Genomic DNA, 54,664 nt, shown 5'->3' with positions numbered 1-54,664 from the left:
CGGCGCCAGCCTGGAGCAGGCCCAGGAGCACAAGCTCAGGCTGATCTGCGAGCGGCTGGAACTGAAGGAATCCGATCACCTGCTGGAGATCGGCACCGGCTGGGGCGGGCTGGCCTGCTTCGCCGCCAGGCACTACGGCTGCCGGGTGACCACCACCACCCTGTCCCGGGCCCAGCTCGAACATGCCCGGATGCGGGTGGCGCGGGAGGGCCTGGCTGACCGGGTGACCCTGCTGCTCGAGGACTACCGGGATCTGCAAGGCCGCTACGACAAGCTGGTGTCGGTGGAGATGATAGAGGCGGTGGGGCACCAGTACCTGCCGGGCTATTTCCGTACCCTGGACCGGCTGCTCAAGCCCGATGGCCGCCTGCTGATCCAGGCCATCACCATCACCGACCAGCGCTACGATCAGTACCGCAAGAGCGTGGACTTTATCCAGCGCTACATCTTTCCCGGCGGTTGCCTGCCTTCGGTGAGCGAGATGTGCCGGCACCTGAAGGAGCAGACCGGGATGACCCTGATCCGGCTGCACGACTACGGCCTGCACTATGCCGAGACCCTGAATATCTGGGCCGAGCGCTTCCGCCAGGCGGAGACGCGGCTCAAGGCGCTGGGCTATGGCCAGGACTTCCAGCGGCTCTGGGCCTTCTATTTCGCCTATTGCGAGGGCGGATTTCGCGAGGGCAGCATCGGCCTGGTGCATTTCGAGGCGGCCAAAGCGGGAGCGCGGACATGTCCAGATGGCAGTGGATCCAGCTGCTAGCCTTCGAGGGCTTCTGGCTGTTGGCGGTGGCCGGACAGAACCGCTGGCTGGCGCCGGTCGTCCTGTTGTTGCTGGTGCATTTCGTGTTCACGCCCAGCCGCCGGGCCGACAGCCGGGTGCTCTCGCTGGCGCTGTTGGGGCTGGCCGTCGATGGCGGCCTGGCCTGGGCCGGGGTGTTCGCCTTCGACCATCCGCCCTGGTGGCTGGCGTTGTTGTGGGCCGGCTTCGTGCTGACCCTGGGCCACAGCCTGGTCTGGCTGCGTGGCTTTGCCCCCTGGCTGCTGGCGCTGACGGGCGCCCTGGCCGGGGCCTCTTCCTATCTCGCCGGCTGGCGGCTGGGGGCGGTGCAACTGCCGCTCGGTTTCTGGGTCAGCGCCCTGGTGCTGGCGCTGGTGTGGGCGGCCCTGCTGCCGCTGCTGGTGCGCCTGGACCGGCGTTTAAGGAGTGACTGAAGATGAAAAAGTGGTTGTCGATACTGATGTTGCTGGCGGCCCCCGTCTGGGCCAGCCCGGTGGCGGATCTGACCCTGGTGGGGGAAGGCAAGATGCGCTGGTTGTTCTGGGATCTCTACCAGGCCCGCTTTTACAGCGACGATGGCCGTTACCGGCCCGGCGATTTTCCCCAGGCCCTGGCCCTGCGCTACCAGCGGGACATCAGGCAGGAAGACTTGTTGAACGCCACCGTCGAGGAGTGGCGCCGGCTGGGAGTGGACTGGAAGCCGGAATGGCCGCAACAGCTGGGCCGGCTCTGGCCCTCGGTGCGCAGGCAGGACGAACTGGTATTGCGGGTGGAGGCGGACGGGGTCAGCCGCTTCTATTTCAACTGGCGGCTGCTGGGCGAGATAGCGGATCCGGACTTCGCCCCCGCCTTTCTGGCCATCTGGCTGTCGCCGGACAGCCGGGATCCGGCCCTGACCCGGAAACTCAAGGGGAGCTGAGATGAAGCCACTGATACTGGCGGTGAGCCTGCTGCTGATGTCGTGCAGCACTGATATCAACGACTACGAGGCCAGTAGCCCGGCCCTGGCGCTGGACCGCTTCTTCGAGGGCGAGCTGGTCGCCTATGGCATGGTGCAGGACAGGACGGGCAGGGTGTTGCGCCGCTTCAAGGTGGACATGGTCGGCCGTTGGGAGGGCAACCGGGGGGTGCTGGAGGAGGACTTCTTCTACGATGACGGTGAAACCCAGCGCCGGGTCTGGTACCTGGAAAAAGGGCCGGACGGCCGCTACAGCGGCACCGCCGCCGACGTGATCAGGCCCGCCGCCGGCCAGACCCGGGGCTATGCCCTCAACTGGCGTTATACCCTGGCGGTGCCGGTGGACGGCAGGGTCTGGCACCTGGACTTCAACGACTGGATGTACCTGCTCGATGAAGACCGGCTGATCAACAGGGCCGAGATGAGCAAGTGGGGCTTCAGGGTCGGCGAGGTCACCCTCTGGATAGAGCGCCGGGCTAGTTAGAACTCGGGCGCCGAGATCTCGTCGAGGGACAGGGAAAAGCTGGGCACGAAGACCTCGAGAAAATAGCGGATCTCCTGGTTCATGCGCTGCTCCAGCATGGCGTTAAGCCGCTTCCTGGCCGGGGCGAATTCCCGGTTGCCGGCGGTCAGCTCCTCCTCGCACTTGAGCAGGGCGCAGAGGATGTCCGCCGCCTTGACCAACTGGCCGTAGTCGTCATCCGGCGGGCTGCTGAGCAGGGGGGCATAGGCGCCCTGCAGCTCGGCGGGCAGCATCTTCAGCAGGGTGGCCTCGGCGTTTTTTTCGATGTCCTTGTAGGCCCGGGCGATGTCCTCGTTGAAATACTTCACCGGGGTGGGCAGGTCGCCGGTCAGCACCTCGCTGGCGTCGTGGAAGAGGGCGCGCATGGCGGCTTGGGCCGGATCCAGGGTGCCGCCGAACAGGGTGTTGCGGATCACCGCCAGGGCGTGGGCCACCATGGCCACCTGCAGGCTGTGTTCGGCCACGTTTTCCGGCTCGACGTTACGCATCAGCGGCCAGCGCTGGATCAGTTTCATGCGCGCCATATGGGCGAAGAAGTGGCTGCGGTTCATGGGCTTGCCTGTGTCGTTGCGGGGCGATGTCGTTATAATGGCACTAACCGACCCCAATGGAGAAGAGAATGGACAAGCAAACCCAAACCGAGCTGGAAGCCGCCGCCTTCCGTGCCCTGCTGGCGCACCTGGACAAGCGCAAGGACGTGCAGAACATCGAGCTGATGAACTTGGCCGGTTTTTGTCGCAACTGCCTGAGCAAGTGGTACCTGGCCGCCGCCGAGGAGCGCGGTCTGGAGATGGACTACGACCAGGCCCGGGAACGGGTGTACGGTATGCCCTACGAGGAGTGGAAGGCGAAATACCAGCAGGAGGCCACGCCCGAGCAGAAGGCGGCCTTTGAGAAGAGCCACAAATAACAGCCGTAAGCGGTCAGCTTTAAGCCTGTAAGCAGCCCGGTTTTGTCTGCAGGTATGGCGTTGTACCTGCAGATTTAATACTTCGTTATTCCGCTACAGAATCAAGTTCAGCATGACGGACTCGGAACCCATTCTGCAAACAACGCCTCATTAATCAGCGCGGCTGAGAACCTTCAGCCGCCACCACTTACAGCTTCAAGCTTCCAGCTCCCCCAAGGGCCCGTTACTTGAACACCACCGTCTTGTTGCCGTAGACGAAGACCTTTTCTTCCAGCACCAGGTTGAGCGCCCGGCTCAGCACCGACTTTTCCACGTCCCGGCCGGCCTTGGCCATGTCCTGGGCGGAGAAGGTGTGGTTCACGTGGGTGACGTCCTGCTCGATGATGGGGCCCTCGTCCAGGTCGTCGGTGACGAAGTGGGCGGTGGCGCCGATCATCTTCACGCCGCGCTCATAGGCCTGGCGGTAGGGGCTGGCGCCGACGAAGGCGGGCAGGAAGGAGTGGTGGATATTGATGAGGCGCTGGCGGTAGCGGGCCACGAACTCGGGGCTCAGGATGCGCATGTATTTGGCCAGCACCACATAGTCCGGCTGGTAGCGGTCGATGATGTCCGCCAGCCGCTGCTCGTGCTCGGCCCGGTTCAGCCCGTCATGGGAGACGGTGTGATAGGGAATATCGAATTTTTCGGTCAGGCTGGCCAGGGTGTCGTAGTTGCCCACCACGGCGGCGATATCGATGTTCATGGCACCGGCGTAGTTCTTCATCAGGATATCACCCAGGCAGTGGGCTTCCTTGGTCACCAGTATCACCACCCGTTTGTTGCCGGCCGGCACCAGCCGGCGCTGGCTGCCCTGGGGCAGGGCGTCGTCCAGGTCGGCGTGAAGGGTGTGATCGTTGAAGATCCCTTCCAGCTCGGTGCGCATAAAGAAATGGCCGTTGTCGTAGTCTACGAATTCATCGTTGCGGATGATATTGAGCTGGTGCTTATAACAGATATTGGTGATCTTGGAGATCAGCCCCTTGGCATCGGGACAATGGGTCAGCAGTATTTTTCGTTCCATTATGATGTTTCTATTCAGGTTAAAAAGTCGGTCGGATCAGCGCCGGGCACAGCACTGCTTGTATTTTTTGTCGCCACCGCAGGGGCAGGGCTGATTGGCCCCTATCTTGGGCGGATTGAACTGACCCGAGTGATAGACCCAGTGCTCCTGATGGCGCAGGAAACGGGAGCGCTCGTGCAGCAGCACCACCCGCCCGTTTTCCCGGTAGCGTACCTTGAACTCCACCTCGCCTTCCTCGTCGTCCGGGGTGCCGCGGGCAAAGACGATGGTGAGCCCCAGCCAGTCGGTGTCCAGCCCGGTAGTGGCCAGTTCATCGGCGGTCAGGCAGCCCAGGGTATCCGGGTGCCAGCTCCGTACCAGATAGTCGCCCAGGCCCAGCCGGTAGGCGCTGTAGCGGGAGCGCATCAGGGTCAGCGGGGTCGATGCCGGAGCGCCTTGCAGCAAGGGCTCGCAGCAGAGGCTGAAAGGCTGTGGGTTATCGCAGTAGCAAGGCATGGCAGTGGACCCGCAAGTCAAAGAGTTTCAGTATGCCACGGTCGTTGGAATGCGAAAAAGAAAAAACGGCTCCGCAGAGCCGTCTTGGACACCGTTAAAGAACGATGTTATTCGATGATTTCTACCTGGATGGTGGCCTGGGCCTTGGCATCCACACGGCGGTCGCGCTGACGCTCGTCTTCGGTCACGCCTTCGGCCAGCTCGCTGCCGTACCAGGCAGTCTGGATGTTCTGGGCGGCGACACCACGCTGAACCAGGTAGTCCTTGGCGGCCATGGCACGACGCTCGGACAGGCGGCGGTTGTACTCGGCGGTACCCAGACGGTCGGCGTAACCGGCCAGTTCAACCTGGTAGTCGGGGTTTTGCTGGGCAAAACGGGCCACTTCGTCCAGGGTAGCACGGGATTCGGCGGACAGATCCGACTTGTCGAAGGCGAAGTAGATGGAGCCGTCGGCGGTCACGGTACGGGTTTCGTAGGTGACTTCAGGCTGGGGCTGGGGAGCCACGGGGGCGACCGGGGCCGGGGCGGGAGTGCCACGGTTCGGGTGCAGTACCAGTTCCAGCATCACGTTGTTGACGTCGGTTTCGAAACCGTTTTTAACGCTGTCGCCCATGTCTTCGATACGGCGGTAACGGGCTTGCACGTCGACCAGATCGGAGACGCGATAGCTCAGACCCAGGCCGGCCAGCGGAGAAATGCCTTCGTCACCGGCTCCGGCATTGGTATCCCAACCCAGGGCACCGAGTTCACCGAATACGGACAAATTTTGGCTCAGCGGCAGACGACCGATAGCGGACAGGTTCAACGCCTTGGTGTCGGCATCACCGCCGAAGTAGTTGACACCCAGCTCGGCGCCAAAGTACTGGTTGAAGTTGTAACCACCGAACATGGTGACGGCTTCGGCATCTTTGTCTGCATCTGTTGCAAGACGATCGATGTCTTCGTAGTGGGCGTAGCCGGCACCGGCACCCAGGTACCAGTCATTGGCTTGTACGCCAGCGGAAATTCCGGCCGTTGCCAGGGCGATTGCGATCAGAGAAGGAGCCACTGTCTTTTTCATTTTGTCTTCCTCATTTTATGAGAACTCGGCGGTGCCGAAATAAAAGTACCACCGGCACTTAGGCTGGTGCAGTGCGAGAAATCCTTTAATGTTTTTGTTTTTCTGGGATTGTCCATGCGGACTCCAATATCCCAACAGCGTACCCGCACGGCGCCAGATTAACGGTTTTCCGTTGGGCTAACAAGGGCGCGAGGGAAATGATGGGCTAAATTTGTCGCAGCTTCCACTGGCTGCTAACGGCTGGGGGAGGGGTTTATTTGAATCTGCGCTGGGCCTTTTTTAAGTTTTTTTGGTCAAAAATGGGGCAGTTCATAACGAGTCTCTCCACTGATGTTAAACTAATATAAAAGTTACCACAGTTGTTATCGGAATCTTTCGATAGGAGTAGCAAGGCTATGAACCCTGACACCAGTCTGGTCGGAAAAAAAATCCGGCAAATCCGCGAAGCGATGGGGCTCAGCCGTCCCAAGTTTGCTGAGCTGCTCCAGGTGCCACCCACTACCCTGAAAAATTACGAACTGGGCTATCGGGAAGTGGGCGGTGCCTTTCTGGTGGCCCTGGCTCAGCACCCGGAGCTGCACAAGTTCACCCTGTGGCTGCTCTCGGACAAGACGCTGGAGAGTGCAGGTCAGGTCAGCCCCGAACAGGACGTTTGAATAACCAGGTATACAAGCAGGCTGCCTTATCAACCTGCTTTATGCTAAAAGAACAGGCATAGATCATTGTCTGTTGATGAGGTTATTACTGTGCGTTCAATCTTTATACTCACCTTCTGCGGACTCTTGCTCGGTTGTGCCCAGTCGCCCACCGGGCGCAGCCAGGTACTGCTGTTTTCCGAAGCTGAAATGCAACAACTCGGAGAAGCTTCCTTTAACCAGATCAAGGAGCAGGAAAAAATTAGCAGCAGCAGGGCGGATACCGCCTATGTCCAGTGCATCAGTGACCGGCTGGTGGCCGAGATCCCTGCCGGTTTCGGGCAGCGCCAATGGGAAGTGGTGGTGTTCGACTCACCCCAGATCAATGCCTTTGCCTTGCCCGGCGGCAAGATCGGAGTCTACAACGGCCTGCTCAAGGTAGCCAAGAATCAGGACCAGGTCGCGGCCGTGGTCGGCCACGAAATTGCCCATGTCCTGGCCAGGCACAGCAACGAACGAGTATCTCGCACTCAGCTCAGCAACCTCGGGCTGAGTGCCGCCGACATGGCCCTGGGCCAGTCCGGCCTGCGCCAGCCAGCCATGGCGGCCCTGGGGTTGGGGGTACAGGTGGGCTACCTGCTGCCCTATGGCCGGGAGCAGGAAAGCGAAGCCGATCGATTGGGCCTGGAACTGATGGCCCGGGCCGGCTTTAATCCGGAAGAGTCCATATCGCTCTGGCGCAATATGTCGGCCGCATCCAGCGGCCAGCAACCGCCGGAGTTGCTCTCTACCCACCCTTCCCACGGCACCCGGACGCAGGAGTTGAACGCGGCCATGCCCAATGCCCTGGCCCTGTACCAGCAGGCCAGAGCCCAGGGCAAGTCCCCTGCCTGTCGTCGCTAGGGTCCAGTATGTACTACGGCTTTGATATCGGCGGAAGCAAAATCGCTTTCGCCGTTTTCGACGAGGCGCTGAATGAGCGGGAACGTTCCCTCCATGCCACCCCTCGGCAGGATTATCCGGCGTTTCTTCAGTGGCTGAGCTCCTTGGTGCTGGCGGCGGATCGCCGCTGGCAGGGCGTGGGCAGCGTCGGTGTCGGGTTTCCCGGCATTCTCGACGGGGCAGGGCGCCTGCTGGCACCCAATGTGCCGCTGATCCACGGGTGCGAGCTGGTCGGGGATCTGCAGCATATGCTCGGGCGCTCGGTTCATGCGGACAACGACGCCAACTGCTTTCTGCTGTCCGAGTATCACCAGGGGGCGGTGGCCGGCGCCGTGCTGGCCCTGGGGCTGACCCTGGGCACCGGGGTGGGGGGAGGCCTTATCCATCAGGGGCGACTGGTCAACAGTCGTCGCGGCGGCAGCGCCGAGTTCGGCCACGGCGGCATTCCGGCCGGTCTGCTCAAAGGCTACCCCGAGTTGCCCTTGTTCGCCTGCGGTTGCGGCTTGCAGGGCTGTCTTGAAACCTATGTTTCCGGTACCGGCCTGAGCCGGCTCTATGCCCACTGCAGTGGGCGGGCGCTGCCCGGCAAAGCGGTCATTGAAGCCTGGCGGCAGGGGGAGACGGCGGCCCGGCGTTGTGTTGCCCTTTACCTGGATATTCTCGCCGCCGGCCTGGGTGCCCTGCTGACCCAGCTCGATCCGGACGTCGTGGTACTCGGCGGTGGCCTGAGTGAATACGCCTGGCTTTACCAGGAGCTGGACAGCCGTTTACCGGCCTGGTTGATGAGCGGTGTCAGGCCGGCTCCGGTGGTGGCACCATTGTTCGGCGGCAGCGGCGGGGTGCGCGGTGCTGCATTATTGGCCAGGCACGCGTCCTTGCCATTTAGCTGACCGGCTTATTTTGTTAGCATGACGTTTTTGTACCCACACAGAGGGAATGTCATGTCGTCATATGAGACAGTAGAACAGCAGGCCAGCTACGGTATCGGCCGTCAAATCGGTGACCAACTGGCCCAGCAATCATTCGAAGGGCTGGAGGTGTCCGCCGTGCAACAGGGCCTGGCCGACGCCCTCAATGGGGTTGACTTCGCCGTTTCCCGCGAGGAGATCAATGGCGCCTTCCAGATCATCACCCAGCGCATGCAAGAGCAGCAGGCGGCCCAATCCAACCAGGCCAAGGAAGAAGAAGCGGCCTTCTTTGCCGCCAACGGTGAGCGTGCCGAAGTGGAGCAAACCGAGTCCGGCCTGCAATATGAAGTACTGGCCCAGGGAGACGGCGCCAAGCCTGCCGCTACCGATACCGTCCGCGTGCACTACCACGGCACCTTTATCGATGGTTCCGTGTTCGACAGCTCGGTATTGCGCGGCGAGCCGGCCCAGTTCCCGGTCAACGGCGTGATCAAGGGCTGGGTGGAAGCCCTGCAACTGATGCCGGTCGGCTCCAAGTGGAAGCTCTATGTGCCCCATCACCTGGCCTATGGCGAGCAAGGCGCCGGCTCCATCCCGCCCTGCTCCACCCTGGTGTTCGAAGTCGAACTGCTCGACATCGCCTGAATCTGAAAAAACCGGCAGCCGCCGGTTTTTTTATGCCCATTGTTTGCGTTGCGGAAATTTGCAAGCTTGCGCTTATCTGGCACACTTCGGGTCTATTCTTGGTAATCGTACAAATAAGGAAAGAGCAGCATGACAAATCCGGTTCGCATCGCCGTCTCCGGCTGTAATGGACGCATGGGCAAGGTACTGGTGGAGTCCGTCACCCATACCGAGGGCGTTATCCTGACCGCCGCCATCGAGCATGCCGGTTCCAGTGTACTGGGCGTGGATGCGGGCGAGCTGGCCAATGTGGGACGGCTCGGGGTGGCGGTGACCGCCGATCTGGCAGCGGTGATCGACCAGGTTGACGTCATCATCGATTTCACCCGCCCGGAAGCCACCCTGGCCAACATGGCCCTGGCCAGGACCCACGGCAAGCGGCTGGTGATCGGTACCACCGGTTTCGACGAGGCGCAAAAAGCCGAGATCCACGCCGCCGCCGCCGACACCGCCATGGTGATGGCGTCCAACTACAGTGTCGGGGTCAACCTGGTGTTCAAGCTGCTGGAGCAGGCGGCCCGGGTGATGGGGGATTATACCGATATCGAAATCGTCGAAGCGCATCACCGCTTCAAGGTGGATGCACCCTCAGGGACGGCGCTCAGCATGGGTGAGGTGATTGCCGAGACCCTGGGCCGTGACCTTAAAGCATGCGCCGTTTATGGTCGCGAAGGCATCACCGGCGAGCGGGATCGCAGCACCATCGGCTTTGCCACAGTGCGGGCCGGCGACATTGTGGGTGAGCATACCGCCATGTTCGTGGATATCGGCGAACGGGTGGAGATCACCCACAAGGCGTCCAACCGCCTGACTTTTGCCAATGGTGCCGTACGGGCCGCTGCCTGGATTTTCCAGCAACCGCCGGGCCTGTACGATATGCAGGATGTGCTGAATCTGAAATAATCTGCTTTATGCAGCCCCGCAGCCCGCACGGAGACATTCCGAGCGGGCTGCGGGAACCTTTATCGACAAGATTGTTTTCACATGAAGGTTTATAACATTTTGTTATATAAGGTATAATTTAACAATTTTGTGATTCATTCGGGTGTGGCTGAATAAATCGAAGCAGTGCCATATTTTGCCTTATCGCTGCTTGTTGTGTGAATTTTTATCCTTCTCTTTTGGTTTTATATTCAACTTTGCGCCATTCTTGAGCGGCCGGGCATTGCATTGTCAAAAAAATTTGTCGAAAACGCCGCTTTTATATAAAATACGCAGAATTTGCCCAGTATTAGCCGAGATGCAGTAAAATTTTTTTGTCTGCAGCTCGGGACAGCCAGGTAAATTGTTGATTTATAAGAATTAACTTGGAGGTTGTCTTGACTCACTCAGCGCTGCTCGTATTGGAAGACGGTTCGGTCTTCCGCGGTACAGCCATCGGTGCCGACGGTTGTTCCGTAGGTGAAGTGGTATTCAATACGTCGATGACGGGATACCAGGAAATCCTTACCGACCCGTCCTATTCCCGCCAGATCGTTACGCTTACTTATCCTCATATAGGCAATACCGGCACTAATGCTGAAGACGAAGAGTCCGATCAAGTCCATGCCCAGGGCCTGATCATCCGCGATCTCCCCATCATCGCCTCCAACTTCCGCAACCAGCGTTCCCTGTCCGACTACCTCAAAGCCCATAACATAGTGGGTATTGCCGATATCGATACCCGCAAGCTGACCCGCATCCTGCGCGAGAAGGGCGCCCAGGCCGGTTGTATCCTGGCCGGCAAGGATCTGGATGAAGCCAAGGCCCTGGCCGAAGCCCGCGCCTTCCCCGGCCTGAAAGGCATGGATCTGGCCAAGGAAGTGACCACCCGCGAGCCCTATCCCTGGAATGAGGGCAGCTGGGTACTGGGTGAGGGTCACCGCCAGCCGGCCGAGAGCGAGTTGCCCTACCATGTGGTGGCCTACGATTACGGCGTCAAGCGCAATATCCTGCGCATGCTGGTCGATCGCGGCTGCCGCCTGACCGTGGTGCCGGCCCAGACCCCGGCCGCCGAGGTGCTGGCCATGAAACCGGACGGCATCTTCCTGTCCAACGGCCCCGGCGACCCCGAGCCCTGCGATTACGCCATCAGCGCCATCAAGCGCTTTCTCGAGACCGACATTCCGGTGTTCGGCATCTGCCTGGGCCACCAGTTGCTCGGCCTGGCCAGCGGTGCCAAGACCGTGAAGATGAAGTTCGGCCACCACGGTGCCAACCACCCGGTCAAGGATCTGGACAAGGGCGTGGTGATGATCACCAGCCAGAACCACGGCTTTGCGGTGGACGAAGCCACCCTGCCGGCCCATGTGCGGGTGACCCACAAATCGCTGTTCGACGGCTCCCTGCAGGGGATTCACCGTACCGACAAGCCGGCGTTCAGCTTCCAGGGTCACCCCGAAGCGAGCCCGGGGCCGCATGAAGCCGCCGACCTGTTCGACCATTTTATCGATTTGATTAAGCAGTACCGCGCGTAATTAGGAGTAGGGAAGAGTCATGCCAAAACGTACAGACATACAGAGCATTCTGATCCTGGGCGCTGGCCCCATAGTGATCGGTCAGGCCTGTGAATTCGACTACTCCGGCGCCCAGGCCTGCAAGGCCCTGCGGGAAGAAGGCTTCCGCGTCATCCTGGTCAACTCCAATCCGGCCACCATCATGACCGATCCGGAGATGGCCGACGCCACCTATATTGAGCCCATCCACTGGGAAGTGGTGCGTCGCATCATCGAAAAAGAACGCCCCGATGCGGTGCTGCCCACCATGGGCGGCCAGACCGCCCTCAACTGTGCCCTGGAGCTGGAAAAGCACGGCGTGCTGGCCGAGTTCGGGGTGGAGATGATCGGCGCCACCGCCGACGCCATCGACAAGGCGGAAGACCGCTATCGCTTCGACCAGGCGATGAAGAGCATCGGCCTGGAGTGTCCCCGTGCCGGCATCGCCCACAACATGGACGAAGCCTACGGGGTGCTGGACCAGGTGGGTTTCCCCTGCATCATCCGCCCCAGCTTCACCATGGGCGGCACCGGCGGCGGCATCGCCTACAACCGGGAAGAGTTCGAGGAAATCTGTACCCGCGGCCTGGACCTGTCGCCCACCAGCGAACTGCTGATCGACGAGTCCCTGATCGGCTGGAAAGAGTACGAGATGGAAGTGGTGCGGGATCGCAACGACAACTGCATCATCGTCTGCGCCATCGAGAACTTCGACGCCATGGGCGTGCACACCGGTGACTCCATTACCGTTGCGCCGGCCCAGACCCTGACCGACAAGGAATATCAGCTGATGCGCAACGCCTCCATGGCGGTGCTGCGCGAAATCGGGGTGGAAACCGGTGGCTCCAACGTCCAGTTCGGCATCGATCCCAAGACCGGTCGCATGGTGATCATCGAGATGAACCCGCGGGTGTCCCGTTCTTCCGCCCTGGCCTCCAAGGCGACCGGCTTCCCCATCGCCAAGGTGGCGGCCAAGCTGGCCATCGGTTACACCCTGGACGAGCTGCAGAACGACATCACCGGCGGCCTGACCCCGGCCTCGTTCGAGCCGGCCATCGACTACGTGGTCACCAAGGTACCGCGCTTCAACTTCGAAAAATTTGCCGGCGCCAACGACCGCCTGACCACCCAGATGAAGTCGGTGGGCGAGGTGATGGCCATCGGCCGCAACTTCCAGGAGTCGGTACAAAAGGCCCTGCGTGGCTTGGAGACCGGCATGCACGGTTTCGACCCCATCGTCGACCTGAACGATCCCGAGAGCCTGGCGCGTATCCGCCACGAGCTGCAGGAGCCCGGTGCCGAGCGGATTTGGTATATCGCCGATGCCTTCCGCGCCGGCATGAGCGTGGACGGCGTGTTCAAGCTCACCAACGTCGACCGCTGGTTCCTGGTGCAGATCGAAGAGCTGGTCAAACTGGAAGAGCAGGTAAAAGACGCGGGCATGGCTGGGCTGACCCCGGAATTCCTGCGTGCGCTCAAGCGCAAGGGTTTTGCCGATGCGCGCCTCGGCAAGCTGCTGGGCGTGGCCGAAGGCGAGGTGCGCAAACTGCGCCACCGCCACGAGATCTTCCCGGTATACAAACGGGTGGATACCTGCGCCGCCGAGTTTGCCACCAACACCGCCTATATGTACTCCAGCTACGACGAGGAGTGCGAGGCCAACCCCACCGACAAGGACAAGATCATCGTCCTGGGTGGTGGCCCCAACCGTATCGGCCAAGGCATCGAATTCGACTATTGCTGTGTGCATGCCTCGCTCGCCCTGCGTGAGGACGGTTTCGAGACCATCATGGTCAACTGCAACCCGGAAACCGTGTCTACCGACTACGATACTTCCGACCGCCTGTACTTCGAGCCGGTAACCCTGGAAGACGTGCTGGAAATCGTGCGGGTCGAGCAGCCCAAGGGCGTTATCGTCCAGTACGGCGGCCAGACCCCGCTGAAACTGGCCCGGGCCCTGGAAGCGGCCGGCGTGCCGGTGATCGGCACCAGCCCGGACGCCATCGACCGGGCCGAGGACCGCGAGCGGTTCCAGCAGGCGGTGGAGCGTCTCGGCCTCAAGCAACCGGAAAACGGTACCGTGACCGCCATGGAACAAGCGGTCGCCATTGCCGAACGCATCGGCTATCCGCTGGTGGTGCGCCCCTCCTACGTACTGGGTGGTCGCGCCATGGAAATCGTCTATGACGAACAGGATCTGCGCCGCTACTTCAACGAGGCGGTGAGCGTCTCCAACGAGTCGCCGGTGCTGCTGGATCGCTTCCTGGACGACGCCACCGAAGTGGACATCGACGCCATCTGCGACGGCAAGGACGTGGTCATCGGCGGCATCATGGAGCACATCGAGCAGGCCGGCGTGCACTCCGGTGACTCCGGCTGCTCCCTGCCGCCCTACACCCTGAGCAAGGCCATCCAGGACGAGATGCGCGAACAGGTGCGCAAGCTGGCCCTGGAGCTGGGCGTGGTCGGCCTGATGAACGTACAATTCGCGGTCAAGGGCAACGACATCTACCTGATCGAGGTGAACCCGCGCGCCGCCCGTACCGTGCCCTTCGTGTCCAAGGCCACCGGCGTGCCCCTGGCCAAGGTGGCGGCCCGGGTGATGGCCGGCAAGTCCCTGGCCGAGCAGGGCGTGACCAAAGAAATCATCCCGCCTTACTACTCGGTCAAGGAAGTGGTGCTGCCGTTCAACAAGTTCCCGGGCGTGGATCCGCTGCTGGGGCCGGAAATGCGCTCCACCGGCGAGGTGATGGGCGTGGGCGAGACCTTCGCCGAGGCCTTCGGCAAGGCCCACCTGGGCGCCGGCAAGGCGGTGCCGAAGGAAGGCCGCGCCCTGCTGTCGGTGCGTCACAGCGACAAGCAGCGGGTGGTCGATCTGGCCGCCAGCCTGGTGGAGGCCGGCTACCAGCTGGACGCCACCCACGGCACCGCCGTGGTGTTGGGCGAGGCCAATATCAACCCGCGGCTGGTGAACAAGGTGCACGAAGGTCGTCCGCATATTCTGGATCGGATCAAGAACAACGAGTACAGCTACATCGTGAACACCGCCGAGGGCCGTCAGGCCATCGAGGATTCCCGTCAGCTGCGCCGGGGTGCCCTGAGCCAGAAGGTGTCCTACACCACCACCCTGAACGGGGCTTTCGCTACCGTCATGGCCATGGCCCACGACGCCACCGCCTCGGTGATTTCGGTGCAGGAAATGCATGAGCGGGTCGCCAACGGCAAATAAGCCGGTTGTTCCCGTCATTTGAAACAAAGAGGCGCCCGCGGGCGCCTCTTTGCTGCTGTTTAAAATTTACTCAGATATATTGACGATAGTGTTTGACGCCACCCCGCGACTCCCGTAGAGTGCACCCCAGCAAGATTCTCAAGTCAGCGCGGCCTTTGTATATTGTTGGTTCCTATGCGGTTCTTCAGTCACCAAGCTTCCCTTATTTGATTTTTGTTGCGTTTCCGAGCATGGCTCATCACTGAATAAAGGTAAGATAAAATGGCTAACGGCACCGTAAAATGGTTCAACGAAGCAAAAGGTTTTGGTTTCATCACTCCGGCTGACGGCAGCAAGGATTTGTTTGCCCACTTCTCCGAGATCGTCGGCAGCGGTTTTAAAACCCTGGCCGAAGGTCAGCAGGTATCCTACACCCCGTCCCAGGGTGCCAAGGGTCCGCAAGCTTCACAAATTCAGGTACTCTGATCCCTCAGGGTCACAGCGTCCTGTAAAAAACCCGCTTCGGCGGGTTTTTTTTTGGTGCGTCCGGCACGGGTGCACTCCTGGAGGTGCAAGTCCTCCCGCGAGCTGGCCACAGCGAGCGAAGTGAAGCGCAACTGCGGAAGGGTGACCGACCGTGGGGAGGAAGCGTGGATCATAAACCGTGAGCCGATGAACAAGAATCGGATACGAGGCACTGCCAAGCAGGGCGAGCGGGCCAGAAGCCGCGAAGCTCTTGTGGCCAAGGCGAGGTGGTGTAAATCCGGCGGTTGTGCGGTGAAGGAGTGTGTTCTTACCCGGGGAGATCTCGTCTCATGCCTGAAAGGGCGACGTGGCGACACGGAGCGAGAAGTCAGCAGAGGCCATAGTAGCCACCGTTACGGGGCGAAGGGCCGAACGCGAAGGAGCGTCAACCGCCTTGTCGATGAATACTGTACGGCATCAGATGCCCGCGTCAGCGGGGCGGGTCGCAACACGGGAAGGGGAAGCCTTGCCGGACGCGATCAGCGATGAAACAGCACTCCCGCGACGAGAGCCGGAGGACGCAGGGCGAAGCCTGCTGGCGCAGGTGTTCGCACGAGAGAATATGCAACGGGCATGGACGCGCGTGAAGGCCAACAAGGGAGCGGCGGGTGTTGACGGGCTGGACATTGCCCAGACCGCGGAACACCTGCGCTGGGCGTGGCCGGAGCTCAAACAGCAGCTGCTGGAGGGCGTCTATCGGCCATAGCCCGTTCGTCGGATAGGCATCCCGAAACCGGACGGCAGTGAACGGGAACTGGGTATCCCCACCGTCACCGACCGTCTGATCCAACAGGCACTGCTGCAAGTGCTGCAACCTCTGATTGACCCCACCTTCAGCGAGCACAGCTACGGCTTCCGTCCGGGCCGCCGGGCTCATGACGCGGTATTGGCGGCGCAACGCTACGTGAGCCAGGGCCGCCACATTGTGGTGGATGTCGACCTGTCGAAGTTCTTCGACCGGGTCAACCACGATATCCTGCTCGACCGGCTGAGGAAGCGGGTGAACGACCCCGGCGTCATCCGGTTGGTTCGTGCGTACCTGAACGCGGGCATCATGGACGGTGGCGTGGTCATGGAGCGGCACGAGGTCACGCCGCAAGGCGGGCCGCTGTCGCCGTTGCTGGCCAACGTCCTGTTGGACGAGGTGGACAAAGAGCTGGAACGCCGGGGGCACAGCTTCGCGCGCTATGCCGATGACTGCAACGTTTACGTTCGCAGCCACAAATCGGGAGAGCGGGTGATGCGTCTGCTCCGCCGTTGTTACGCGAAACTGCGTTTGATGATCAACGAAGCCAAAAGCGCAATCACCAGCGTGTTCGGTCGCAAGTTCCTCGGTTATGCCCTGTGGCAAACGAGGGAGGGAGACGTGCGACGCGCGGTATCAACGAAGTCATTACAGGCGTTCAAGCTCAGGATCAGGCAGCTGCCCCGGGGGGCTGGTGGTCGCAGCCTGGCACAGGTGGTGGAGAAACTCCGCAGCTACCTGCTCGGCTGGAAAGGGTACTTCAGGCTGGCACAAACGCCGCGCATCTGGCACTCACTGGATGAGTGGATACGTCGCCGCCTGCGAATGCTCCATCTCCGGCAGTGGCATCGGGGCAAGACGAGCTACCGGGAACTGGTGCGCCTTGGCGCGAGTGCCTGGGTTGCGCAATCGGTGGCGGCGCTGAGCCGACGCTGGTGGCATAAAAGTCGCTCCGCCATTCACAATGTGCTGACCGTAGCCTACTTCGACCGATTGGGTGTACCGCGCCTCTCGTGAGACCTCAACTTCTCGAACCGCCCGGTGCGGACCCGCATGCCGGGTGGTGTGGGAGGAGCGGAACCTATCGGTTCCCCCCTATCCCGATACCCCTAACCGGGACAGAGAGGCGGTTACTGGTGCGAACGGTCCTGGACAGACTGGATCACAGCACATCCATGATGCCAGCTGCCAGCTGCCAGCTTACCGCCGGCTTTCCATCCAGGATTCGAGGATCAGCTGGGCCGAGACCGCGTCCACCGCGTCCTTGCCCAGGGCTTTGTAGCCGCCGGCCTCGAACAGCCGGGCGCGGGCATCGGTGGTGGTGAGGCGCTCGTCCTGCAGCTCGACGGCCAGTCCGAAGCGGCCGTGCAGCCGGTTGGCGAACTTGCGTGCCCGCCGGCTGATGTCCTGCTCGGTACCGTCCATGTTGAGGGGCAACCCTACCACCAGCAGCGCCGGCTGCCACTCCTTGAGCAGCTTTTCCAGCTGGTGCCAGTCGGGCACGCCGTCGTTGGCTTTCAGCGCCAGCAGGGGGCGGGCGGTGGCGGTGAGCTCCTGGCCCACGGCCACGCCGATGCTCTTCAGGCCGTAGTCGAAGCCGAGCAGGGTCCGGCTCATGCGTGGCCCACCTGGGAGGACAGCTGGCGCGAGTCTACCCCCAGGCGTCCTATGGCCTGGTGCCAGCGCTGGGCCAGGGGAGTGTCGAAGATGAGGGCGGTGTCGGCGGGAATGGTCAGCCAGCTGTTCTCCACCAGCTCCTGCTCCAGCTGGCCCGGGGTCCAGCCGGCATAGCCCAGGGCCACCAGGTAGTGTTCCGGCTGCTGCTCGGTGCCCAGCACCTCCAATACATCGCGGGAGGTGGTGATCATCAGGTCGTCCGCCAGTTGCTGGCTGGAGCTGAAGCCCTCGACCGGGCTGTGCAGTACGAAGCCCCGATCCGCCGCCACCGGCCCGCCCTGCAGCACCGGCCGGTCGAGCGTCGGGCTGTCTTCCGGCTCCAGCTCCAGCTGGTGCAGCAGCTCATGCACTTTCATGTCGATGGGGATATTGATCACCAGCCCCATGGCTCCTTCGTCGTTGTGTTCACAGACATAGGTGACTGAGCCGGCAAAGAAGGGATCCTTCAGGCTGGGCATGGCGATCAGGAAATGATGTTGCAGTGAATCCATGGCTTCTCGGTATTGATATGGACGGCCGGACTGATCCGGCCGTGGTGGTTCAGGGGTCTTATGTCAGGATAGCCGTTTTTCGATGGCATCCATCAGCATGCCGGTAATATTCACCGGAAAGGCCGCTTCGATTTCCCGTATACAGGTGGGGCTGGTGACATTCACCTCGGTCAGTTTATCACCGATGATGTCGAGCCCCACGAAGATCAGGCCCTTGGCCTTGAGTACCGGGCCCAGCGCCTCGGCGATGTGTCTGTCACTGTCGCTCAGGGGCCTGGCCTCGCCCCGGCCGCCGGCGGCCAGGTTGCCGCGGGTTTCACCGCCCTGGGGAATACGGGCCAGGCAATAGGGCACCGGCTCGCCGTCCACCACCAGCACCCGTTTGTCACCGTCCTTGATGGCCGGCTGGTAGCTTTGCACCATGCAATAGCGGTGGCCATGCTCGGTCAGGGTTTCGATGATAACGCCGAGATTGGGGTCATCTTCCTTCACCCGGAAGATGGAGGCCCCGCCCATGCCGTCCAGCGGCTTGAGGATGATGTCCTTGTGCTCGCCGTGGAAGGCGCGGATATCGCTGGCCTTGCGGGTCACCAGGGTGGTTGGGGTGAACTCGGAGAACCAGGCGGTGTAAAGTTTTTCGTTGGCGTCACGCAGGCTCTGGGGCTTGTTGACGATCAGGGTGCCTTCTTCCTCGGCCCGCTCCAGCAGGTAGGTGGCGTAGATATATTCGGTGTCGAACGGGGGATCCTTGCGCATCAGGATCACGTCCAGCGAGCTCAGGGGGCGATGCTCGGCACCTCCCAGGGTAAACCAGGCGGCGGTATCCTCCTTGACCGACAAGGGCGCCATGCTGCCGAAGGCCTCCCCTTGCAACAGGCTGAGATCGCTCATTTCCATATACCAGAGTTCATAGCCGCGGCGCTGGGCTTCCAGCAGCATGGCGAAACTGCTGTCTTTCTTGATGTTGATGGACTGGATTGGGTCCATCACTATTCCCAATTTGATGGTCATGCAAGATCTCCAAAGCGGCATTGCAGGGCGGTGATGGCGGTCAGGGCGGCGGTTTCGGTGCGCAGTACCCGCGGGCCGAGCAGGATATCCACAAAGCCCTGAGCGCGGGCGAGGGCGATTTCGTCGTCGGACAGGCCGCCCTCGGGCCCCACCAGCAGCCTAACGCCGTGGTTGGGTAACGGCAAGCGGTTGACGCTGAATTGCGCCCTGGGGTGCAGATTCAGTTTGAGTTCATGGCTGTCTTCCGCCAGCCATTGTTCAAGGTTGACCGCCGGGCGGATGTCGGGAATGCGGTTGCGGCCGCATTGTTCGCAGGCGGCGATGGCAATTTTCTGCCATTGCTGGACTTTCTTGTCCAGCCGTTCACCGCTGAGCTTGACCCCGCAACGGCTGGAAAACAGCGGCGTGATCACATTGACCCCCAGCTCCACCGACTTCTGGATGGTAAAGTCCATCTTGTCTCCCCGGCTGATGACCTGGCCCAGATGGAAATGCAGGGGCGACTCGGTCTCGACGGCGCTGAAGGGACCGACGCGAACCAGGACCGACTTCTTGTCTGCCCGGACTATCTCGGCGTCGTACTGGCCGCCCTCACCGTTGAACAGCACCAGGGGTTGGCCGGGCTGCATGCGCAGCACCCGCCCGACGTGGTTGGCGCCGTCCTCCGACAGGGGGATTTCCTGCCCGGGCCCGAGCGGGCCGGGCTCATGGATTCGGGGTATACGCATAGTGTTCGCACTGCTCCTTCACAAAGGGGTTGCGGTTGCCCTGTACCTCGCTGATGCGGTGATCCCGCTCGCATTCCCAGTCGCTGGCCGGGTACTGGCGGTTCCAGGCTTCGAACAGCCGCAGCTGCTGCTTGGCGATAGCGAGCCGGTACTCTTGCTGCATATACAGATAAGTGCGGGCGATGGCGCCCCGGCTTTCCGCCGGTGGCTGGGCCCGGCGGCCCTTGAAATCGACCAGCATCTGGCACTGGCCGTATTGATCGGGCCGACCATTCCATTCGGAGAAGCGATAGTTGGAGCGATCGCCATTTACTTCGCCCACGGCCGGCACCAGGTTGTGCAGGTCGCCTTCCATGCGGTTGAACAGGGCGTCGCTGCGGGTGCAGTTCTTGCGCCCACCCTGCTGCCAGCACTGGCGCTGGTGACCGAACTCCCAGGCCGGCACTATGTGCTCCCACTCGATGCGGCTGGCCCGCACCTGCTGCTTACGTATCTGATAGCCACAGCCGTCCAGATCCGGCACCAGTTTCTTGCCTTCCCGCTTGATGTCGCAACCGCAGTAAAAGGAAACCGGATGCTGTTCATAGAGCCGGGTGGCCACCCGTTTGGCCTGGCTGAAAGACAAAGCATCGGCATAAGCCAGCCAGGAGCTTAAGCCCAGTAACAGAATAAAATAGCGCACGACTCGTTATTGTTTGGTTATGTAACAGCGGGGCAAGCTTACCATTCGGGGCGGGGCGGGGGAAAGGGCGCCATGGTGATTGGGGGCCGGGAAGGGTACCCGGCCCCGCCGTGGTTCACACCAATGCCAGCATGGCCTCGGCGGAAGAAACCTCGAACTTGCCCGGGGCTTCCACCTGCAGGGCGGTGACCACGCCGTTCTCGGCCACCAGGGCGAAGCGCTGGGCGCGCAGGCCGCCGAAGTCGCCGGTGTCCTTGTCGAGCCCCAGGGCTCGGGTGAAGTGGCCGGCGCCGTCGGCCAGCATGGTGATGGCATCGGCATTCTGGGCCTGCTGCCAGGCGCGCATCACGAAGGCGTCGTTGACCGACAGGCAGTACAGCTCTACGCCCTTGTCCTTGAACTGGTCGGCCAGCACCACGAAGCCGGGCAGGTGGGCCTGGGAGCAGGTGGGAGTGAAGGCGCCGGGCACGGCGAAGATCACCACCTTCTTGCCGCCGAACAGCTCGGCGCCGGTGGCGCTGTGTTTGCCGGCCTCGGTGATAAAGGTGAATTCCTGCTCGGGCAGGTGGTCGCCAATCTGGATCATGGGGTTTTCCTTCTGGTGGGGGTATGGGGTTTGAGCAATTGGCCACAGTGCATGCACAGGTAACGCTGCTTGCCGCGGAGGATACTGTTATGGCGGCGCAGGCTCAGCTGGTGCAGGCGACAGCCGCAGTCGTAGCTAAAGGTAGGAGCCACCTTGGCGGTATTCAAGCGGTGGCGGGTCCGCGGCTCGAGCCCGAAGACCTCGCGCATCACGGCCTGCCACTCGGCGCCATGGGGCCGGACCTTGCCGAAGCGGTGGAACACCACCAGGTGGGCCACTTCATGGGGCACGATTTCGGTGAGGAAATCGGCGGCGTTGTCGGCCAGCAGCACCGGGTTGAAGCGCAGCTCCCCGCGCTCCAGCCAGGCGGAGCCGGCGATGCGGCCGCGCTGATCGAAGCGTACCCGGGGTGGGGGAAAGTCCCGCCCCAGCCGTTGCCCGGCCAGGGCCAGGCATTGGCTCACCTTGTCCCTCACCTGCTGGCACAGGGCGTCACTGGGTTGGCTCATGGCGATGGAAACACGCAAGATGTTAGCCGATAAGTGTCCCTTGGGCCACTTGGCTCAAAACTGACAGACGGCTGCTCATAAGGATAAGCAAAGGGGAAGCCTGCGCTTCCCCTCCGCTTGATGACAACGTTGTCTGCTTCACAGGGATAAGTCGGCCAAAGGGCCAACTCCGCCGACACGCCGCAAGTACGTCCATGTAGGCTCGCACCTGCCATCCCTGGCAGGTGACGGTCGGCGGAGCCGCTCCCTTTGACCGCCTGTTTTGGCATGGGTGTTGCCTTCTGAATAAGCCCGAAGCTTTGTCAGCAGTCGGAGAGGAAGCCTGCGCTTCCCCTCGGGTGGTTACTTGAGGCCGGCGGCGTCGCGCAGCAGCTCGGCCTTGTCGGTGGCTTCCCAGGGGAACTCCTCCCGACCGAAGTGGCCGTAGGCGGCGGTGGCCTGGTAGATGGGCCGGTTCAGGTCCAGCATCTGGATCAGGCCGTAGGGACGGAGATCGAAGTGCTCGCGCACCAGGGCATCGATCAACTCCTCGGAGACCTTGCCGGTGCCGAAGGTTTCCACGCTGATGGAGGTGGGCTCGGCCACGCCGATGGCGTAGGACACCTGGATCTCGCAGCGATCGGCCAGGCCGGCGGCGACGATGTTCTTGGCCACATAGCGGGCGGCGTAGGCGGCGGAGCGGTCCACCTTGGACGGATCCTTGCCGGAGAAGGCACCACCGCCGTGGCGGGCCATGCCGCCGTAGGTGTCGACGATGATCTTGCGCCCGGTCAGGCCGCAGTCGCCCATGGGGCCGCCGATGATGAACTGGCCGGTAGGGTTGATGAAGTACTTGGTCTTGCTGGTCAGCCACTCGGCGGGCAGCACCGGTTTGATGATAAGCTCCATCACCGCTTCGCGCAGGGTAGCCTGGTCGATGTCGGGGCCGTGCTGGGTGGACAGCACCACGGCGTCGATGGCCACCGGCTTGCCGTCTTCATAGACGAAGGTCACCTGGGACTTGGCGTCCGGGCGCAGCCAGGGCAGCTCCTTGGCCTTGCGCACATGGGCCTGGCGCTTGACCAGGCGGTGGGCGTAGGTAATGGGGGCAGGCATCAGCACTTCGGTTTCGTTGGAGGCGTAGCCGAACATCAGGCCCTGGTCACCGGCGCCCTGGGCGTAAGGGTCGTCCCCTTCCCGATCCACGCCCATGGCGATATCCGGGGACTGTTTGCCGATGGCGTTGAGCACGGCGCAGCTGTCACCGTCGAAGCCCATGTCGGAGCTGGTGTAGCCGATGTCGCGCACGGTGCGGCGGGCCAGCTCTTCGATGTCGACCCAGGCGCTGGTGGAGATCTCGCCACCCACGATCACCATGCCGGTCTTGACGTAGGTTTCACAGGCGACCCGTGCCTTGGGATCCTGCTTGATGATGGCGTCGAGCACCGCATCGGAGATCTGGTCGGCAATTTTGTCCGGATGACCTTCGGATACGGACTCGGAGGTGAACAGTCTGGCCATTATGCTTCGGTTCCTAAACTTGAATTAATCTGCTGCTGTTATAGTACCGCCAACATAGCGGTATTAACATCTGGATGGCCATTCTAGTGAGGCGCCCTGCCGATTGCCAGCAAAAAGTCTCGCCATCCCAGTGAAAAGGGGCCGCCCCGGCGCCCCCGGACGGGAGAATAGATTTGCGCCCTCCGGCAGTCTTTGGGACAATACCGCCGTTTTATTAACCCTACATGTAAATGTTCTCAGGAGATGTCGATGCCTTCTCGTCAAGTGCTGGCCAATGCCGTGCGCGCATTGAGTATGGATGCGGTGCAGAAAGCCAATTCCGGCCACCCCGGAGCCCCCATGGGCATGGCGGATATCGCCGAGGTGTTGTGGCGTGATTACTTGAAGCACAACCCCACCAACCCCAACTGGGCCGACCGCGACCGTTTTATCCTGTCCAACGGCCACGGCTCCATGCTGCTGTACTCCCTGCTGCACCTGACCGGCTACGCGCTGTCCATCGACGATCTCAAGCAATTCCGCCAACTGCATTCCAAGACTCCGGGTCACCCCGAGTACGGCTACGCGCCGGGTGTGGAAACCACTACCGGCCCCCTGGGCCAGGGCATCACCAACGCCGTGGGCATGGCCATCGCCGAGAAGGCCCTGGCCGCCCAGTTCAACCGCCCCGGCCATGAGGTGGTGGATCACCATACCTACACTTTCCTGGGCGACGGCTGCCTGATGGAAGGCATCTCCCACGAAGCCTGCTCCCTGGCCGGTACCCTGGGCCTGGGCAAGTTGATTGCCTTCTGGGACGACAACGGCATCTCCATCGACGGCCATGTCGACGGCTGGTTCAGCGACGACACGCCCAAACGCTTCGAAGCCTACGGCTGGCAGGTGATTGCCGGTGTCGACGGCCATGACAGCGCCGCCGTGGCCGCCGCCATCGACGCCGCCCGCGCCGATACTTCCCGCCCCACCCTGATCTGCTGCAAGACGGTGATCGGCTTCGGCTCCCCCAACAAGGCCGGCACCCACGACTGCCACGGCGCGCCCCTGGGTGACGCCGAGATCGCCGCTACCCGCGAGCAGCTGGGCTGGAGCCATGCGCCCTTCGAGATCCCCGCCGACGTTTACGGCGAGTGGGATGCCAAGGCCAAGGGCCAGGCCGCCGAAGCCGGCTGGAACGAGCAGTTTGCCGCCTATGCCGCCGCCCATCCGGAACTGGCCACCGAGCTCAAGCGCCGCCTGAACGGCGAGCTGCCCGCCGACTGGGCCGCCCAGAGCGCCGACTTCATCAAGACCCTGCAGGCCAACCCGGCCAAGATTGCCACCCGCAAGGCCTCCCAGAATGCCCTGGACGCCTTTGGTGCCATCCTGCCCGAGCTGCTCGGTGGCAGCGCCGACCTGGCGCCTTCCAACCTGACCATGCACAAGGGCTCCCAGCCGATCAGCGCGGAAGACGCCAGCGGCAACTACCTGCACTACGGCGTGCGCGAGTTCGGCATGAGCGCCATCATGAACGGCATCGCCCTGCACGGTGGCTTCGTGCCCTACGGCGGCACCTTCCTGATGTTCGTGGAATACGCCCGCAACGCGGTGCGCATGGCGGCCCTGATGAAGCAGCGCTCCATCTTCGTCTATACCCACGACAGCATCGGCCTGGGCGAAGACGGCCCCACTCACCAGCCGGTGGAGCAGATCGCCTCCCTGCGCCTGACCCCCAACATGAGCACCTGGCGCCCTTGTGACCAGGTGGAGTCCGCCGTGGCCTGGAAACACGCCATCGAGCGCCAGGACGGTCCGACCGCCCTTATCTTCTCCCGCCAGAACCTGGGGCAGATGGAGCGCACCGAGGCGCAGCTGGCCGACGTGGCCAAGGGCGGCTATGTGCTGAAGGACTGCGCCGGCACTCCCGAGCTCATCATCATCGCCACCGGCTCCGAAGTGGAGCTGGCGGTGGCCGCCTGTGAGCAGCTGAGCGCCGAAGGCCGTGCGGTACGGGTGGTGTCCCTGCCCTGTACCGATGTGTTCGATGCCCAGTCCGCCGACTACAAGGAAAGCGTGCTGCCCGCCGCCGTCACCAAGCGCCTGGCGGTGGAAGCCGGCATCGCCGACTACTGGTACAAGTATGTGGGCTTCGGTGGTGACATCATCGGTATGCACAGCTTCGGTGAATCGGCCCCGGCCGGGGATCTGTTCAAGCTGTTCGGCTTCAGTGTCGACAACGTGGTGGACAAGGCCAAGGCCCTGCTGGCCTAAGCCTTCTCCCATCCCGTAAAAAAAAAACCGGCTGCTACAGCCGGTTTTTTTATGCCCGGGATCCAGCCTGCTGAATAGTTTTTCCGAATACCAGATCGATATCGGCCGCGACCGGGCGGTGGCCGGTCGCTGTAGCACCATTAGGATGAGTTATTTAGAGGAAAGAGGCAGCGAAAGCGGCTGCCCTGAGTGCTGGAATCAACCTCGATGCGGGCCTGGTGGCCGTCGAGAATGGCCTTGACCAGGGTCAGGCCCAGGCCGTAGCCCGGGCTGTGCCGGCCGTGGTCGGCCCGGTACAGGCGTTCGAAGATATGGGGCAGATCGGCCGGGTCGATACCCATTCCCGAGTCTTCGAACACCACCGCGATATGCTCGTCGTCCCGTTCGGCCCGAACCCGGATCCGGCCGCCGGGCGGGGTGTACTTGACGGCGTTGTCGAGCAGGTTGGCGAAGGCCTGGCGCAGGGCCTGGGCGTCGCCTTGCAGCCACAGCGCCGGCGCCAGCTCGGTGCCGAGGTGCAGGCCCTTGTCCTCGGCGGCCAGTTCGTACAGCTCGCTCACCTCCCGCAGCAGCGCACCCAGCTCGCAGTGCTGGCGACGGGCGGGATCCAGGCCCTGCTCGGCGGCGGTGATCGCCAGCAGATAACCGAGCAGGGCTTCCATGCGCTGGTTTTCCTCGGCGCAGTCGAGCAGGCTTTCGCGCCAGCGGGCCGGATCCTGGCTGGCCAGGGCCTGCTCCAGGCTCAGGCGCTGGCGGGTGAGGGGGGTGCGCAGATCGTGGGCGGCGCTGTCCAGGGCGTGGCGCAGGCCGCTGACCAGGCGGTGGATGCGGGCCATCTGCTGGTTGAACAGCAGGGTCAGCTGGCCCAGCTCGGTGCGGGGCGAGGCGGTCGCGGGCACCTGCTGCTCCAGGCCGTCCCGTTGCAGGCCGGCTACCCGCTGGATCAGCGCCCGTATCGGGCGCAGGGTGCGCCGGGTGAGCCAGGCCACCAGCAGCAGGCTGCACAGCAGCATGGGCAGCATCAGCTGCAGCATGGTCTGCCGGTAGCGGGCCAGATCCTGGTGCCGGGGCTGTGCCGCCAGCGCCACTTGCAACCGGTATCCCTGCCACCGGTACCCCTGGCTCCAGCTGTCGTCGGCGAGCCGTCCGTCACCGGCCGAAGGCAGCGCCGGACCGGCGCTGAACAGCAAGTGCCCGTCCGGGGCGCGGTAGCGCACCCGGTAGTGGCTGAGTTCGAGAAAGTCCCGGTCCCGTTGCAGCACGTGCACCAGCTTGTCGGGACCGGCATCCAGGCCGACGCGGCGGTAGTTGTCGAGCAGGGTGGCGACCAGTTGCCGGTCCTTTTCCAGCAACCGCTTGCCGAGCAGGTGATCGCCGGCCAGCAGCAGGCCGCCGGTGACCAGGGTCATCAGCAGCAGGTACCAGAGGGTGAGGATGCGCCCGGTGGCGAAGCGGGGCTCAATCGGTGCGCAGGACATAGCCGATGCCTCTCAGGGTGTGCAGCAGTTTTTGCGGTCTGTCCTTGTCTATCTTGTTGCGCAGCCGGCACACCAGCACGTCCACCACATTGGTCTGGGGATCGAAGCGGTAATCCCAGACCCGCTCCAGGATCTGGGTGCGGGACAGCACCCGTCCCTGGTGGCGCAGCAGCAGTTCGAGCAGCACCAGTTCGCGGGGTTGCAGCGCCAGCTTCTGCTCGCCGCGCCAGGCCTGCTTGCGCAGCGGATCCAGCCGCAGATCCGCCAGTTGCAGCAGGCTGTCGGCCGGTGCCGGCTGGCGCCGGCGCAGCAGGGCCTCCAGCCGGGCCAGCAGCTCGCTGAAGGCGAACGGCTTGGTCAGGTAGTCGTCGCCGCCCAGGCGCAGGCCCTGCACCCTGTCGTCGATCGAGCGCCGGGCGCTCAGCAGCAGGATGGGAAAATCGATGCCCTGGCCGCGCCATTCCCGTACCAGGCTGAGGCCGTCCCGGCCCGGCAGCATGATGTCGACGATGGCCAGGTCGGGCGCCTGCTCCAGGGCCCGGCCGGCGGCGTCTTCCGCCCGGCTGCAATGATGCACCCGGTAACCCTGCTCGGTGAGGCCCCGCTCGAGGAAGGCGGCGATTTTATGGTCGTCTTCGACCAGCAGCAGCTCCATGTGTTCCGCTCCGAGGAAGTGAGAAAGGCGGCCATTGTAGCGCCGCGACCGCTGCTTGCCGCCAACCTTTCCAACTTGTAATGCCGCGGCAAGGTGGCGGCAAGCGAGGGGGCATATAGTCGGCCCCTTATTCACAGCGGAGAACGAACGATGAAAAAATACCTTGCCCTGCTGGCCCTGGCCGGCCTCGGCGCCCAGGCGCAGACCCTGGACACCGCCGTGCTCGACACCGACACCGCCCAGCAGCTGGTGGCCGCCGGCCTGAACCAGTGCGCCAAGGACGGCTACCACGTCACGGTGGCGGTGGTGGATCGCTCGGGCGTGCTCAAGGCCCTGGCGCGCCACGAACAGGCCGGCCCCCACACGGTGGAAAGCGCGCGCAAGAAGGCCTTTACCGCCGCTTCCATGGGGGTGGTGACCGCCGAGCTGGCCAACAACATCGCCGACAAGCCGGCGCTGTTCGGCCTGCGCGAGATGCATCCGGACCTGCTGATCCTGGCCGGCGGCCTGCCGGTGCGGGTGAAGGAGCAACTGGTGGGCGGCATCGGCATCGGCGGGGCGCCCGGCGGCCACCTGGACCAGGCCTGCGCCGAAGCCGCGCTCAACGCCGTACTGAACTAGGCGCCTGCTCCGCCAGCCAGGCCAGCAGTTGCGGCTCCGGCATGGGGCGGGCACGCAGGTAGCCCTGGTAGGCCGGGCAGCCCAGTTCGGCCAGGCTGGCCAGCTGCTGCTCGGTCTCCACCCCTTCCGCCACTACCGTCAGTTTGAGGATGGCGGCCAGCTCCAGCAGGCAGGCGATGATGGCCTTGTCCTGGGGGCGGTGGTCGATATGCTGGATAAAGGAGCGATCCAGCTTGATCTCATCGACCGGCAGTTCCCGCAGGTAGGCGAAGGAGGAATAGCCGGTGCCGAAGTCGTCGATGGACAGACCCACTCCCAGGGCCTTGATCTGCGACATGCGGGCCCGGCTTTCCTGCAGGTTGCCGATGATCACCCCTTCGGTCACCTCCAGGGTCAGCCGGTGTTTGCCGGCAGGGTATTGCTGCAACAGGGCCGAGAGCTTGCTGACAAAGTCCGGGCTGTGGAAATGGCGGGCGCTGATATTGACCGAGACCCGACCGGGCAGCAGACCCTCGGCCTGCCAGCCCTGGATGCGAGCACAGGCTTGCTGCAGCACCCAGTCGCCGATGTCGCAGATCAGCGAAGTTTCCTCGGCCACCGGGATGAAATGGCCGGGGGGCACCGCTTTCCCGCCCGGCGGCAGCCAGCGTAGCAGGGCCTCCAGCCCCAGCTGCTGGTTATCGCGGACGCCCAGCTGGGGCTGGAAATAGAGCTCCAGTTCGTGATTTTTCAATGCCTGTTGCAAGGCATTGGACAGGCGCAGCCGCTCTTCCACCTCGTCGGCCATTTCCTGGCTGAAGAACACATGGCTGCCGGGGGCGATGCGCTTGGCCATGTGGTTGGCGGTATCGGCCTGGCGCATGTATTCCTCCTGTTCCAGCTCGGCCACCGGGAACAGGCTTACCCCCAAGCTGGCGCTCAGGTGCAGGCGCAGGCTGCCAAGCTGGAAGGGCAACAGGAATTGCTCACTCAGGGCATTGGCCAGCTGCTCGGCCCGGGTTTTGGCCGCCGAATAACCGTGTCCCAGGTTGGGGCACAGCAGCACGAATTCATCGCTGGCAATGCGTGCCAGGCTGGCACCTTCGATCTGCCCGGCAAACTGCCCCAGCCGCTCGGCCACCTGTACCAGCAGGGCATCGCCGGTGGCATAGCCGAGAGAGTCGTTGATGTTCTTGAAATCGTCCAGATCGAGCAACAACAAGGCGCCGCGGCTGGCTTCGTGCTCGGCCAGCGCCACCGTATGGGCGATATGCTCGACCATAAAACGCCGGTTGTGCAGGCCGGTGAGATCATCAAAGTAGGCCATCCGCTCGATGCGCTGCTTGTCGGCCTTTTGCCCGGAAATGTCTTCCACGCCGCATACGTAGTGCACCATGCCCAGGCCATCCCGCACTTCGGTGATGCGGATGCTCACCGCCAACTCCCTGCCGTCGGCCCGTAACAGCCGCTGTTCACCCTGCCACTGGTGGTCCTGCTCCATGGCCTGGACGATGGCGTCAAGTGTGGCGGTATGGGGATGGTCGGCCCGCAACCGCAAGATGGAGCAAGCGGCCAGCTCCTCCCGTGCATAACCGCTCATGTCGGCGAAGGCCTGGTTGGCCTGCTGGATATGCAGCCGGTTGTCGGTGATGAAGAGTCCTTGCTGGGTTTCGAAGGCGGCGGCTGCCACCATCAGCGCTTCCTGATCCCGGCGGCGCAATAATTCGGCCCTGACTCTGGGGGCGAGCTGCTCAAGCAAGGACTGCAGCGGAGCACTGGCGTCCAGGGGCTGCTTGAACAACAGTGCCAGTATGCCCATGGGCTGGTCTGTTTCATCTTTCAGCGACAGGCCGATATAGGCCTGCAGGCCTCTTTCCTGCAGCAGGCTGTCTTCCGGAAACTGTTCGGCAACCTTGCTGGGGTAAATGCAGATGTGCTGGTCGGCTTCGTAACTGAAGGTACAGGGCGTGCCGGCCAGGTGGTAGCTGAACAGAGGCTGGAGTTGTCCATCGGCATAGCAGGACAGCACCCTGACCTTGTCTTGCCGGTGATGCTGGAGGCCGACCAGGGCCATGTCGGCGCCACAGAGAGTGGCCAGTTGCAGCATCAACTGATTGAAGAAATCCTGGCCGGTGTGGCGGCACAGCAGCGGCGTCAGCGTGCCTATGTCGAGGTCGTCCGGCGACGCGGACTCGACCGGCTGGCCCAGTAGTTGCACCAGCTTGCCGGCCACTGTAGCAACAAACTGCATGTCGGAAGGGGTCACCGGGGCGCGCGGGTGGCTGTATTCCAGACTGATCAAGCCGGCGATGTCCTTGCCGGCCGGCAGGGGGACATCCAGCCGGTGCTGGATACCCTCCTTAACCAGGTAATCAAAGGCACTGAGCAGGGGCTGTTGGGCACAGTGGCTGTAACTCAGTCCTCCCCGTTGCTGCAAGGTACGCAAATAGCGTCGATCGGCCCTGATCGGGCGCAATAGAAACGGCAAGCCTTGGCTGTATAAGGGGCGCAGCATGTCTTCGTTGGGGTAATACCGCCAGAGTATGATCCTGTCTGCCTGTAGCTGGGTGATCAGGGTATCTATCAGTGTCGGCAGCTGCGTTGGCAGCGGTTTCAGCTGCTGGCCCCAGCCCTGCTGCAACTGCCATTCCATCAAGCCCAGGGCATCCTGATGCCGGACAGGATCCATATCGGCACTGAGCAACCAACCGCTCTGCTCGGTCGGCGCCAGGTGGCACTGCCAACGGCGATTCCCGATGGTCAGGCCGATGCTGGCCGAGGCTCCCGAGGCACACAGCCGTTCCAGTTGCCGGCGGTCGGGCTCGTCGAGCTGGCCGAGCAGGGATTGATGAGGGTCGGGCAGGACGATATCGGCAGGAGGATGCGGCGTCAGCGGGTAAAGGCAAAACTGGGGATCCAGTCTGAAAAAACACAACCGATGCCGGGTCCTGTGAAATGCGGGCAACTGCATGATGCTGAGGTCCTTGTGAGTGCAGGCTTGCCGGGAGGGCATCATATTGACGGCTGGCGGCAGTGTTGTAAATAACGGGGGGCGACATGGATGACAAGGTATATATTAGTTGTTGCTAACTCAAGTTGTTGTTGTATTATTAGCATATGCTAATTTATAGGTGCCGCAGAGATGACCATAGTGAATTTCACCCCCTGGAGCGCCCTGCTGGGCGGTATCCTGATCGGCGGCGGTGCCCTGCTGCTGCTGATCGTGGGCGGCCGCATCGCCGGCATCAGCGGTATCGTCGCCGGTATCGGTGCCCAGCCCGACAGGGGCTGGCGCATCGCCTTTGTCGCCGGCCTGGTGCTGGTGCCCTTTGTCCTGTTCGGTAGTGGCCTGGCCGAGGCGCCTTCCCTGGTGCGGTTTTCCGCATTCAAGCTGGCCCTGGCCGGTCTGCTGGTGGGCATAGGCACCCGGCTGGGCAACGGCTGCACCAGCGGCCACGGTATCTGCGGCATGGGGCGCTTTTCGCTCCGTTCCATAGTGGCGACCCTGGTGTTTATCGCCGCCGGCATCGCCACCGTCACCCTGCTCGGTTTGGGAGGCTGACCATGCTGATACTGATTGCCTTGCTGTCCGGCGGCCTGTTCGGGCTGGGTCTTGTGGTATCGGGCATGATAGATCCGGCCAAGGTGCTGGGGTTTCTCAACCTGTTCGGCGGTTGGGATCCCAGCCTGGTGCTGGTGATGGGCGGCGCCCTGGCCGTGTTCACGCCGGGCTACTTGCTCTGGCGCAAGGGCCATGACCGCTCTGTGCTGGGCACCGAACTGCCCAGGGTGCCGGCACCGACCATAGACGCACGGCTGGTCGGCGGGGCGCTGATCTTCGGCATCGGCTGGGGCCTGGCGGGGCTCTGCCCCGGGCCGGCCATCGGCCTGGCGGGCAGCCTGCAGTGGCAGGCCGGGCTCTTTATCGCCGCCATGGTGGCCGGCTTCTGGCTGGTCGGGCGCCTACAATCAGTGGGAAGCACGGCGGCTGGAAGCGGGAAGCCGTAAGCCTGGCTTTTAGTCACAAGTTTTTGTTGACTTTAGATCAGCAAAATATCGGCCAAAGCGCACAGCTCCTCCGGCACGCCGTCATCATCCCTGTTGCCTCTTATTCTGCGTTAAAGTCAGACAGCCGGACTTGTGACTAAGAGTCAGGCTTATAGCTTCTAGCTCAATACGTGGATATTTATCCAGTTATTTATTATGCTTGGCGCCACACAGATTGGTTAGCGGGGAGCCCCAGTGATAGGTCGGTTAAAAGGTATCATCAGCGAGAAGCAGGCGCCGGAGATCCTGCTGGATGTGAACGGGGTGGGCTACGAGGTCACCCTGCCCATGAGCTGTTTCTACGAACTGCCCAAGGTGGGTGAGGCGGTGACCCTGCTCACCCACTTCGTGGTGCGGGAAGACGCCCAGCTGCTGTTCGGTTTCAACACCAAGACCGAGCGGGCCCTGTTCCGGGAGCTGATCAAGACCAACGGCGTCGGCCCCAAGCTGGCGCTGGCCATCCTCTCCGGCATGACCGCCGATCAGTTCATCTACAACGTGGAGCAGGGGGAGATCGGTGCCCTGGTCAAGCTGCCGGGGGTGGGCAAAAAGACCGCCGAGCGGCTGATCGTGGAGATGCGCGACCGGCTCAAGGGCTTCGGCGGTTACGATCTGTTCAACCCGGCGCCCGAGTCGGCGACCTCCGCGGTGCTGGCCGACAGCGCCCGGGACGAGGCCGTGGCCGCGCTGCTGGCGCTGGGCTACAAGGCGGCCCAGGCCGAGCAGGCGATGAAGAAAATTGCCAAACCCGAGATGAATGCCGAGCAGTTGATCCGGGAAGCCTTGCGGAGCATGGGATAAGCCATGATAGAAGCGGATCGTTTTATCAACCCGGCTCCCCGCCGGGAAGAAGAGGCCATCGACAGGGCCATCCGGCCCAAGGCACTGGCCGATTATCGGGGGCAGGATCATGTGCGCAGCCAGATGGAAATCTTCATCGAGGCGGCGCGCCGGCGGGAAGAAGCCCTCGATCACCTGCTGATCTTCGGCCCGCCGGGGCTGGGCAAGACCACCCTGGCCAATATCGTCGCCAATGAAATGGGGGTGAGTATCAAGACCACCTCTGGACCCGTGCTGGAAAAGGCCGGTGATCTGGCGGCCATGCTCACCAACCTGGAGCCCGGTGATGTGCTCTTTATCGACGAGATCCATCGCCTGAGCCCGGTGGTGGAGGAAATTCTCTATCCGGCGATGGAAGACTACCAGCTCGATATCATGATAGGGGAGGGCCCGGCGGCCCGTTCCATCAAGCTTGAATTGCCGCCCTTTACCCTGGTAGGGGCCACCACCCGGGCCGGCTCGCTTACCTCGCCCCTGCGTGATCGCTTCGGCATAGTGCAGCGGCTGGAGTTCTATCAGGTGGCGGATCTGGCCCATATCATCAGCCGCAGTGCCGACAAGCTGGGGCTCGATATCGACGATGACGGTGCCTTCGAGATGGCGCGCCGGGCCCGGGGCACGCCGCGTATCGCCAACCGGCTGCTGCGCCGGGTGCGGGACTTCGCCGAGGTCAAGGGCAGCGGCAGCATCGACGCCGCCATCGCCGCCCAGGCGCTGGACATGCTCGACGTGGACAAGCAGGGCTTCGACTACATGGACCGCAAGCTGCTGCACGCCGTGCTCGACAAGTTCATGGGCGGTCCGGTGGGGCTCGACAACCTGGCGGCGGCCATCGGCGAGGAAAAGGAAACCATCGAGGACGTGATCGAACCCTACCTTATCCAGCAGGGTTTTTTGCAGCGCACTCCCCGGGGGCGCATCGCCACCCCCCGCGCCTACCTGCACTTCGGTTTCGAATTGCCGGAACCGTAACGGCAGCTTGAAGCTTGAAGTCGATCGAGAGGTGGGTAGACTCGGCTTCCAGCTTCCAGCCCCGGGTCAGCGAATGTCGTGCCGGTCTGGCCTTGTCTTCTTTCCCTCCCATGACTCGGGTATAATATGCCCATCTTTTTGAGCCTCACGGCCGAGTGGCTGATGTCTGACGCGAACTTTTATTGGCCGGTGCGTATCTACTACGAGGATACCGATGCCGGTGGTATCGTTTATAACGCTAATTATCTGAAATTCATGGAACGGGCTCGCACCGAGTGGTTGCGGAGCAAGGGTATCGAGCAGGATCGCTTGTTGGAGGAGGGGGTGGCGTTCGTGGTTCGGCGGATAGAGCTGGATCTGCGCAAACCCGCCCGCTTCAATGATGCATTAAAAGTGACCGTGACGGTGAAAATGCTGAAACGAGCCTCTATTGTGTTTGAGCAAGAAATTCTGGATGATGCGGGCCTTTCTCTGGCACGGGGGGAAGTGTTAATCGCTTGTGTCCAGATTGCCCAAATGAAACCTTTTGCCATTCCTGAGCCACTGATGGGAGTATTGTCAGGTGCACGCTGAAATATCGTTTATTGGTCTGTTTTTAGAAGCCAGCCTGCTGGTTCAGCTGGTTATGTTGCTGCTGATGGGCATGTCTATTCTGTCCTGGGCGCTGATCATCAATCGACGCAAGATACTGACCACGGCCCGGGATGATGCCGAAAGCTTCGAGGAAAGATTCTGGTCCGGCTCCGATCTTAGCCGTCTCTACCACGAGAGCAATGCCCGCCGCGACAGCCTGGCCGGTATGGAGCAGATCTTCTACGCCGGCTTCAAGGAATTTGTGCGCCTGCAAAAACAGGGGCGAGCACAGGACAGCATACTGGAAGGAAGCTACCGTACCATGCGGGTGGCCCTGTCCCGGGAAGTGGACCGGCTCGAGACCAACCTGTCGCTGTTGGCCACCATCGGCTCCATCAGCCCCTACATCGGCCTGTTCGGTACCGTCTGGGGCATCATGAACGCCTTTATCGCCCTGGCCGAAGTGCAGCAGGCGACCCTGGCGATGGTGGCACCCGGTATCGCCGAAGCGCTGATTGCGACGGCACTGGGTCTGTTCGCCGCCATTCCGGCGGTCATTGCCTACAACCGTTTCAGCTATCAGGTCGAGCGCCAGGAAAATCATCTGGCCAACTTTATGGATGAGTTTTCTACCATCCTTAACCGCCAAGTGACCGCGGGTAACAACTGATGCACGGCTATCAGCGCAGACGTCGCAAAAGCGTTGCCGAGATCAACGTGGTGCCTTACATCGACGTGATGCTGGTGCTGCTGATCATCTTTATGGCGACGGCACCGGTGATTACCCAAGGGGTCAAAGTGGATCTGCCCCAGGCTCAGGCCGAAATGTTGCCGGAAGACAGCGAGAAACCCTTGGTCGCTTCCATTGATGCCGACGGCCGTTATTTCCTGGACGCAGGGGACAGCCGGGACGAGGCCGTGGACTTGCTGGAGCTGGCCTCCATGGTACAGAACCAGTTGAGGACGACCCCGGAAGCCCCTGTGGTGGTGAAAGGAGATGCCAACGTCCGTTATGACGCTGTTATCCAGCTGATGGCCACGCTGAAGGCGGCCGGGGTGCCATCCGTTGGCCTGATGACCCAACCGGAGCAGTAGCGGACCCATGACCGAGCAAGGCGGTATTCGCAAGCCGTTACTGATTTCGCTGGCATTGCACCTGACCGTAGGGGTGTTTTTGCTGGTAGGCGTCAATTTCAATGCGCCCAAGCGACCGGCGCAGGCGGTGTCCATTATCGAGGCCACCATGATCGATGACGGCATGGTGGCGGCCCAGGCCGAGCGCCTGGCCGCCATGCAGGCACAGCAGCAGCAGGCCCGGGCGGCCGAACAGGCGAAGCTGGATGCCGAGCAAAAGGCGGCGGAAGAAGCCGAGCGCCAGGCCGAGCAACAGCAAGCGGCGGCGGAGGCGGCAAGGCTGGCCGAGCAGCAGAAAGCCGTGGCCGAACAACAGGCTCAGGCCGAGCGTGAGCGCCAGCAAGTGGTAGAGCAACAGCGTAAGGCGGAAGAATCCCGTAAAGCCGAGGAAGCCAAAAAGCAGGCCGAAGCCGAGCAAGCCCGCAAGGCCGAAGAAGCGCGCAAGGCGGAAGAGGCCCGCAAGGCCGAGGAAGCCAGAAAACAGGCGGCCGCCGAGCAAGCACGCAAGGCCGAGGAGGCCAAAAAGCAGGCCGAAGCCGAGCAAGCGCGCAAGGCGGAAGAAGCCCGCAAGGCGGAAGAGGCTAAAAAGCAGGCCGCGGCCGAACAGCAGCGCAAGGCGGAAGAAGCCCGCAAGGCGGAAGAGGCTAAAAAGCAGGCCGCGGCCGAACAGCAGCGCAAGGCGGAAGAGGCCCGCAAGGCGGAAGAGGCTAAAAAGCAGGCCGCGGCCGAACAGCAGCGCAAGGCGGAAGAGGCGCGCAAGGCCGAGGAGGCCAAAAAGCAGGCCGCGGCCGAACAGCAGCGCAAGGCCGAAGAAGCGCGCAAGGCGGAAGAGGCCCGTAAAAAGGCCGAGTCCGATCGGTTGAAGCGGGAACAGGAGCAGGCACTGAAAGATCTGGAAGCATTGATGGGCTCGGGGCCGGCCGGTTCCTCCTCCTCCTCTGCGGCCGCGGCGGGAGAAGTGGATCGCTACACCGGCATGATCATCGCCGCCATTCAGCGTAACTGGCTGGTCGGACCCACCATGGTGGGCAAGCAGTGCCGTATCAATGTCCGGGTGGCGACCGATGGCCTGATCCTGCAGATAGGTCAGGGCCAGGGCGATGGGGAAGTGTGCCGCTCGGCCGAGCTTGCGATCCGCAAGACCGGCACCCTGCCGATGCCCAAGGATCCTGAAGTGAACAAGCAATTGCAAAACCTGAATTTAACGCTGATACCGAGGCTCTAGTGATGACAAAACGATGGTTGTGGTTATGGCTGCCGCTCCTCCTGCTCGCAGGCCGGGCGCAGGCAGCGCTGGATATTATTATTACCGGCGGTATAGACAGCGCCCGTCCGGTGGCGGTGGTCCCTTTCCAATGGACGGGGGGGGGATCCATGCCCCAGGATCTGGCCGAGGTGATCGCCAGTGATCTACGCAACAGCGGCATGTTCCGCCCGCTGGAGCGCGGCAGCCTGCCGCAGCAGGTGGCCCAGGCCAGCCAGCTCAATCCCGCCCTGTGGGGCTCCCGCCAGGTTGAGGCGGTCGTGGTCGGCACCATAGAGCCGGCCGGCGGTGACCAGTACCGTATCAGCTTCGAGCTGGCCGATGTGCTGGGCAGCAACGGCGCCCAGTTACTGGAAAGCCGCAGTGCCACAGTGCCGGCGGCCCAGCTGCGTCAGTACGCCCACCGTATCGCCGATATCGTGTTCGAGAAGCTGACCGGTATCAAGGGGGCCTTCCTGACCCGTATTGCCTACGTTAACGTGCATCACGGTGCCGAATACCCCTATCAGCTGATGATTGCCGACTACGACGGCTTCAATGAACAGGTGTTGCTGCGTTCCCGCGAGCCGCTGATGTCGCCGGCCTGGTCGCCGGACGGCCGCAGGCTGGCTTATGTGTCTTTCGAGAACAAGAAGGCCGAAGTCGTGGTGCAGGACATCTACAGCCAGCAGCGCCAGGTGGTCAGTTCCCAGCCCGGCATCAACGGCGCGCCCCAGTGGTCACCGGACGGCAGTCGCCTGGCGCTGGTACTGTCCCGTGACGGTCAGCCGGAAATCTATGTGCTCAACCTGGGCAGCAAGCAGTTGACCCGGGTGACCAATAATCGCACAATCGACACCGAGCCAGCCTGGTCGACGGACGGCAATGCCCTTTACTTCGCTTCCGAGCGGGGTGGCCGGCCGCAGATTTACCGGGCTGATCTGGGTTCGGGTGACACTCGGCGTGTGACCTTCCAGGGGGATATGAACTTAGGACCCAGTGTGACCAGAGATGGCAAGAGCCTGGTACTGGTCAGTCGCTCACAGGGACAATACCGAATTGCTCGTCAGGAGCTGGATAGCGGTCATATGCAGGTGTTAACAGAAACCCAGCTGGATGAATCGCCAAGCCCGGCACCAAACGGCACCATGATCATCTATAGCACCACCTATCAGGGCCGCCAAGTGCTTTCCCTGGTGTCTATGGATGGTCGTTTTAAGGCCAGGCTGCCCGCACGAAGTGGTGATGTTCGTGCACCGGCATGGTCACCGTTCCTAAACTAAACCATTGCAATTTCTAAGGAAAAATAATGCAAATGAAAAAACTGCTTCAGAGCCTGGCGGTAGCCCTGCCCATGTTGACCCTGGCTGCATGTAGCTCTACCAGTGATTCCGATGCGATGACCGGTACCGCGGGCAGCGGCTATCAAGGCGGCGTCCAGACCGGTGGTGTGGGCGGTGCCCTGTCTGCCGAAGAGCAGATGCGCCAGCAGTACGAAGCCCTGCGCCGCGAGAACGTGATCTACTTCGAGTTCGATCGTGACGAAGTGACCGGCCACTACGCCCAGGTGCTGGAAGCCCATTCCAGCTTCCTGCGTTCCAACCCTTCCGTCAGCGTGCTGGTGGAAGGCCATGCGGATGAGCGCGGTACTCCCGAGTACAACATCGCCCTGGGCGAGCGTCGTGCCAAGGCCGTCACCAGCTACCTGCAAAGCCTGGGTGTGAGCGGTGCTCAGCTGGCCATCGTCAGCTACGGCGAAGAGAAGCCGGTAGATACTTCCCGCTCCGAATCCGGTTTTGCCAAGAACCGCCGTGCGGTTCTGGTTTACTAAGGTTTAAGTCGGTCTTATGAAGATTAATTTAGCGGCCATTTCGATGGCCGCTGTTTTATCCACTTCCACCTGGGCTCAGGCGCCTGTGGTGGGGGTGGGTGGCAGCGGCTCCGTCAATGATCGCCTGGCTGAGCTGGAGCGAGTCTTCAATGCCAGAAGCCAGGCCCAAATCGATCAGCAGCGTCAGTTGAGTTCATTACAGCAGGAAGTGAGCGAACTGCGAGGTTTGCTGGAAGAGCAGAGTTACCGTCTGGAGCAGGTGATTGAACGCCAGCGTTCCATGCTGGCGGCCCAGCAGGAGGCGGCTCAGCAGCCCAGTACCCCGCCGCCGGCAGCCCAGCAAGCCGCTGCCGGCAGCAGCCAGCCTCAGGGCAGCAGTAATGCCCCGGCTGCCGCCCCGGCCGGTAGCGATGAACAGGCGGCCTATGACAATGCGGTGAACCTGGTGCTGCAGGACAAGGACTACGACGCCGCCATCCCTGCCTTTGCCCGTTTTATTACCCAGTATCCGCAATCCACCTATGTTCCCAATGCCCATTACTGGCTGGGACAACTGCTGTTTACCCAGAAGCGCTTCGATCAGGCCAAGGCCCAGTTCGCCCGGGTGGTGGAAGCCTACCAGGGCTCCAACAAGCGGGCTGACTCCATCCTCAAGCTGGGGTTGATCGCCAAGGAGCAGGGGGATAATGCCCTGGCCAGGCAGTATTATGAGCAGGTATTGCGCGAGTATGGCAACAGCGGTGCGGCACGGCTGGCCCAGGAAAACCTGAACGGGCTGTGAGGCGGGGAACCTTTTTGGCGATTTTTTGAGAGAGTCGCTTGTTCCTTAAGCAAACGGTTGAAAATGACGATTTAGCTGTTGCGTCACAAAATTAAATCCGTAATATAGGCCGCCGTTGGCAGGGCTGCTCCGGTAGCCCAGGCCAGAGGGTCGTTAGCTCAGTTGGTAGAGCAGTTGACTTTTAATCAATTGGTCGCAGGTTCGAATCCTGCACGACCCACCATATTCCCGGACGCTTAGCTCAGCCGGGAGAGCACCTCCCTTACAAGGAGGGGGTCACTGGTTCGATCCCAGTAGCGTCCACCAGTTTTAGTACTTTTGACAAAAGTGCATCCGGTTTTCGTGGGTGGTTAGCTCAGCCGGGAGAGCACCTCCCTTACAAGGAGGGGGTCACTGGTTCGATCCCAGTACCACCCACCACGAACTTCGGGTCGTTAGCTCAGTTGGTAGAGCAGTTGACTTTTAATCAATTGGTCGCAGGTTCGAATCCTGCACGACCCACCATATTCCCGGACGCTTAGCTCAGCCGGGAGAGCACCTCCCTTACAAGGAGGGGGTCACTGGTTCGATCCCAGTAGCGTCCACCAGTTGTTTTGAACAGTAAGTTCGCACTTTTTGATAAAAGTGCATCCGGTTTTCGTGGGTGGTTAGCTCAGCCGGGAGAGCACCTCCCTTACAAGGAGGGGGTCACTGGTTCGATCCCAGTACCACCCACCACGAACTTCGGGTCGTTAGCTCAGTTGGTAGAGCAGTTGACTTTTAATCAATTGGTCGCAGGTTCGAATCCTGCACGACCCACCATATTCCCGGACGCTTAGCTCAGCCGGGAGAGCACCTCCCTTACAAGGAGGGGGTCACTGGTTCGATCCCAGTAGCGTCCACCACTTATTTTTACAGCACATCCGTACTCACCGTTTATCGGGTCGTTAGCTCAGTTGGTAGAGCAGTTGACTTTTAATCAATTGGTCGCAGGTTCGAATCCTGCACGACCCACCATCTTCCCCTGATACCTCCTTTTTATGACTCTTTTATTGCCGGACGTTTGGGTTAACGCCCGGCCGGCGTTATAATGGCCGGCAATGTAGCTATCTGGATGGAGCAATTGGGACCTGGTCATGACTGAAGCTGTCGATATTCTCGAGTTTGACTACCCCTTTCCCGCCAAGCCGGCCCCGCTGAGTGCGGACCAGCAACAGGCGTTGAAAGACGAAATCAAGGCATTACTGAACGCCAGAAACGCGGTGCTGGTTGCCCATTATTATACCGATCCCGAGATCCAGGCCCTGGCCGAGGAGACCGGCGGTTGTGTGTCCGACTCGCTGGAAATGGCGCGTTTCGGCAAGCATCATCAGGCCGACACCCTGATCGTGGCGGGGGTACGCTTCATGGGTGAAACCGCCAAGATCCTGAGCCCGGAAAAAACCGTGCTGATGCCGACTCTGGAGGCGGAATGCTCGCTCGATCTGGGCTGTCCGGCCGATGAGTTCACCGCCTTCTGCGATGCTCATCCCGATCATACCGTGGTGGTGTATGCCAATACCTCGGCGGCGGTCAAGGCCCGGGCCGACTGGGTGGTGACCTCCAGCATAGCGCTGGAGATCGTCGAGCACCTCGATAGCGAAGGCCACAAGATCATCTGGGCGCCGGACCGTCACCTGGGCGCCTATATCGAGAAGCAGACCGGGGCTGCCATGCTGCGCTGGCAGGGCGCCTGCATAGTGCACGACGAGTTCCGCGCCAAGGCGCTGCAGGAGCTGAAGGCCCAGAATCCGGATGCGGCGGTGCTGGTGCATCCCGAATCACCGGCTTCGGTGATCGAGCTGGCGGACGCGGTGGGCTCCACCAGCCAGCTGATCAAGGCCGCACAGACTCTGCCCCACAAGAAGTTGATCGTGGCTACCGACAAGGGCATTTTCTACAAGATGCAGCAGGCCTGCCCCGACAAGGAAATGGTGGAAGCCCCCACCGGTGGCAACGGCGCCACCTGCCGCAGCTGCGCCCACTGCCCCTGGATGGCGATGAACGGCCTGGTGGCTATTCGCGACGCCCTGCGCGATGGCGGCAAGCGCCACGAAATCCAGGTGGACGAAGCCACCCGGGTGAAGGCGATGATACCGCTCGAGCGCATGCTGAATTTTGCCGAACAGCTCAAACTGAAGGTGAAAGGCAACGCCTGATCTTAGCTGGAAGTCGTAAGCTTGAAGCTGGAAGACAGTAGCTGGAAGCTTGAAGCTTGAAGCTGGAGGCTGGAAGCGGTCCGAGTGGTTTTTAGCCATTCCGCTTGTTCTTCCCGTTGGCGTGGCAACGGGAAGCAATCAAAAGAGGCGTGAAGCGTAAGGGCGACCTTACTCTTCACGCCTTTTTCGTTTATGCGTCTGTACACACATTAAACCGCGTGACGCCAAAGCCGCAAAGCACTCTGGCTGCTTCACGCTTCCAGCTTATGGCCTCCAGCTACTGTCTTCGGTTTTACGCCCGGTTTTCTTCCCCGCCCATGGCGGTGATCAGTTCCGGAACAAAGCGCGACAGCTCGCCGGTCACCAGGGCAAAGTCGGCATCGAAGCGGGCCGCCGCGTCTTCACCAACCACGTCATCGTTCTGCTCACGCAGCTCCTCGGAAAACTTGAGCCGCTTGACGCTCATGTCGTCCGCCAGCACGAAGCTCAGGGTTTCGCTCCAGTTCAGGGCCAGCTTGGTCACCAGCTTGTCCGCGTCCAGATGGGCCTTCATTTCGTCACTGAGCAAGTCCTGCTGCTTGGCGCGGATGATGCCGCCGTGCTCCAGGGCGGATCTCAGCTCGGCCTCGTCCTCCAGGGCGAAGCCGGCGGGGGCGGCACCTTCCTTCAGCCAGTCGGTCAGGGTCAGTTCGGGCGGGGTGGTCATGGCCAGCGGCACCACCGGCAGCGAACCTATGCTCTTGCGCAGCAGCGCCAGCAAATCCTCGGCCCGTTTGGCGGAGCTGGCATCCACGGCGATAAAACCGGCCTCGGGGTTGATCCAGGCGTAGGTCTGCTGGAAGCGGCTGAACGCCCGGGGCAGCAGGGTGACTATCACTTCTTCCTTGATGGCCTCTTTTTCCTTCTTCTTCAGCGCCCGGCCCTGTTCGACCTCCAGGTTTTCCACTTTTTCGGCAACCATGTCGTTCACCACCGAGCCCGGCAGCATTTTTTCTTCCTTCTTGGCGCAGATCAGGATCTGGTTGTCGGCACTGTGGGTGAAAGCCTGGCCCTGTTTGCCCAGGGGAGAAATCCAGCCGAACTTGGCCTGCTCCTGACTGCCGCAGGGGCTGAAGGGCAGCGCTTCAAGCTGCTTTTCCAGTTCCTCAAGGGTCAGTTCGAAGGGGCGGGTAAAACGGTAAATTTGCAGGTTCTTAAACCACATGGTGTCCTCGGTACGAGCCGGAAAAAACGCATTGTACTGCAAACCGGCTTTGTGATCAGGCAGTCATTCCCGGCCAATAAAGGCCGATCCGGGTCACAGACAAAAATAAAAGCCCTGCCGGGGGACGGACGGACTCATACACTTGAATAAACCAAAGCCGGGGAGAAAGAAATGATACGACAGGCCACGCCCGATGATACCGACGCCATCCTCGACGTATGGCTGCTGGCGTCGTTGCAGGCCCATGATTTCGTGCCGGCCGCCTTCTGGTGGCAGCAGCAGGAGCAGATGCGGGCCCGTTATCTGCCGGCGGCCGAGGTGTGGGTGTGCGAGCGGGAAGGGGAGATCCAGGGGTTTATCGCGCTGGTGGATGACTATCTGGCGGCGCTGTTCGTGCGCCCCGACTGTCAGCAGAATGGCATCGGCAAGGCGCTGCTGGCTATGGCCAAACGACTGCGGCAACGGCTTTCGCTCAAGGTGTTCAGCGAAAACGACATCGCGGTGCACTTCTATCGCCAGCACGGCTTCGCCATTACCGACGAAGGCACGGACCCGGCCACCGGCCAGCCGGAGCTGTGCATGGGCTATCAGGGGGAGGGCAAGCAAAAGATCTTCAAGTTGTCGGGGGCCTGACATGCGGGTGTCATATTTTCATAAAACTGTCACACTTGCTCTCAATAATGCTAATACGCACGAGACCTGATAAGGGCAGTTGAAGAATGACACGGAAAATACTGGTAGTTGAAGACGAAGCCGCGATCCGCGAGATGCTGTGCTTTGTGCTGGAACAAAAGGGCTTCGCCACCCAGGAGGCGGAGGACTACGACCAAGCCTTGGCGATGATCAAGGAGCCCTATCCCGAGCTTATCCTGCTCGACTGGATGCTGCCCGGTGGCAGCGGCATCCAGCTGATCAAGCATCTCAAACAGGACGAACTGACCCGGCAGATCCCGGTGATCATGCTCACCGCCCGGGCCGAGGAAGAAGACAAGATCAAGGGCCTGGACGTGGGCGCCGACGACTACATCACCAAGCCCTTCTCCCCCAAGGAGCTGGCTTCCCGCCTCAAGGCGGTGCTGCGCCGGGTGGCCCCCACCTCGGTGGAAGACGTGATCGAGGTACAGGGGCTGAAGCTGGATCCGGTCAGCCACCGGGTCAGCGCCCACAACCTGCAGCTGGACATGGGCCCCACCGAATTCAAGCTGCTGCATTTCTTTATGACCCATCCCGAGCGGGTATACAGCCGCGAGCAGTTGCTCAATAATGTATGGGGCACCAACGTCTACGTGGAAGACAGGACGGTGGACGTGCATATCCGGCGGCTACGCAAGGCGGTGTCGGAGTCGGGTCACGACAAGCTGATCCAGACGGTGCGCGGTGCCGGCTATCGTTTTTCAACGCGCCTATGAGGCCTGCATGCAGCTACAAGAATCCAGCCATGGTCTATGGTGGCGATTAACCTTCTATTACCTGGCGTTTTTCCTGTTCGGTCTGCTGTTGGGCGACATTGCTCTGGGGCTGCTGGCCGGCACCGTGCTGCACCTGCTGTGGCATTACCGCTTCCAGCATAAGCTGGCGGTGTGGCTGTGGCGGGATCGCAGCCTGATCCCGCCGGAAGGAAAGGGCAGCTGGGAGCTTATCTTCAACGGTATCTACCGGCTGCAGCAGCGCCAGCGCGCGCGCCGGCGGGAGCTGGCCAACCTGGTGCGCCGTTTCCGGGAAGGGGCCGAGGCCCTGCCCGACGCCGCCGTGGTCTTCCGCCGCGACGGCAGCATCATCTGGTGCAACAAGCTGGCCCAGCAACTGCTGGGCTTTCGCTGGCCCGATGATGCCGGCCAGCATATCGGCAACCTGATCCGCGCCCCTGTGTTCATCGCCTACATGAAGCGGGCCGACTTCCGCGAGCCGCTGGAGCTGCCGTCGCCCCTGAACGAAGACAAGCTGCTCGAGTGCCGTATCATGCCCTATACCGAGGATCAGGCCATGCTGGTGGTGCGGGACGTGACCCGGCTGAAGAGCCTGGAGCAGATGCGCAAGTCCTTCGTGGCCAACGTGTCCCACGAGCTGCGCACGCCCTTGACGGTGCTCAAGGGCTATCTGGAGATGATAGAGGAGCGGCCCTCCGAGGCCATGTGGCGCAAGACCCAGAAGGTGATGCTGGAGCAGACCCAGCGCATGGACGCCCTGGTCAACCAGCTGATGACCTTGACCCGGATCGAGGCCTCACCCAATATCGATACCAGCAAGATAGTGGACATTCCGGCCATGCTCTCCATGCTCGAGCAGGAGGCCCTGACCCTGAGCGGCGACAAGGGCCAGCGCTTCAGCTTTGTGGTGGATCCCGGGCTCAAGGTGCGCGGGGATCAGGAGCAGTTGCGCAGCGCCATTTCCAACCTGGTGTACAACGCCATCCGCCATTCTCCGGCGGGCACCGAGATCCGGGTGGAATGGGAGCGGGTGGGGCACCAGGGCCGCTTCGCGGTAACCGACAACGGCGAGGGCATAGCACCCGAGCACATCGCCCGCCTGACCGAGCGCTTCTACCGGGTGGACAAGGCCCGCAGCCGCCAGACCGGCGGCTCCGGCCTGGGGCTGGCCATCGTCAAGCATGCCCTGAGCCACCACGACGCCCACCTCGAGATCCACAGCCAACCCGGCAAGGGCAGCTGCTTCAGCTTTGTCCTGCCCGAGCGGCTGCTGGTGCAGGACGCCCCCAACCGGGAAATCGCCTGACAGGCCCGCTATTTTTTCGCTCCCATGCCGCGCATGGGAGCGAAGATCCCGCTTCCCTCCCTCTCTCTGTCTTCTTGTCATAAAAGCGTCACTTTCGGTTCATATAGTTGTCATCACCGGCGGCAATACTGGCCGCGTCTTGAAAGACCGAACTCAGATTGGAGATTAAGGATGAAATTGAACAAACTGGTAACAGCTCTTGGATTGACCGCCGCCCTGGCGTCCGCCTCCGCCCTGGCCGCCGTGGACGGCAGCCTGTCCGATTACGAGAAAGTCAGCGGCATCTCCGGCAACCTGTCTTCCGTGGGTTCGGACACCCTGGCCAACATGGCCACCCTGTGGGCCGAAGAGTTCAAACGCAGCTACCCCAACGTCAACGTGCAGATCCAGGCCGCCGGCTCCTCTACCGCTCCCGCCGCCCTGACCGAAGGTACCGCCCAGTTCGGCCCCATGAGCCGGGCCATGAAGGACAACGAGATCGAAGCCTTCGAGAAGCGCTACGGTTACAAGCCGACGCCGGTACGGGTGGCCATCGATGCCCTGGCGGTGTTCGTGCACAAGGACAACCCCATCGAGGGCCTGAGCATCGACCAGGTCGACGCTGTCTTCTCCAGCACCCTGAGCTGCGGTAATAATGAGCAGATCACCCGCTGGGGCCAGACCGGCCTGTCCGGCGACTGGAGCAACCGCGATATCCAGCTGTACGGCCGCAACTCCGTGTCCGGTACCTACGGCTACTTCAAGGACGAAGCCCTGTGCAAGGGTGACTTCAAGAACAACGTGAACGAGCAGCCCGGCTCCGCCTCCGTGGTGCAGTCCGTGTCCTCTTCCCTGAACGCCATCGGCTACTCCGGCCTGGGCTACAGCACCTCCAGTGTGCGCGCCGTGCCCCTGGCCGAAGCCGGCTCCACCGACTATGTTGCCGCCACCGCCGAAAACGCCATCAGCGGCGAGTATCCGCTGTCCCGCTTCCTGTACGTTTACGTGAACAAGCACCCCAACGAGCCCCTGGGTCCGATGGAAGCCGAGTTCGTCAAGCTGATGCTGTCCAAGCAGGGCCAGGAAATCGTGCACAAGGACGGTTATGTGCCGGTGCCCGCCGCCGTGGCCGAAGCCGACCTGAAAAAGCTGGGCCTGATGTAAGCTTCCATCGCCGTCATCGCAGCTTGAACCCCGGGGAAACCCGGGGTTTTTTTATGGTTTACATATTTGAATTTTCATATATTCTTTTATCCATATTTGCTCCTCCCCTCGAAGGTGATGATGAAAATCCTCTTCCTGTGCACCCATAACGCCTGCCGTAGCATATTGGCCGAGGCTCTGTGCCGGCACCTTGCCGGTGGCCGTGTTGAGGTGGCCAGTGCCGGCAGTGTCCCGGCCGGGTGCACCCCCGTACCCTGGCCTTTCTGGCGGAGCAGGGCATAGACGGCAGCGGACTTTACAGCAAGAGCTGGGAGCAATTGGCGGAGTTCCGGCCCGATCTGGTGATCACCGTCTGCGACCAGGCGGCGGGAGAGAGCTGCCCGCTATGGTTCGGCCAGGCGGTCAAGGCCCATTGGGGTCTGACCGATCCCAGCCGACTGGCCGATGACGCCGCCGCCCGCCGGGGCTTCGAGCGGCTTGCCACCCTGCTCTCGGAGCGCATCCGGGGCCTGCTGGCTGCCGAGGCGGGACAACGGACGCCGGAGCAACTGCAAGACCTCATCAACCGTCTGGGATAAGCTATATGAGTCACGATCTGCCCAACCTCGACCTCGATGCCTTCCGGCTGCCTTCTCTCGCCGAGCTGGGCGCGGAGGAGGGGGCCCGCCCACCCCGTATCCTGCTGCTCTATGGCTCGCTGCGCAGCCGTTCCTACAGCCGGCTGCTGGTGGAAGAGGCGGCCCGGCTGTTGCGCCTGATGGGCGCCGAGACCCGCATCTTCAACCCTTCCGGCCTGCCCCTGCCCGACGACTGCGACGACGACCATCCCAAGGTGCGGGAGCTGCGCGATCTGGCCGACTGGTCCGAAGGCCAGGTGTGGTGTTCTCCCGAGCGCCACGGTGCCATGACGGCGGTGATGAAGGCCCAGATCGACTGGTTGCCTCTGTCCACCGGTGCCATCCGCCCGACCCAGGGCAAGACCCTGGCGCTGATGCAGGTGTGTGGCGGTTCCCAGTCGTTCAATACCGTCAACCAGTTGCGAGTGCTGGGCCGCTGGATGCGGATGATCACCATCCCCAACCAGTCGTCGGTGCCCAAGGCGTTTCTGGAGTTCGACGAAGGCGGGCGGATGAAGCCCTCCGCCTACTACCGACGGGTAGTGGACGTAATGGAAGAGCTGATGAAGTTTACCCTGCTCACTCGCGGCCGGGCGGACTATCTGGTGGATCGCTATTCGGAGCGGGTGGAAAGCGCCGAGCAGCTGTCGGCCCGGGTCAATCAAAAATCCATATAAACCAACCATAAGGTCATTAAGAGATGGGACTGTTCGAACGTTACCTGTCGTTGTGGGTCGGCCTGTGCATCCTGGCCGGCGTTAGCCTGGGCAGCCTGCTGCCCAGCGGTTTCGCCCTGGTGGCGGGGCTGGAATTCGCCCACGTCAACCTGGTGGTGGCCCTGTGCATCTGGGTGATGATCTACCCCATGATGGTGCAGATCGACTTTTCCGCTATCAAGGACGTGGGCAAGAAGCCCAAGGGTCTGTTGCTGACCCTGGTGGTCAACTGGCTGATCAAGCCCTTCACCATGGCGGCCCTGGGCTGGCTGTTCTTCCGGGTGCTGTTCGCCGACTGGGTCGATCCGCAAAGCGCCGGGGAATACATCGCCGGCATGATTTTGCTGGGGGTGGCACCCTGTACCGCCATGGTGTTTGTGTGGAGCCAACTGACCAAGGGTGATCCCAACTACACCCTGGTGCAGGTGTCGGTGAACGATCTTATCATGGTGTTCGCCTTCGCCCCCATCGCCGCCTTCCTGCTGGGGGTGAGCGATATCGTCGTGCCCTGGGATACCCTGCTGTGGTCGGTGCTGCTGTACGTGGTGCTGCCGCTGCTGGGCGGGGTCTATACCCGGCGGCGACTGGAGCGGCGTGGTGACGGTCGCCGGCTGCAGCCCTTTATCCAGCGCATCAAGCCGCTGTCGGTGGCGGGCCTGCTGGCGACGGTGGTGCTGCTGTTCGGCTTCCAGGCGCCCACCATACTGGCCCAGCCCCAGACCATAGTGCTGATTGCCATACCGCTGCTGATCCAGACCTACGGCATCTTCGCCATCGCCTACGGCGCCGCCAAGGCGATGAAGCTGCCCCACAATATCGCCGCGCCGGCCTGCATGATAGGCACTTCCAACTTCTTCGAACTGGCGGTGGCGGTGGCCATCTCCCTGTTCGGGCTGCACTCGGGAGCGGCGCTCGCCACCGTGGTGGGGGTGCTGGTGGAAGTGCCGGTGATGCTGTCGCTGGTGGCCATCGCCAACCGCACCCGGCACTGGTTTGCCTATAACTGATTTTATTGAACTGCAACCCAAGGAAAGACGATGTCGCAACACCCTTTTGATTATCTCACTCTCGGCGAAGGCCGGGGCCGGCTGATCCTCACTCCCTGCCCGGGCACCAAAGAGTCCTCTCTGGAGGCCTCACTGACGCAATTGCGCGACGCCGGTGCCGCCGCCGTGCTGACCCTGATGCCGGGGGAGGAGCTGGAAAATAACCGGGTCACCGCCATGCCGGCCTTGTGCGAGGAACTCGAGCTGGCCTGGTTCCACCTGCCGGTGGAAGACGACGCCGCCCCCGAAGCCGCCTTCGAGCAGGCCTGGGCCGGAGCGCGTGACCAGGTGCTGGCGCTGCTGGCTCAGGGCCGGGATGTGGCCATTCACTGCAAGGGCGGCTCGGGCCGTACCGGCCTGATGGCCGCCATCATACTGCTGGCCCTGGAGGCGCCGCTGACCGAGGCGGTGCAACGGGTGCAGGCGCTGCGGCCCAGGGCCCTCGGCCTGGCACCACACCGGGACTATTTGACATCCCTGGCCCTTGAGGACCGCTGACCTATGGCTCACCGGTAGCGTGATATTCAGCCGGTGAGCTGGAGTGCCTCTTGCTTATCAGCGCCCTGCCAGTGATGGCAGGGCGATTTTGTATTTTGGCCTTACGGCAACCATAACGGACCGGGATGGTATCGCTAATTTACAACTTTACATATTCACAAATATAAATATAATTTATTTCATATATCTGAATTGGTTAATGTGATGAGGGAGCGGGTGCTGTTTATCTGCACGGAAAATTCGGCGCGCTCACAGATGGCTGAAGCCTTGCTACGGCACCATGCTTCCCACATGTTTGATGTCTTCAGTGCGGGCCCGGCCCCTCAAACGGTTGATACCCGAGCCATCGAGTCGATAGAGCGCTTTGGTCTGTCGGGTGAGGGGTTGGTATCCAAAGCCGTCGACCTGTTTGCGGACAGGTACTTTGATTTTGTCATCGTGCTGTGTGACAGGGCGGCCAGGGAGTGTGAGCTACCCCAAGCCTACGGCACCTGCCTGATGTGGGATTTCGAGGATCCCAAATCGAGGGCCGGTCAGCGGCCATTTGACCTGACGCTGAGAGAACTGAATGAGCGGATCAAACTGTTTGTTCTCATTCAGTCCAAAAACGATGGAACCCTTATGCCGTAGCAAGCCGGTAACGTTGTTACGGCTGAATACCAACGTATTTCTTTACAGTAAGTTATTCCTGAATGAGGTGATGATATGGCGATCAAGGTAGGTATCAACGGCTTCGGCCGCATGGGGCGGCTGGCGCTGCGCGCGGCCTGGGCATGGGACGACGTGGCGTTCGTGCAGATCAACGATCCGGCCGGTGACGCGGCCACCCTGGCGCACCTTATTACCTTCGACTCGGTGCACGGCCGCTGGACCCAGGAGGCACGGGCCGAAGGAGAGGAAATGGTGATAGGCAACCAACGCATTGCCTGCACCCGCAACAAGGCCATAGCCGATACCGACTGGTCCGGCTGCGACGTGGTGATCGAGGCTTCCGGCAAGATGAAGAGCAAGGCCCTGCTGCAGGCCTACCTGGATCAGGGGGTGAAGCGGGTGGTGGTGACGGCACCGGTGAAGGAAGAAGGGGTACTCAACGTGGTGATGGGGGTGAACGATCATCTCTATGACCCGGCGCTGCACCCCATTGTCACCGCCGCTTCCTGCACCACCAACTGCCTGGCGCCCGTGGTCAAGGTTGTTCACGAGCAACTGGGAATTCGCCACGGCTCCATGACCACCATCCACGACATCACCAACACCCAGACCATTCTGGACGCCCCCCACAAGGATCTGCGCCGGGCCCGGGCCTGCGGCCAGAGCCTTATTCCCACCACCACCGGCTCGGCCACCGCCATCACCCATATTTTCCCCGAGCTCAAGGGCAAGCTGAATGGCCATGCGGTGCGGGTACCCCTGGCCAACGCCTCGCTCACCGACTGTGTATTCGAGGTGGAGCGGGCCACCACGGAAACGGAGGTGAACGCCCTGCTCAAGGCGGCGGCGGAAGGTGAGCTGAAGGGTATCCTCGGTTACGAGGAGCGGCCCCTGGTGTCGGTGGACTACAAGACGGATCCGCGCTCCAGCATCATCGACGCCCTGTCCACCATGGTGGTCAATGGCACCCAGGTGAAACTGTATGCCTGGTACGACAACGAATGGGGCTATGCCAACCGCACCGCCGAGCTGATGCGCAAGGTGGGTCGGATTGACCAGGCCTGAGGCGGAGACGATGTTGATGCACAGGCTGGCCGCACTCCCGTCCGAGATCAGGCAGTACCTGATCGTCACCGGTAACTACTGGGCCTTTACCCTCACCGACGGCGCCCTGCGCATGCTGGTGGTGCTGCATTTCCACGGGCTGGGCTACAGCCCGCTGGAGATCGCCCTGCTGTTTTTGTTCTATGAGGTATTCGGGGTCATCACCAACCTGGTGGGGGGCTGGCTCGGCGCCCATCTCGGCCTCAACAAGACCATGAATATCGGTCTGGCGTTGCAGGTGGTGGCCCTGGCCATGCTGCTGGTGCCGGCGGCCTGGCTGACGGTGCCCTGGGTGATGGCGGCCCAGGCGCTGTCGGGCATCGCCAAGGATCTCAACAAGATGAGCGCCAAGAGCTCGATCAAGCTGTTGGTGCCGGCCGACGCCCAGGGACAGCTGTACAAGTGGGTGGCGCTGCTCACCGGCTCCAAGAACGCGCTCAAGGGCTGCGGCTTTTTCCTCGGCGGTGCCTTGCTGAGCCTGGCGGGCTTTCGCGCCGCCGTACTGCTGATGGCCCTGGGCCTGGCCCTGGTCTGGCTGTTCAGCGTGCTCAGCCTGAAGCGGGACCTGGGCCGGGCCAAAAACAAGCCCAAATTCCGGGAGATTTTTTCCAAGAGCCCGGCCATCAACGCCCTGTCGGCGGCGAGGATGTTCCTGTTCGGTGCCCGTGATGTCTGGTTCGTGGTGGCACTGCCGGTGTTCCTGGCGTCCCGCTTCGGCTGGGATCACTGGTCGGTGGGCAGTTTCCTGGCGTTGTGGGTGATCGGCTACGGCCTGGTGCAGGGCCTGGCGCCACGGCTGACCGGCCGGCAACAGGGGCAGGTGCCGGATGGCCGCCATGCCCTGGGCTGGGCGCTGCCCCTGGTGCTGGTGCCCTGGGTCATTGCCCTGGCGCTGCAGGCCGGTCTTTATCCGGCGGCCAGCCTGGTGGGCGGGTTGCTGGTGTTCGGCGTCCTGTTTGCGATCAACTCCTCCCTGCACAGCTACCTTATCGTCAGTTATGCGGGCGCGGATGGGGTGTCCCTCGACGTGGGCTTTTATTACATGGCCAACGCCATGGGCCGGCTGCTGGGCACAGTGCTGTCGGGCTGGGTTTACCAGCAATACGGGCTGGAGGCCTGTCTCTGGGTATCGGGCGGCTTCATTCTGCTGGCGGCGCTGATCTCGACCCGTTTGCCCCGCCATTCTTCATCTCATCAAGGGCCGACCTGAGGCCGCGCCGGCTTTCCATTGGCAACGCCTCCGCGCCGGTAACGGCGGGGAGGCGTTTTTGTGATGGGAAAGAGCCGGAGGCGATAACGCCTATGCGCTGGCTTGTTGTGGCCGATCACTCATGTTGTCGATACGCGTCTTGCTTTCGTCGATCAGGTCAGCGCAAGCGTCATGGGTGAGCCGAATGACGTCCAGCATCCAGGGGGCCAGGGCGGGGTTCAACTGGTAGTAAACCCATTGCCCATGTCTCTGATCAAGCAAGATACCGCACTTGCGCATCAGGCCGAGGTTGCGTGACACTTTGGGTTGTGCCGCAGTCAATGCCTCGGTTAATTCATAGACACAGAGCTGCCCAAAAGCATGGATGAGCAGACAGATTTTCAACCTCACCTCATCACCGATACATTTGTAGAAATCAACGGCGCCGAGAGGCTCTTTTGGCGCTGTCGCAATCGTTTTGCTGTTTACCAGAATGAACAGGCGAATACGTTCATTGATTTCCTGCAAGGTCTTGATAAAGGCCTTGGGATCCTCGCTGGCTCTGGGATCCGCAAAATCCCATGCCATCACGACACCATTGACCGGCCAATCCTGGCATTCCCGGTGGGCCTTTTCGCACAGTGAAATGACAAAATCAAAGCGTTCACTGGGAAGATTGGCCAAAGACTTGGATTGTAATCCTTCGGTACTGATACCCAAGGATGACAAAGCGTCCAAGGTTCCCTGGGCAACAGATTCCGGGGCCGTGCCGGCACTGTACACTTCGAACTGATCTCCGCCATGCTGACGCAGCAGTGCTTCCGCCATCAACGAACGAGCCGAGTTGGCGGTACACAGAAAAAGCACGCGTTTCTTCATCTTCGGGCCTGCAGGCTGTTTTGACATGCTTTTAGTGTACAAGTTGAAAATGATATATTCAATTTAATAAATATGTAATATTTTATATGTAGCATCAGCGTTGAACCAAATCACTTATGGAAGATAGTACGATGAAAAAACTGACAATTGCTTCTATGCTGACGTTCGGTCTTCTGGCGGGTGCGGCCCAAGCCAGCGAGTTCAATCTGCCGGGATTCGTCACCGAAATTGAGGATGGCCGTTTGTGGGTGTTCAAGGAAGGTTCGGCGGAGCTGGAAGAATTCAAGCAGCATGGCGAGCCGGCCAAGCAGTTTTCCAATATTGGCGTGGGCCCCAACGGCATGACCGTCAAGACCGCCAGCCAGGAAACCATGGACGAATACCTGAAAGAGCTGAACAAGTAATCTACGGGTTAGGGGCCGGTCAGGTTCACTGACTGGTCTTTATGGCTCCTCCATTGCGCTGGCTTCCGCTCGACGCCCATATCCTTTGCCCACCGCTATGCGTTCCAGCGCAGTCAACACGCCGGTAGCCCTGTCTTGACGAAGTTTCCTTTCCCTCTACCCCTGATCTGTTGTCAGGTTGTGTTTGGTGCCGACAATTGCCGGTACTGAGCCACCAAGCGGCTCTGCTGCTCAAGGCGGACACGAGAAATATGACAAAGCGGCGATAAAGCCGCTTTTTTCTTGCGGACAACTGTGGCTAGATAGGGGGCAGTGTATGGGCAGGAGTCATTATGGAAATCAGGAAGATCCGCAGCGGTGAAACCAGCAGTATCTGGCGTTTGCTCCACGATACCGTGCACCGTATCAACCAGGCCGATTACAGCAAGAGCGAGCTGGCGGTGTGGGCGCCTGATGAGTATGACGAGCCGAGCTGGGTCAGCCGCTTTATCCGCACCCGGCCGCTGGTGGCGATGGACGGCAAGTTCCTGCTGGGCTTCGCCGAGCTGAGCGACGACGGCCGAATCGATCTCTTCTATGTGCATCATGCCCGCCAAGGCGAGGGGATAGGCCGGGCGCTGATGCAGCGGCTGAAGGCGGAAGCTGCTTCCCGTGGCTTGTACCGGCTCTACTGCGAGGCCAGCATCACCGCACAACCGTTCTTCGAGGCCATGGGCTTCGTTTACCTGGAGCAGCGCCAGCTTAAGCGTCGTGGTGAGCAGGTGTCGGTGATATTGATGGAATACAAGGCCTGAAGACAGGGCGACGAT

58 protein-coding genes, 9 tRNA genes and 1 pseudogene (1 of these 68 running past the window's edge) are annotated in these 54,664 nt (G+C 61.8%); 51 read left to right on the top strand and 17 right to left on the bottom strand.

All coding sequences use genetic code 11. The features are described 5' to 3' along the window. The 4 genes in view from JKV55_RS12980 to JKV55_RS12965 are tightly spaced (at most 2 nt apart) and all read left to right on the top strand, a layout consistent with a single transcriptional unit that may run on beyond the window. A protein-coding gene (locus JKV55_RS12980) for an SAM-dependent methyltransferase (protein ID WP_202086100.1) crosses the window boundary here: on the top strand, positions 1–763 show its 3' portion. It extends 491 nt beyond the left edge of the window; the window shows 763 of its 1,254 coding nt (coding positions 492–1,254); its start codon lies off the left edge, out of view; it ends in the stop codon at positions 761–763. Next, positions 733–1,215 carry a DUF2878 domain-containing protein gene (locus tag JKV55_RS12975; protein ID WP_202086098.1) on the top strand — a complete coding sequence of 161 codons (483 nt, stop codon included), beginning with the start codon at positions 733–735 and terminating at the stop codon, positions 1,213–1,215. Before JKV55_RS12980 ends, JKV55_RS12975 begins: the two co-directional genes overlap by 31 nt. A gap of 2 nt (positions 1,216–1,217) precedes the next feature. After that, positions 1,218–1,700 carry a chalcone isomerase family protein gene (locus JKV55_RS12970; RefSeq protein WP_094038029.1) on the top strand — a complete coding sequence of 161 codons (483 nt, stop codon included), beginning with the start codon at positions 1,218–1,220 and terminating at the stop codon, positions 1,698–1,700. Position 1,701: 1 nt separating this feature from the next. Beyond that, positions 1,702–2,223: a DUF3833 domain-containing protein gene (locus tag JKV55_RS12965; RefSeq protein WP_202086096.1), complete on the top strand. Its 522-nt coding sequence runs from the start codon at positions 1,702–1,704 to the stop codon at positions 2,221–2,223. On the opposite strand, the gene yfbR is transcribed toward JKV55_RS12965, so the two are convergent. Then, entirely contained in the window at positions 2,220–2,813 is a 594-nt protein-coding gene (gene yfbR, locus JKV55_RS12960) for a 5'-deoxynucleotidase (RefSeq protein ID WP_202086094.1), read from the bottom strand. The two genes, JKV55_RS12965 and yfbR, sit on opposite strands and share 4 nt — an antisense overlap. A gap of 68 nt (positions 2,814–2,881) precedes the next feature. On the opposite strand from yfbR, the gene JKV55_RS12955 reads away from it, so the two are divergent. Beyond that, a complete protein-coding gene (locus JKV55_RS12955; protein WP_202086092.1) occupies positions 2,882–3,172 on the top strand; it encodes a DUF1244 domain-containing protein in 291 nt (96 codons plus the stop codon). A gap of 223 nt (positions 3,173–3,395) precedes the next feature. Here JKV55_RS12955 and purU read toward each other — a convergent pair whose 3' ends face one another. The 3 genes from purU to JKV55_RS12940 form a co-directional block, all read right to left on the bottom strand. Continuing rightward, complete coding sequence (gene purU / locus JKV55_RS12950; RefSeq protein ID WP_202086090.1) at positions 3,396–4,232, bottom strand: formyltetrahydrofolate deformylase; 837 nt, start codon at positions 4,230–4,232, stop codon at positions 3,396–3,398. A gap of 36 nt (positions 4,233–4,268) precedes the next feature. After that, entirely contained in the window at positions 4,269–4,727 is a 459-nt protein-coding gene (locus JKV55_RS12945; RefSeq protein ID WP_237332842.1) for a YchJ family protein, read from the bottom strand. A gap of 107 nt (positions 4,728–4,834) precedes the next feature. Beyond that, positions 4,835–5,788: an OmpA family protein gene (locus JKV55_RS12940; RefSeq protein ID WP_202086084.1), complete on the bottom strand. Its 954-nt coding sequence runs from the start codon at positions 5,786–5,788 to the stop codon at positions 4,835–4,837. 395 nt (positions 5,789–6,183) lie between these two features. On the opposite strand from JKV55_RS12940, the gene JKV55_RS12935 reads away from it, so the two are divergent. From JKV55_RS12935 to ltrA, 10 genes are all read left to right on the top strand, one after another. Next, a complete protein-coding gene (locus JKV55_RS12935) occupies positions 6,184–6,444 on the top strand; it encodes a helix-turn-helix domain-containing protein (RefSeq protein WP_202086082.1) in 261 nt (86 codons plus the stop codon). Between the two features lie 90 nt (positions 6,445–6,534). After that, positions 6,535–7,326, top strand: a complete 792-nt coding sequence (locus tag JKV55_RS12930) for a M48 family metallopeptidase (RefSeq protein WP_369409649.1) — start codon at positions 6,535–6,537, stop codon at positions 7,324–7,326. Between the two features lie 8 nt (positions 7,327–7,334). Further along, the gene (locus JKV55_RS12925) at positions 7,335–8,255 is read left to right on the top strand and encodes an ROK family protein (RefSeq protein WP_202086080.1); all 921 of its coding nucleotides are present in this window, start codon (positions 7,335–7,337) and stop codon (positions 8,253–8,255) included. 51 nt (positions 8,256–8,306) lie between these two features. Then, a complete protein-coding gene (gene bamJ, locus JKV55_RS12920; RefSeq protein ID WP_202086078.1) occupies positions 8,307–8,918 on the top strand; it encodes a BamJ family beta-barrel-assembly machinery protein in 612 nt (203 codons plus the stop codon). A 129-nt stretch (positions 8,919–9,047) separates the two neighbouring features. Beyond that, on the top strand, positions 9,048–9,860 hold the full coding sequence (gene dapB / locus JKV55_RS12915; RefSeq protein ID WP_202086076.1) for a 4-hydroxy-tetrahydrodipicolinate reductase: 813 nt from the start codon (positions 9,048–9,050) through the stop codon (positions 9,858–9,860). A gap of 416 nt (positions 9,861–10,276) precedes the next feature. Beyond that, a complete protein-coding gene (gene carA / locus JKV55_RS12910) occupies positions 10,277–11,413 on the top strand; it encodes a glutamine-hydrolyzing carbamoyl-phosphate synthase small subunit (RefSeq protein WP_202086074.1) in 1,137 nt (378 codons plus the stop codon). Positions 11,414–11,432: 19 nt separating this feature from the next. Further along, the gene (carB, locus tag JKV55_RS12905; protein WP_202086072.1) at positions 11,433–14,660 is read left to right on the top strand and encodes a carbamoyl-phosphate synthase large subunit; all 3,228 of its coding nucleotides are present in this window, start codon (positions 11,433–11,435) and stop codon (positions 14,658–14,660) included. A 261-nt stretch (positions 14,661–14,921) separates the two neighbouring features. Continuing rightward, positions 14,922–15,125, top strand: coding sequence for a cold-shock protein (locus tag JKV55_RS12900; RefSeq protein WP_094038042.1), 204 nt, complete (start codon positions 14,922–14,924; stop codon positions 15,123–15,125). A gap of 505 nt (positions 15,126–15,630) precedes the next feature. Beyond that, positions 15,631–15,870 (top strand): hypothetical protein, encoded by a 240-nt coding sequence (locus tag JKV55_RS12895; protein WP_202086070.1) that lies wholly within the window; start codon positions 15,631–15,633, stop codon positions 15,868–15,870. Positions 15,871–15,882: 12 nt separating this feature from the next. After that, a complete protein-coding gene (gene ltrA / locus JKV55_RS12890) occupies positions 15,883–16,926 on the top strand; it encodes a group II intron reverse transcriptase/maturase (RefSeq protein WP_202086901.1) in 1,044 nt (347 codons plus the stop codon). A 183-nt stretch (positions 16,927–17,109) separates the two neighbouring features. Here ltrA and ruvX read toward each other — a convergent pair whose 3' ends face one another. From ruvX to metK, 8 genes are all read right to left on the bottom strand, one after another. Further along, on the bottom strand, positions 17,110–17,526 hold the full coding sequence (ruvX, locus tag JKV55_RS12885) for a Holliday junction resolvase RuvX (protein WP_202086068.1): 417 nt from the start codon (positions 17,524–17,526) through the stop codon (positions 17,110–17,112). Further along, a complete protein-coding gene (locus JKV55_RS12880) occupies positions 17,523–18,077 on the bottom strand; it encodes a YqgE/AlgH family protein (RefSeq protein ID WP_202086066.1) in 555 nt (184 codons plus the stop codon). The genes ruvX and JKV55_RS12880 overlap by 4 nt, the downstream gene beginning before the upstream one ends. Before the next feature lie 63 nt (positions 18,078–18,140). Next, a complete protein-coding gene (gshB, locus tag JKV55_RS12875) occupies positions 18,141–19,088 on the bottom strand; it encodes a glutathione synthase (protein ID WP_202086064.1) in 948 nt (315 codons plus the stop codon). After that, a complete protein-coding gene (gene rsmE, locus JKV55_RS12870; protein ID WP_202086062.1) occupies positions 19,085–19,816 on the bottom strand; it encodes a 16S rRNA (uracil(1498)-N(3))-methyltransferase in 732 nt (243 codons plus the stop codon). Before rsmE ends, gshB begins: the two co-directional genes overlap by 4 nt. Beyond that, positions 19,794–20,498 carry an endonuclease gene (locus JKV55_RS12865; RefSeq protein WP_202086060.1) on the bottom strand — a complete coding sequence of 235 codons (705 nt, stop codon included), beginning with the start codon at positions 20,496–20,498 and terminating at the stop codon, positions 19,794–19,796. Before JKV55_RS12865 ends, rsmE begins: the two co-directional genes overlap by 23 nt. A 115-nt stretch (positions 20,499–20,613) precedes the next feature. Beyond that, positions 20,614–21,084 (bottom strand): peroxiredoxin, encoded by a 471-nt coding sequence (locus tag JKV55_RS12860; RefSeq protein ID WP_202086049.1) that lies wholly within the window; start codon positions 21,082–21,084, stop codon positions 20,614–20,616. After that, complete coding sequence (locus JKV55_RS12855; RefSeq protein ID WP_202086047.1) at positions 21,081–21,593, bottom strand: SprT family zinc-dependent metalloprotease; 513 nt, start codon at positions 21,591–21,593, stop codon at positions 21,081–21,083. The genes JKV55_RS12860 and JKV55_RS12855 overlap by 4 nt, the downstream gene beginning before the upstream one ends. Before the next feature lie 342 nt (positions 21,594–21,935). Beyond that, positions 21,936–23,093, bottom strand: coding sequence for a methionine adenosyltransferase (gene metK, locus JKV55_RS12850; RefSeq protein ID WP_202086046.1), 1,158 nt, complete (start codon positions 23,091–23,093; stop codon positions 21,936–21,938). A 249-nt stretch (positions 23,094–23,342) separates the two neighbouring features. Between metK and tkt the strand changes: the two genes are divergently transcribed. Then, the gene (gene tkt, locus JKV55_RS12845) at positions 23,343–25,340 is read left to right on the top strand and encodes a transketolase (RefSeq protein ID WP_202086045.1); all 1,998 of its coding nucleotides are present in this window, start codon (positions 23,343–23,345) and stop codon (positions 25,338–25,340) included. 140 nt (positions 25,341–25,480) lie between these two features. Here tkt and JKV55_RS12840 read toward each other — a convergent pair whose 3' ends face one another. Beyond that, the gene (locus tag JKV55_RS12840; RefSeq protein ID WP_202086044.1) at positions 25,481–26,818 is read right to left on the bottom strand and encodes a sensor histidine kinase; all 1,338 of its coding nucleotides are present in this window, start codon (positions 26,816–26,818) and stop codon (positions 25,481–25,483) included. Next, complete coding sequence (locus JKV55_RS12835; RefSeq protein ID WP_202086043.1) at positions 26,799–27,473, bottom strand: winged helix-turn-helix domain-containing protein; 675 nt, start codon at positions 27,471–27,473, stop codon at positions 26,799–26,801. Before JKV55_RS12835 ends, JKV55_RS12840 begins: the two co-directional genes overlap by 20 nt. Positions 27,474–27,623: 150 nt before the next feature. On the opposite strand from JKV55_RS12835, the gene JKV55_RS12830 reads away from it, so the two are divergent. Then, positions 27,624–28,094: a GlcG/HbpS family heme-binding protein gene (locus JKV55_RS12830; RefSeq protein ID WP_202086042.1), complete on the top strand. Its 471-nt coding sequence runs from the start codon at positions 27,624–27,626 to the stop codon at positions 28,092–28,094. Here the strand turns inward: JKV55_RS12830 and JKV55_RS12825 are convergent. Continuing rightward, entirely contained in the window at positions 28,075–31,044 is a 2,970-nt protein-coding gene (locus tag JKV55_RS12825) for a sensor domain-containing phosphodiesterase (RefSeq protein ID WP_202086041.1), read from the bottom strand. The genes JKV55_RS12830 and JKV55_RS12825 overlap by 20 nt on opposite strands. Before the next feature lie 171 nt (positions 31,045–31,215). Here JKV55_RS12825 and JKV55_RS12820 point away from each other — a divergent pair, with 171 nt between their 5' ends. The 21 genes from JKV55_RS12820 to nadA all read left to right on the top strand — a co-directional run bounded on the left by JKV55_RS12820 (position 31,216) and on the right by nadA (position 41,671). Further along, entirely contained in the window at positions 31,216–31,635 is a 420-nt protein-coding gene (locus tag JKV55_RS12820) for a YeeE/YedE family protein (protein WP_202086040.1), read from the top strand. Positions 31,636–31,637: 2 nt separating this feature from the next. Continuing rightward, positions 31,638–32,081, top strand: a complete 444-nt coding sequence (locus JKV55_RS12815; RefSeq protein ID WP_202086038.1) for a DUF6691 family protein — start codon at positions 31,638–31,640, stop codon at positions 32,079–32,081. 234 nt (positions 32,082–32,315) lie between these two features. Then, entirely contained in the window at positions 32,316–32,921 is a 606-nt protein-coding gene (ruvA, locus tag JKV55_RS12810) for a Holliday junction branch migration protein RuvA (RefSeq protein ID WP_202086036.1), read from the top strand. 3 nt (positions 32,922–32,924) lie between these two features. After that, entirely contained in the window at positions 32,925–33,932 is a 1,008-nt protein-coding gene (gene ruvB, locus JKV55_RS12805; RefSeq protein ID WP_202086034.1) for a Holliday junction branch migration DNA helicase RuvB, read from the top strand. Positions 33,933–34,094: 162 nt separating this feature from the next. Further along, positions 34,095–34,505 (top strand): tol-pal system-associated acyl-CoA thioesterase, encoded by a 411-nt coding sequence (ybgC, locus tag JKV55_RS12800; protein WP_202086020.1) that lies wholly within the window; start codon positions 34,095–34,097, stop codon positions 34,503–34,505. After that, the gene (gene tolQ, locus JKV55_RS12795) at positions 34,495–35,175 is read left to right on the top strand and encodes a protein TolQ (RefSeq protein ID WP_202086018.1); all 681 of its coding nucleotides are present in this window, start codon (positions 34,495–34,497) and stop codon (positions 35,173–35,175) included. Before ybgC ends, tolQ begins: the two co-directional genes overlap by 11 nt. Further along, on the top strand, positions 35,175–35,600 hold the full coding sequence (gene tolR / locus JKV55_RS12790) for a protein TolR (RefSeq protein WP_202086016.1): 426 nt from the start codon (positions 35,175–35,177) through the stop codon (positions 35,598–35,600). Before tolQ ends, tolR begins: the two co-directional genes overlap by 1 nt. A 7-nt stretch (positions 35,601–35,607) precedes the next feature. Next, positions 35,608–36,864, top strand: coding sequence for a cell envelope integrity protein TolA (gene tolA, locus JKV55_RS12785; RefSeq protein ID WP_202086014.1), 1,257 nt, complete (start codon positions 35,608–35,610; stop codon positions 36,862–36,864). A gap of 2 nt (positions 36,865–36,866) precedes the next feature. Continuing rightward, entirely contained in the window at positions 36,867–38,165 is a 1,299-nt protein-coding gene (tolB, locus tag JKV55_RS12780; protein WP_202086004.1) for a Tol-Pal system beta propeller repeat protein TolB, read from the top strand. Between the two features lie 26 nt (positions 38,166–38,191). Beyond that, entirely contained in the window at positions 38,192–38,713 is a 522-nt protein-coding gene (pal, locus tag JKV55_RS12775; RefSeq protein WP_202085998.1) for a peptidoglycan-associated lipoprotein Pal, read from the top strand. A gap of 16 nt (positions 38,714–38,729) precedes the next feature. Further along, positions 38,730–39,494, top strand: a complete 765-nt coding sequence (ybgF, locus tag JKV55_RS12770; protein WP_202085996.1) for a tol-pal system protein YbgF — start codon at positions 38,730–38,732, stop codon at positions 39,492–39,494. A 147-nt stretch (positions 39,495–39,641) separates the two neighbouring features. Next, a tRNA-Lys gene (locus JKV55_RS12765) sits at positions 39,642–39,717 on the top strand. A 7-nt stretch (positions 39,718–39,724) separates the two neighbouring features. Continuing rightward, positions 39,725–39,800 (top strand) — tRNA-Val (locus JKV55_RS12760). A gap of 38 nt (positions 39,801–39,838) precedes the next feature. Continuing rightward, positions 39,839–39,914, top strand: a tRNA-Val gene (locus JKV55_RS12755). An 8-nt stretch (positions 39,915–39,922) separates the two neighbouring features. Next, positions 39,923–39,998: transfer RNA gene (locus JKV55_RS12750), tRNA-Lys, on the top strand. A 7-nt stretch (positions 39,999–40,005) separates the two neighbouring features. Further along, positions 40,006–40,081, top strand: a tRNA-Val gene (locus JKV55_RS12745). Positions 40,082–40,135: 54 nt separating this feature from the next. Then, positions 40,136–40,211: transfer RNA gene (locus JKV55_RS12740), tRNA-Val, on the top strand. An 8-nt stretch (positions 40,212–40,219) separates the two neighbouring features. Beyond that, a tRNA-Lys gene (locus JKV55_RS12735) sits at positions 40,220–40,295 on the top strand. Between the two features lie 7 nt (positions 40,296–40,302). After that, a tRNA-Val gene (locus tag JKV55_RS12730) sits at positions 40,303–40,378 on the top strand. Positions 40,379–40,414: 36 nt separating this feature from the next. Beyond that, positions 40,415–40,490: transfer RNA gene (locus tag JKV55_RS12725), tRNA-Lys, on the top strand. Between the two features lie 119 nt (positions 40,491–40,609). Next, the gene (nadA, locus tag JKV55_RS12720; RefSeq protein WP_202085989.1) at positions 40,610–41,671 is read left to right on the top strand and encodes a quinolinate synthase NadA; all 1,062 of its coding nucleotides are present in this window, start codon (positions 40,610–40,612) and stop codon (positions 41,669–41,671) included. A gap of 292 nt (positions 41,672–41,963) precedes the next feature. On the opposite strand, the gene rdgC is transcribed toward nadA, so the two are convergent. After that, the gene (gene rdgC, locus JKV55_RS12715; RefSeq protein ID WP_202085987.1) at positions 41,964–42,875 is read right to left on the bottom strand and encodes a recombination-associated protein RdgC; all 912 of its coding nucleotides are present in this window, start codon (positions 42,873–42,875) and stop codon (positions 41,964–41,966) included. Positions 42,876–43,046: 171 nt separating this feature from the next. On the opposite strand from rdgC, the gene JKV55_RS12710 reads away from it, so the two are divergent. From JKV55_RS12710 to arsJ, 11 genes and pseudogenes are all read left to right on the top strand, one after another. Then, positions 43,047–43,508, top strand: coding sequence for an N-acetyltransferase (locus JKV55_RS12710; protein ID WP_202085985.1), 462 nt, complete (start codon positions 43,047–43,049; stop codon positions 43,506–43,508). Between the two features lie 86 nt (positions 43,509–43,594). Continuing rightward, positions 43,595–44,284 carry a phosphate regulon transcriptional regulator PhoB gene (gene phoB / locus JKV55_RS12705; RefSeq protein ID WP_202085984.1) on the top strand — a complete coding sequence of 230 codons (690 nt, stop codon included), beginning with the start codon at positions 43,595–43,597 and terminating at the stop codon, positions 44,282–44,284. A gap of 7 nt (positions 44,285–44,291) precedes the next feature. Further along, on the top strand, positions 44,292–45,608 hold the full coding sequence (phoR, locus tag JKV55_RS12700) for a phosphate regulon sensor histidine kinase PhoR (RefSeq protein ID WP_202085983.1): 1,317 nt from the start codon (positions 44,292–44,294) through the stop codon (positions 45,606–45,608). A gap of 171 nt (positions 45,609–45,779) precedes the next feature. After that, positions 45,780–46,751, top strand: coding sequence for a PstS family phosphate ABC transporter substrate-binding protein (locus JKV55_RS12695; protein ID WP_202085982.1), 972 nt, complete (start codon positions 45,780–45,782; stop codon positions 46,749–46,751). Positions 46,752–46,868: 117 nt separating this feature from the next. Further along, positions 46,869–47,329: pseudogene (locus tag JKV55_RS12690) on the top strand (arsenate reductase ArsC). A gap of 5 nt (positions 47,330–47,334) precedes the next feature. Further along, positions 47,335–48,045 carry an arsenical resistance protein ArsH gene (arsH, locus tag JKV55_RS12685; RefSeq protein WP_202085974.1) on the top strand — a complete coding sequence of 237 codons (711 nt, stop codon included), beginning with the start codon at positions 47,335–47,337 and terminating at the stop codon, positions 48,043–48,045. Positions 48,046–48,068: 23 nt separating this feature from the next. Then, entirely contained in the window at positions 48,069–49,091 is a 1,023-nt protein-coding gene (arsB, locus tag JKV55_RS12680) for an ACR3 family arsenite efflux transporter (RefSeq protein WP_202085968.1), read from the top strand. A 30-nt stretch (positions 49,092–49,121) separates the two neighbouring features. Continuing rightward, positions 49,122–49,628: a phosphatase domain-containing putative toxin gene (locus JKV55_RS12675; protein ID WP_202085966.1), complete on the top strand. Its 507-nt coding sequence runs from the start codon at positions 49,122–49,124 to the stop codon at positions 49,626–49,628. A 216-nt stretch (positions 49,629–49,844) separates the two neighbouring features. After that, entirely contained in the window at positions 49,845–50,258 is a 414-nt protein-coding gene (locus JKV55_RS12670; protein ID WP_202085964.1) for an arsenate reductase ArsC, read from the top strand. Positions 50,259–50,333: 75 nt separating this feature from the next. Further along, on the top strand, positions 50,334–51,344 hold the full coding sequence (locus JKV55_RS12665) for an ArsJ-associated glyceraldehyde-3-phosphate dehydrogenase (protein WP_202085962.1): 1,011 nt from the start codon (positions 50,334–50,336) through the stop codon (positions 51,342–51,344). A 16-nt stretch (positions 51,345–51,360) separates the two neighbouring features. Continuing rightward, positions 51,361–52,593 (top strand): organoarsenical effux MFS transporter ArsJ, encoded by a 1,233-nt coding sequence (arsJ, locus tag JKV55_RS12660; RefSeq protein WP_202085960.1) that lies wholly within the window; start codon positions 51,361–51,363, stop codon positions 52,591–52,593. 90 nt (positions 52,594–52,683) lie between these two features. On the opposite strand, the gene JKV55_RS12655 is transcribed toward arsJ, so the two are convergent. Next, the gene (locus JKV55_RS12655) at positions 52,684–53,451 is read right to left on the bottom strand and encodes a metalloregulator ArsR/SmtB family transcription factor (protein ID WP_202085958.1); all 768 of its coding nucleotides are present in this window, start codon (positions 53,449–53,451) and stop codon (positions 52,684–52,686) included. A 131-nt stretch (positions 53,452–53,582) separates the two neighbouring features. Here JKV55_RS12655 and JKV55_RS12650 point away from each other — a divergent pair, with 131 nt between their 5' ends. Both JKV55_RS12650 and JKV55_RS12645 read left to right on the top strand, forming a co-directional pair. After that, the gene (locus JKV55_RS12650) at positions 53,583–53,855 is read left to right on the top strand and encodes a hypothetical protein (protein ID WP_202085956.1); all 273 of its coding nucleotides are present in this window, start codon (positions 53,583–53,585) and stop codon (positions 53,853–53,855) included. A 332-nt stretch (positions 53,856–54,187) separates the two neighbouring features. Beyond that, a complete protein-coding gene (locus JKV55_RS12645; RefSeq protein WP_202085954.1) occupies positions 54,188–54,649 on the top strand; it encodes a GNAT family N-acetyltransferase in 462 nt (153 codons plus the stop codon). The last annotated feature ends 15 nt before the right edge of the window (positions 54,650–54,664 follow it).

It is taken from the genome of Zobellella iuensis (genome assembly GCF_016746085.1).
GTDB classification, from domain to species: Bacteria; Pseudomonadota; Gammaproteobacteria; order Enterobacterales; family Aeromonadaceae; genus Oceanimonas; species Oceanimonas iuensis.
This window is presented reverse-complemented; position numbering and strand designations above follow the sequence as displayed.

What these genes read in the sequence shown, in the direction of transcription:
- JKV55_RS12975 (WP_202086098.1), top strand. Translation starts at nt 733, where the DNA reads ATGTCCAGATGGCAGTGGATCCAGCTGCTAGCCTTCGAGGGCTTCTGG.
- JKV55_RS12970 (WP_094038029.1), top strand. Translation starts at nt 1,218, where the DNA reads ATGAAAAAGTGGTTGTCGATACTGATGTTGCTGGCGGCCCCCGTCTGG.
- JKV55_RS12965 (WP_202086096.1), top strand. Translation starts at nt 1,702, where the DNA reads ATGAAGCCACTGATACTGGCGGTGAGCCTGCTGCTGATGTCGTGCAGC.
- yfbR (WP_202086094.1), bottom strand. Translation starts at nt 2,813, where the DNA reads ATGAACCGCAGCCACTTCTTCGCCCATATGGCGCGCATGAAACTGATC.
- JKV55_RS12955 (WP_202086092.1), top strand. Translation starts at nt 2,882, where the DNA reads ATGGACAAGCAAACCCAAACCGAGCTGGAAGCCGCCGCCTTCCGTGCC.
- purU (WP_202086090.1), bottom strand. Translation starts at nt 4,232, where the DNA reads ATGGAACGAAAAATACTGCTGACCCATTGTCCCGATGCCAAGGGGCTG.
- JKV55_RS12945 (WP_237332842.1), bottom strand. Translation starts at nt 4,727, where the DNA reads ATGCCTTGCTACTGCGATAACCCACAGCCTTTCAGCCTCTGCTGCGAG.
- JKV55_RS12940 (WP_202086084.1), bottom strand. Translation starts at nt 5,788, where the DNA reads ATGAAAAAGACAGTGGCTCCTTCTCTGATCGCAATCGCCCTGGCAACG.
- JKV55_RS12935 (WP_202086082.1), top strand. Translation starts at nt 6,184, where the DNA reads ATGAACCCTGACACCAGTCTGGTCGGAAAAAAAATCCGGCAAATCCGC.
- JKV55_RS12925 (WP_202086080.1), top strand. Translation starts at nt 7,335, where the DNA reads ATGTACTACGGCTTTGATATCGGCGGAAGCAAAATCGCTTTCGCCGTT.
- bamJ (WP_202086078.1), top strand. Translation starts at nt 8,307, where the DNA reads ATGTCGTCATATGAGACAGTAGAACAGCAGGCCAGCTACGGTATCGGC.
- dapB (WP_202086076.1), top strand. Translation starts at nt 9,048, where the DNA reads ATGACAAATCCGGTTCGCATCGCCGTCTCCGGCTGTAATGGACGCATG.
- carB (WP_202086072.1), top strand. Translation starts at nt 11,433, where the DNA reads ATGCCAAAACGTACAGACATACAGAGCATTCTGATCCTGGGCGCTGGC.
- JKV55_RS12900 (WP_094038042.1), top strand. Translation starts at nt 14,922, where the DNA reads ATGGCTAACGGCACCGTAAAATGGTTCAACGAAGCAAAAGGTTTTGGT.
- ruvX (WP_202086068.1), bottom strand. Translation starts at nt 17,526, where the DNA reads ATGAGCCGGACCCTGCTCGGCTTCGACTACGGCCTGAAGAGCATCGGC.
- JKV55_RS12880 (WP_202086066.1), bottom strand. Translation starts at nt 18,077, where the DNA reads ATGGATTCACTGCAACATCATTTCCTGATCGCCATGCCCAGCCTGAAG.
- gshB (WP_202086064.1), bottom strand. Translation starts at nt 19,088, where the DNA reads ATGACCATCAAATTGGGAATAGTGATGGACCCAATCCAGTCCATCAAC.
- rsmE (WP_202086062.1), bottom strand. Translation starts at nt 19,816, where the DNA reads ATGCGTATACCCCGAATCCATGAGCCCGGCCCGCTCGGGCCCGGGCAG.
- JKV55_RS12860 (WP_202086049.1), bottom strand. Translation starts at nt 21,084, where the DNA reads ATGATCCAGATTGGCGACCACCTGCCCGAGCAGGAATTCACCTTTATC.
- JKV55_RS12855 (WP_202086047.1), bottom strand. Translation starts at nt 21,593, where the DNA reads ATGAGCCAACCCAGTGACGCCCTGTGCCAGCAGGTGAGGGACAAGGTG.
- metK (WP_202086046.1), bottom strand. Translation starts at nt 23,093, where the DNA reads ATGGCCAGACTGTTCACCTCCGAGTCCGTATCCGAAGGTCATCCGGAC.
- tkt (WP_202086045.1), top strand. Translation starts at nt 23,343, where the DNA reads ATGCCTTCTCGTCAAGTGCTGGCCAATGCCGTGCGCGCATTGAGTATG.
- JKV55_RS12840 (WP_202086044.1), bottom strand. Translation starts at nt 26,818, where the DNA reads ATGTCCTGCGCACCGATTGAGCCCCGCTTCGCCACCGGGCGCATCCTC.
- JKV55_RS12835 (WP_202086043.1), bottom strand. Translation starts at nt 27,473, where the DNA reads ATGGAGCTGCTGCTGGTCGAAGACGACCATAAAATCGCCGCCTTCCTC.
- JKV55_RS12830 (WP_202086042.1), top strand. Translation starts at nt 27,624, where the DNA reads ATGAAAAAATACCTTGCCCTGCTGGCCCTGGCCGGCCTCGGCGCCCAG.
- JKV55_RS12825 (WP_202086041.1), bottom strand. Translation starts at nt 31,044, where the DNA reads ATGCAGTTGCCCGCATTTCACAGGACCCGGCATCGGTTGTGTTTTTTC.
- JKV55_RS12820 (WP_202086040.1), top strand. Translation starts at nt 31,216, where the DNA reads ATGACCATAGTGAATTTCACCCCCTGGAGCGCCCTGCTGGGCGGTATC.
- JKV55_RS12815 (WP_202086038.1), top strand. Translation starts at nt 31,638, where the DNA reads ATGCTGATACTGATTGCCTTGCTGTCCGGCGGCCTGTTCGGGCTGGGT.
- ruvB (WP_202086034.1), top strand. Translation starts at nt 32,925, where the DNA reads ATGATAGAAGCGGATCGTTTTATCAACCCGGCTCCCCGCCGGGAAGAA.
- ybgC (WP_202086020.1), top strand. Translation starts at nt 34,095, where the DNA reads ATGTCTGACGCGAACTTTTATTGGCCGGTGCGTATCTACTACGAGGAT.
- tolR (WP_202086016.1), top strand. Translation starts at nt 35,175, where the DNA reads ATGCACGGCTATCAGCGCAGACGTCGCAAAAGCGTTGCCGAGATCAAC.
- tolA (WP_202086014.1), top strand. Translation starts at nt 35,608, where the DNA reads ATGACCGAGCAAGGCGGTATTCGCAAGCCGTTACTGATTTCGCTGGCA.
- tolB (WP_202086004.1), top strand. Translation starts at nt 36,867, where the DNA reads ATGACAAAACGATGGTTGTGGTTATGGCTGCCGCTCCTCCTGCTCGCA.
- pal (WP_202085998.1), top strand. Translation starts at nt 38,192, where the DNA reads ATGCAAATGAAAAAACTGCTTCAGAGCCTGGCGGTAGCCCTGCCCATG.
- ybgF (WP_202085996.1), top strand. Translation starts at nt 38,730, where the DNA reads ATGAAGATTAATTTAGCGGCCATTTCGATGGCCGCTGTTTTATCCACT.
- nadA (WP_202085989.1), top strand. Translation starts at nt 40,610, where the DNA reads ATGACTGAAGCTGTCGATATTCTCGAGTTTGACTACCCCTTTCCCGCC.
- rdgC (WP_202085987.1), bottom strand. Translation starts at nt 42,875, where the DNA reads ATGTGGTTTAAGAACCTGCAAATTTACCGTTTTACCCGCCCCTTCGAA.
- JKV55_RS12710 (WP_202085985.1), top strand. Translation starts at nt 43,047, where the DNA reads ATGATACGACAGGCCACGCCCGATGATACCGACGCCATCCTCGACGTA.
- phoB (WP_202085984.1), top strand. Translation starts at nt 43,595, where the DNA reads ATGACACGGAAAATACTGGTAGTTGAAGACGAAGCCGCGATCCGCGAG.
- phoR (WP_202085983.1), top strand. Translation starts at nt 44,292, where the DNA reads ATGCAGCTACAAGAATCCAGCCATGGTCTATGGTGGCGATTAACCTTC.
- JKV55_RS12695 (WP_202085982.1), top strand. Translation starts at nt 45,780, where the DNA reads ATGAAATTGAACAAACTGGTAACAGCTCTTGGATTGACCGCCGCCCTG.
- arsH (WP_202085974.1), top strand. Translation starts at nt 47,335, where the DNA reads ATGAGTCACGATCTGCCCAACCTCGACCTCGATGCCTTCCGGCTGCCT.
- arsB (WP_202085968.1), top strand. Translation starts at nt 48,069, where the DNA reads ATGGGACTGTTCGAACGTTACCTGTCGTTGTGGGTCGGCCTGTGCATC.
- JKV55_RS12675 (WP_202085966.1), top strand. Translation starts at nt 49,122, where the DNA reads ATGTCGCAACACCCTTTTGATTATCTCACTCTCGGCGAAGGCCGGGGC.
- JKV55_RS12665 (WP_202085962.1), top strand. Translation starts at nt 50,334, where the DNA reads ATGGCGATCAAGGTAGGTATCAACGGCTTCGGCCGCATGGGGCGGCTG.
- arsJ (WP_202085960.1), top strand. Translation starts at nt 51,361, where the DNA reads ATGCACAGGCTGGCCGCACTCCCGTCCGAGATCAGGCAGTACCTGATC.
- JKV55_RS12655 (WP_202085958.1), bottom strand. Translation starts at nt 53,451, where the DNA reads ATGAAGAAACGCGTGCTTTTTCTGTGTACCGCCAACTCGGCTCGTTCG.
- JKV55_RS12650 (WP_202085956.1), top strand. Translation starts at nt 53,583, where the DNA reads ATGAAAAAACTGACAATTGCTTCTATGCTGACGTTCGGTCTTCTGGCG.
- JKV55_RS12645 (WP_202085954.1), top strand. Translation starts at nt 54,188, where the DNA reads ATGGAAATCAGGAAGATCCGCAGCGGTGAAACCAGCAGTATCTGGCGT.